Source organism: Rhodanobacter ginsengiterrae (assembly GCF_050026815.1).
Taxonomy (GTDB): domain Bacteria; phylum Pseudomonadota; class Gammaproteobacteria; order Xanthomonadales; family Rhodanobacteraceae; genus Rhodanobacter; species Rhodanobacter ginsengiterrae.
On record NZ_JALBWO010000046.1, the window covers coordinates 57,672 to 114,115 of the forward strand.

The window sequence follows — 56,444 nt, forward strand, 5'->3', positions numbered from 1 at the left end:
GGGGGTGCTGGCTGGCGGGTTCATTGAAGTTTCCAAGTTTGGTTCCCTCCCCTGCCTGCAGGGGAGGGTTGGGGTGGGGTCGCTCTTGATCGGAAAGTCAAAAGCTTCACCCCTACCAGCCTCCCCCTGCGACCGAAGGAAGTCCCTTGGGGCAAGCAGGGGAAGGCGACAAGAGTCAGGCTGGCAATTGCGCGACCAGCATGGCAGACAGATGCTCGCGCAACTCCCCGTTCGGCAGGTCGTCCAGCACCGCGCGGCAGAACGCGGCGGTCAGCAATGCCCGCGCTTCGGCCAGCGGAATGCCACGCGAGCGCAGGTAGAACAGCGAGCGCTCGTCGAGCTGGCCGACGGTGGCGCCGTGCGCGGCCTGCACCTCGTCAGCGTAGATCTCCAGCTCCGGCTTGGTGTCGATCTCGGCGCCCGGCGACAGCAGCAGGTTCTTGTTGCTGAGGCTGGCATCGCTGCCATCGGCGCCGGGTGCCACCACGATGGCGCCTCGGAACACGCCGCGTGCGCGGTCGTTGGCCACGCCGCGCCAGTTCGAACTGGACGCGGTGTTCAACGCCTGATGGCGGATCGCCAGCTGGGTATCGATATGCTGGCGACCGTGCGGCATGAACACGCCGCGCGTGTGCAGCTTCGCCTCGTCGCCGATCAACTCGACCTGCAGGTCGTGACGCACCAGCGCGCCACCCAGCTCGACCACGTGCAGGGTCGCTTCGCTGCGCGCATGCAGGCGCAGATGGCTGTGACGAATGAGGTTCGCCGCGGGCGAGGCATTCTGCAGCGTGGCGTGGTGAAGCTTCGCGCCCTCGCGCACCTCGATGTCGCCGACGAAGGTGGCCAGTTGTGCCTGCCCACCGCTGCCGATGTGCTGTTCAATCAGGGTGACGGAAGCACCCTCGCCCAGCTCGATCAGGTTGCGCGCGTGCCAGGCCAGTTCCGCGTCACCCTCGGTACCGACGAAGACCAGCTGCACCGGCTGGCGGATCGTCGCGTTGGCGGCCACCCGCAGCACCATGCCGTCGGAGGCGCTGGCCGCGTTGATCCGCGCGAACGCTTCACCGGCGTCGCGCGCCTGCGCGGTGGAAGCCGCGCGCGACCAGCCAAAGCGCAACGGCTCGGCATCGTCCTGCAGCACCTGCGAAAGCGGCTGCAGGAACAGTCCGTCGGGCAGGGCTTCCAGCCGGGAAAGGTCGGCACGAAACACGCCGTTGATGAAGACCAGTCGCGGGCCGGCGATGCCGGGCAAGGCCAGCGCTGCGGCATCGATGACGCGGTTCGGAGCACCCGCATCACCCTGCGCGAAGCGGCGCTGAGCCAGTCCGCGCAGCGCGGTGTACTTCCACGCCTCGACCCGCGTGTCGGGCAAGCCGATGGCCGCGAACGTGTCACGACTGGCCTGCCTGGCCGCATCCAGCCACGCGATCCCGCTGACCGGCAGCGGCGCATCGAGCAGCGACTCGACCAACGGCAGCGCGGCAGGCGGGCTCATGCCACCGCTCCGGGCCTGATGCCGGCGTAACCGTGCTCCTCCAGCCGCAGCGCCAGCGACTTGTCGCCGCTCTCGACGATGCGGCCATCGGCCAGCACATGCACGAAATCCGGCACCACATAATCGAGCAGACGCTGGTAGTGGGTGATCATCAGGAACGCACGCTCGGACGAACGCAGCGTGTTGACGCCCTGCGCGACCTGCTTCAGCGCATCGATGTCCAGGCCCGAATCGGTCTCGTCGAGGATCGCCAGCTGCGGCTCCAGCACGGCCATCTGGAAGATCTCGTTGCGCTTCTTCTCGCCACCGGAGAAACCCTCGTTGACGGCGCGATGCAGCAGCTCGTCTGAGATCTGCATCACCTTCAGCTTCTCGCGCACCAGCTTGAGGAACTGCATCGAATCCAACGCCTGCTCGCCGCGCTGCTTGCGCTGCGCATTGAGTGCGGCGCGCAGGAAGTAGGTGTTGTTGACGCCGGGAATCTCCACCGGATACTGGAACGCCAGGAACACGCCAGCCGCCGCGCGCGCTTCTGGTTCGAGCGCCAACAGATCGATGCCGTTGTAGCTCACCGTTCCCGCCGTCACTTCGTAGCCCTCTCGACCGGAGAGCACGTTGCCCAGCGTCGACTTGCCGGCGCCATTCGGCCCCATGATCGCGTGCACTTCGCCCGCGTTGACGGTGAGGCTGAGCCCCTTGAGGATTTCCTTGCCCTCGACGCGGGCATGGAGATTTTCGATTTTCAGCATTTCAGCATCCGGGATTTGATATTCGGGATTCGGGATTCGGATCAGGCCGACGGGAAGGCTTTCGCGGGCCTCGAATCCCGTGTCTCGAATCCCGCTGTCGGTCAGCCCACTGCGCCTTCCAGCGACACCTCAAGCAACTTTTTCGCTTCCACCGCGAATTCCATCGGCAGCTCGCGGAACACCTGCTTGCAGAAGCCGTCGACGATCATCGACACGGCGTCTTCCTCGCTGATGCCGCGGCTGCGGCAATAGAACATCTGCTCATCGGAGATCTTCGAGGTGGTGGCCTCGTGCTCGACGATCGCGGTGGGGTTCTTCACTTCCATGTACGGGAAGGTGTGTGCACCGCACTTCTTGCCGATCAACAGGCTGTCGCACTGGGTGTGGTTGCGCGCGCCCTCGGCACCCTTCTCCATCTTCACCAGACCGCGGTAGCTGTTCGAGCTGCGTCCGGCGCTGATGCCCTTGGAGACGATCTTCGACTTGGTGTGCCTGCCAAGATGAATCATCTTGGTGCCGGTATCGGCCTGCTGGAAGTGATGGGTCAGCGCCACCGAATAGAACTCACCCACCGAACGGTCGCCGCGCAGCACCACCGAAGGGTATTTCCAGGTGATCGCCGAACCGGTTTCCACCTGGGTCCAGCTGATCTTGGAATCGTCGCCGCGGCAGTCGCCGCGCTTGGTCACGAAGTTGTAGATGCCGCCGACTCCGTTCTCGTCGCCCGGATACCAGTTCTGCACGGTCGAATACTTGATCTGCGCCTTTTCCAGCGCTACCAGCTCGACCACCGCCGCATGCAGCTGGTTCTCGTCGCGCTTGGGCGCGGTGCAGCCTTCGAGGTAGGACACATGACTGCCCTCCTCGGCCACAATCAGGGTGCGCTCGAACTGGCCAGTATTCTGCGCATTGATGCGGAAGTAAGTGCTCAGCTCCATCGGGCAACGCACGCCTTTCGGAATGAATACGAAGCTGCCATCGGAGAACACCGCCGAGTTCAGCGCGGCGAAGAAATTGTCGCCGGTGGGTACCACGCTGCCGAGGTATTTGCGCACGATGTCCGGGTATTCGCGGATCGCCTCGCTCATCGAGCAGAACAGCACGCCGGCCTCGGCCAGCTGCTTGCGGAAGGTGGTGCCGACCGAGACCGAGTCGAACACCGCATCCACCGCCACGCCGGCCAGCGCAGCCCGCTCGTGCAGCGGGATGCCCAGCTTCTCATACGTTTCCAGCAAGGCCGGATCGACTTCGGCCAGCGATTTCGGCTGCACCTTGGGTGCGGCGTAGTAGCTGATCGCCTGATAGTCGATCGGATCGATGTTGAGCTTGGCCCAGTCAGGCTTGGGCATGGTCAGCCAGTGACGAAAAGCCTCCAGGCGCCATTGCGTCATCCAGTCGGGCTCGCCCTTGACCGCGGAAATCGCGCGCACGGTGCCCTCGTCGAGGCCTGGCGGCAGGCCGGTCATCTCGATCTTGGTGATGAAGCCGGCGCTGTAGCTGCGACCGAGAATCTCGGCGACAGCCGCGTTGTCGCGCAACGTGGCGGCGGTGCTGCTCTGCTCGTTCATGATGTCGTTCATTCGGTGGTGACCCGGCGGGACCTGGCCGGCATCGCGATATCGCCGACGGCAACGGTGGCGATGCGTCCCGACGGTCGCGCAGGTCGTGGCTTCAACATGTCTGCCAGACTGACGGCGCGCAGCGCGTTGTCCAGCACGTTGTTGACCAGTTGCCAGCTGCCACGCACGCCGCACTGCGCTTCGCGATCGCATTGGCCGTCGGCCACGCTGCATTCGGTCATGCCGATCGGACCTTCGATCGCCTCGACGATGTCAACCAGCGAAATATCGTGTGCCGCGCGTGCCAGCCGGTAACCGCCATTGACGCCGCGGAAGGACTCGACCAGCGATGCGTGGCCGAGCGCCTTCAGCAGTTTGCTCACCGTCGGCAGCTCCAGTCGCGTCTCATCGGCGATCTGCACCGTGCTCAGCACCTCGGTCGGGTGCGCGGCGATGCAGGTCATCACCACGGTGGCGTAATCGGTCAGGCGGCTGACGCGGAGCATGGGGCGCTCGGAGGGGTTTGAATCGGGACTAAAATGGTACTGATTAGGAGGCCCGCGGTCAATCACGCCCCGCGAACCGGCTCGTCACGACGGCAGCGGCTCGCTAAGCTGGGTTCATTCCGTTGCCCGTTGTCGCCATGACCCTGAACCCCGATCGCGCCGCCAGCCGCCTAGCCTGGACCCGCCGTGCCCTCGACGACGCATCACTGACGCTCGAACCTGCTTCGGCTGACGCCAGCTTCCGCAGCTACTGGCGCACCCATCATGCGGGGCAAAGCTGGATCGTGATGGATTCGCCGCCGGCACAGGAGGATCCCGCGCCCTGGCTGCGGATCGGCGTGCAACTGGCCACCGCCGGACTGCACGTGCCTGCGGTGCGCGCGCATGACCTCGAGCAGGGCTTCCTGCTGATCGAGGATCTGGGCGCGCAGCTCTACCTGCCGGCGCTGAACGACGACTCCGTGGACACTTTGTACGGCGATGCGATGGACGCGCTGCTGCGCATGCAGCGCGACGTGGATGCAACCGGCCTGCCGCCATACGACCACGCGTTCCTGCAACGCGAGCTGGAGATCATGCCTGAGTGGTTTCTGCAGCATCATCTTGGCCACATGCCCACCTGCGAGGAGTGGGATGTACTGGAATCGGCGTTCACCGTGCTGCTGAAGAGCGCGCTGGAACAACCATGCCGCTTCGTGCATCGCGACTACCACAGCCGCAACCTGCTGATCACCGCGCACGACAGCCCGGGCATCATCGACTTCCAGGGTGCCCTGCGCGGCCCGATCACCTACGACCTCGCCTCGTTGCTGCGTGATTGCTACATCGTGTGGGATCGGGAGCGGGTCGAAGCGTGGGCAGAAACCCATCGCCTGCGCCTGCTTGATGCGGGCTTGATCGACCTGACGGTGGGCCGCGAACGCTTTCTGCGCTGGTTCGACCTGATCGGACTGCAACGGCACGTCAAGGTACTGGGCATCTTCTGCCGGCTGTATTACCGCGACGGCAAGTCCGGCTATCTCGACGACCTGCCGCGCGTATACGACTACGTGGTAGACGTGGCCGGACGCTATCCCGAGCTGGCCGATTTCGTGTCGCTGCTGCAACGCTGCGCGGGTACGCGCGATCTGCGCCTGCCGGTGGCCGCATGAGGCACGCACTGATCTTCGCCGCCGGTCTCGGCGAACGCATGCGACCGCTGACCGATCACACACCCAAGCCGCTGCTGCCCGTGGGTGGCAAACCGTTGATCGTGTGGCATCTGGAAAAGCTGTCCGCGGCCGACGTGCGTTACGTGGTGATCAATACCTCGCACCTGGCCGAACAATTCCCCGATACGCTCGGCGATGGCTCACGCTGGGGGCTACGCATCCGCTACGCCTATGAAGGCCCGACGCCGCTGGAAACCGGCGGCGGCATGCTGAACGCATTGCCGCTGCTGGGCAGTGAGCCGTTCCTCGTGGTGAGTGGCGATGTGTGGAGCGATGCCGATTTCGCCCTGCTGCCTGCTGCGCCGCGCGGTCTCGCGCATCTGCTGTTGACAGACAACCCCGCGCATCATCAGCAAGGCGATTTCCGGCTGGACGCCCAGGGCCGATTGCACGATGACGGTGAGCCCCGGCTTACCTACAGCGGCATCGGCGTGTTCCGCCGCGAATTTCTGGCAGGCTGGGCCGACGCTGTCGGCCATGCGGCCGGCGTCGATGCCGGGCCGCCGCGATTCAAGCTGCGGCCGTTGCTGGAAAGGGCCATCTCGCAGGGAAAGATCGATGGCTCGCATCATCGCGGCGCGTGGACCGATGTCGGCACGCCGCAGCGCCTGGCCGAACTGGAGACCAGGCTGCACGGCTGAGGATCGCTCGCATCATGCGGGAAAAGCCGCCCGGGCCATATCGGGCCGTCTTCGTTTCGTGGAGTGACCCCATCTGCCCTGCGGCATCTTGAACTGGTGCCATCCATGGCACCAGCCCTGCGGGCAGCCTAGCTGCTCAAGACGGCAGTCCTGCCGTCTTGTCCCTGCTTGCAGGGGAAGAGAAGGCAGAATCGCCCGCCTGGCGGGCGATGGTTGCTTTAGGGACGGCGGGCGAGTTCGGGGTTTTCCTTGGTCACCGGCATAAGGTCCTTCTTCGACACGCCCAGCCACAGCAGGATCGGACTGGCCACGAAGATCGAGGACAGCGTGCCGACCACGATGCCGATCAGCATGGTGACGGCGAAGCCGTGCACCGCGGTGCCACCGAAGAAGAACAGCGCGCCCATGGTGATCGCGGTGAACAGCGAGGTGATGATGGTTCGCGACAAGGTATTGTTGATCGAGCGGTTGAGGATCTCCTCCGGCTCGGCCTTGCGCGCCAGTCGGAACAGCTCGCGGATGCGGTCGAACACCACCACCTTGTCGTTGATCGAGTAGCCGATCACCGCCAGCACCGAGGCCAGTACGGTCATGTCGAACTCGCGCTGCACCAGCGCCAGGATGCCCAGGGTCACCAGCACGTCATGGACTTCGGTGGCCACCGCGGCAATCGCGAAGCGGCGCTCGAAGCGGATCCACAGGTAGGCCATGATGCCGAGGATCACGAACACCGCGGCCACGGTACCGTCACTGCGCAATTCGGCGCCGACTTCCGCACTGATGAATTCGGGGTTCTTCAGCTTCGCATCGGGCCGTGAGGCCTGCAGCACCTTGGTGACGTTGGCGGCGACCCGGTCGAGGTTGACCTTGCCATCGGCATCGGCCGCAGCCGGCACGTCCTTGGTCTGCATGCGGATGGACACCTCGCGCGTACCGCCGAGGCTCTGCACCATCGCGCCCTCCAGCCCGCCCTTTTCCAGCGCTGCGCGGACATCCGAGATTTCCACTGACTGGTCGTAGTCGACCGTCATCGAGACACCACCGGTGAAATCCAGACCGTAGTTGAGGCCCTTGACCGCAATCAGGCCGATCGAAGCGATCATCAGGAAGATGGCGATCGCAATGGTGTACTTGCGCATCCCCAGGAAGTGGATGTTGCTGTCGTGATTGAAAATTTCCATGGTGATTCCTTAGACCGACAGCGTCTTGAGCTTGCGGTGGCCGTGGATCGCCGCGGTGAACGCGTGGGTCAACGTCACCGAGGTGAACAGCGAAGTCAGGATGCCGATCATCAGCGTCACGCCGAAGCCCTTGATCGCGCCGCTGCCCATCGTGGTCAATGCCAGTGCGGCGATCAGGTGGGTGACGTTGGCGTCCAGAATGGTCGACCAGGCCTTCTCGTAACCGGCGCGGATCGAGGCGTGTGGACTGGAACCGTTGCGCAATTCCTCGCGTATGCGTTCGCAGATCAGCACGTTCGCATCGATGGCCATGCCCAGGGTCAGCACGATACCCGCCACGCCGGGCATGGTCAGGGTGACGCCGATCAGCGACATCACCGCCACCAGGATCACCAGGTTGAAGAACAGCGCGATATCCGCGACCAGACCGAACAGCTTGTAGTAGATCGCTGCCGCCAGCAGTACCAGCGCCAGACCGAGCATCACTGCCATGAAGCCCTTGTCGATATTGTCCTGACCCAGGCTGGCGCCGATCACGCCCTCGGCAACGATGTCCATCGGCGCCGCCAGCGCGCCGCCCTTGAGCAGCAAGGCCAGGTCGGAAGCTTCCTTCGCGCTGCCCAGGCCGCTGGTCTGGAACTGCTTGCTGAAGGCGCCCTGGATGGTCGCGTCGTTGATCACCGTCTCGGTCACCTTCGGCACGCGCACTTCCTTGCCGTCGATCACCTTGGTCTCGTAGACCTGTTCCACGTACACCACCGCCATCGGCTTGCCGACATTGGCGTTGGTAAAGTCGCCCATCTTGCGGGCGCCGGCGGCATTCAGGGTCACGTCCACCTTCGGCGTGCCGCTGGTCTGGTCCAGACCGGACGAGGCGTCCACCAGTTGGTTGCCGGTCACGATGATCTGCTTGCTCACCAGCACCGGCCGATGGTCGCCGCGCATGTAATACAGGTTCGCATCCGGCGGGATGTTGCCGGTGCGCGCCGCTTCCACCGCACGCGCATCGCCCGGCTGGCCGATGCCGGGGCGGTACTGCAGGGTGGCCACCGCACCGATCAGTTTCTTCGCTTCGGTCGGGTCCTGCACGCCGGCCAGCTCGACCACGATGCGGCTGTCGCCCTGCTGCTGGATCAGCGGCTCGGACACGCCCAGCGCGTTGATGCGGTTGCGCAGCGTGCCCAGGTTCTGGGTGATCGCACCGCGCGCCAGCTCACGCAGCTTTTCCGGCTTGACCGTCACCTTCAGCGCGAAGCGGTCACCCGTACTGGCGCCGTCGGATACGTTGAGGTCGGTGTATTCATTGGCGATCGCGTCGGACGCGGTCTGGCGGTCGGCAGCCGAACGCAGGATCACCGAGATGCCCTGGCCATTGACCGCGCTGCGGGTGACCGACTCGTAGCGAATGTTCTTCTGCCGCAACAGACTGCGCACGTCGTCGGCGTAGCTGTTTTCCTGCTTCTCGATGACATCCTTCTGGTCGACCTGCATCAGGAAGTGCACGCCGCCCTGCAGATCCAGGCCCAGCGGCATCGAGCTGGCGCCAATCGCACCGAGCCAGTGCGGCACGTTGGACTGCAGCTTGAAGGCGATGGTGTAGCCGTCGCCCAGCAACGCCTTGATCTCGTCGGAGCCGCTCTTCTGCACGTCGGAGTTGGCGAAGGTGGCCAGCAGGTGATCGCCTTCCACGAAGACGTCGGTGACGGCGATCTTCTTCGCCTTCAGCCCCGTCTCCACCTTTTGCTGGAGGGCCGCATTGATCGGCGGCGCGTCGCGGTTCGCGGTGACCTGTACCGCCGGCACCGGCGGGAAGGCGTTTGGCAGCGCGTAGATCACGCCGAACAACATCACCAGCGCAACCAGCGCGTACTTCCAGCGAGGAAAATCACTCATGCCTTGCATCCATCAAAGCCGCGGCAGCAGGCCGCGGCGGTAGCAACAATCGGGAATGGCCACGTCGCAAGTCGCCGCCCAGGCCCCCTGGCGGCGTCCGATACTTCTTCAGACGGATTTCAGCGAGCCCTTGGGCAGCACCTGCTGCACCGAGCCCTTCTGCACCTTGACCTTGACGTTGGCCGCAATCTCGACGGTGATGAAGGTTTCGCCCACTTCGTCCACCCGCCCGGCGATGCCGCCGTTGGTGACTACTTCGTCACCCTTGGCCAGGCCCGCAATCAGCGCGCGATGCTCCTTCTGCCGCTTCGCCTGCGGACGGATCATCATGAAATACATCAGGCCGAACAGCACCACCATCATGATGATCATGGACATCCCGCCACCGGCGGGCTGCGGAGCCGCGGCCTGGGCGAGCACGGGAGAGATCGGAAAACTCATGGATTTGTCTCGCAAGTTATGGCGCCATCGAGGATTTCGACAGAACGCCTGAGAAAAGATTCCCGATTATGCCATGCACCCCCGGAGCATGCACGGCGGCGGCCGCAAGGGGTCCGAGTCACTTTCCGCGAGCGAAAAATGACCCTGACCCCTCCCCCGGGACTGTCAGGCAACCGCAGCGCCCTGGCGACGGGCGTAGAACTCCGCGACGAACGCTTCCAGCGTGCGACCGGCGATCGCCTCACGCAGGCTGGCCATCAACCGCTGGTAGTAGCGCAGGTTGTGCATGGTGGCCAGCTGGCTGCCGAGAATCTCGTTGCAGCGGTCAAGATGCCGCAGGTAAGCCCGGCTGAAGCCGTTGCTGCAGCTGTAGCAGTCGCAGCCTTCCTCGATCACGCCGGTGTCGCTGGCGTATTTGGCATTGCGGATGCGCAGGGTGCCCTCGGCGGTGAACAGGAAGCCGTTGCGCGCGTTGCGGGTCGGCATGACGCAATCGAACATGTCGATGCCGCGACGTACCGCCTCGACGATGTCCTCCGGCCGGCCCACGCCCATCAGGTAACGCGGCTTGTCAGCCGGCAGCAGCGGCACGGTGAAGTCCAGCGCGTGATTGCGCTCGGCCTCCGGCTCGCCCACCGCCAGGCCGCCGACCGCGTAGCCGTCGAAGCCGATGTCGATCAGCCCCGCGGCAGAGCGCCGGCGCAGATCCTCGTAGACACTGCCCTGCACGATGCCGAACAACGAGTTGGGCGGCTTTGAATCGGCGCGTTGCAGCTCGTCGAAGGCCTGGCGCGAGCGTGCGGCCCAGCGCAGCGACAGCTCCATCGAATCCGACGCCACCTTCTCGCTGGCCGGATACGGCGTGCACTCGTCGAAGATCATCGCGATATCCGAATCCAGCGTCTTCTGGATCTGCATCGACACTTCAGGCGACAGGAACACCTTGGAGCCGTCCACCGGCGAGGCGAAAGTCACGCCCCCCTCGGTGATCTTGCGCTTGTGCGCCAGCGAGAACACCTGGAAACCACCGGAGTCGGTGAGGATCGGCTTGTCCCAGCCGATGAACTTGTGCAGCCCGCCGAACTTCCCGACGATCTCCAGCCCCGGCCGCAGGAACAGGTGGAAGGTGTTGCCCAGGATGATCTCGGCGCCGGTGTCGATCACATCACGCGGCGTCATCGCCTTGACCGAGCCGTAGGTGCCCACCGGCATGAACGCCGGCGTCTCGATGCTGCCGCGGGCGAAGGTGAGGCGGCCGCGACGGGCAGCGCCATCGGTAGCGGAGAGAGCGAAAGTCATGGAGGTCATCCGGTCAAGTTTACCCGGACGCCAAACGTTCGGCTCGGCCAAGGCAACCGGGCCCGGCTGGATGGCCCAGGCCAGACGACTCAGCGCGGCCGCTTCATCGAGAAGCGATCACGGGTGGTGGCGTACAGGCTGCCACCGAGTCGGCCGACCAGATCGAGCCTGGCCGGATCAACATGACGATCGTCCGCCATCACTGCGTCGTCGATGTGCCCGAGCAGTACCCTCGCGAAGATCAGGAACTGGCGCGGATGTTCAGCCGGGTACGGCTTGATCTCGGCCAGCTTGCATTCAAAGGCCACCGCCGCATCGGCAATCCGCGGCGGCTTGACCCGGCTGCCGGGCACAGTCGCAATCCCGGCCAGCTCGAACTCGCTCTGGTCATGCGCCAGCGTGGCCGATGTGGCGTTCATCGTCTCGGCCGCCGCGCGGCTGACCAGGTGAATAACCAGTTCGCCGGTTTCACGTACGTTGCGAACCGTGTCCTTGACCCGGTCGCCGGCGTGCAGCCCGACGTTGACCATCAAGGTGGCCGGGTCATCGCAGATCACCTGGAAGAAGCTGAAGGGCGCCAGATTGGCGATGCCGGTGGCGGACATCGTCGAGACCCACGCAATCGGCCGCGGCGTCACGGTGGAAGACAGCCATCGATAGGATTCGGCGGCATCGAGCCCGGTGAAATCCAGTTGCATGGAAGTCTCTATGCGCCGCTGGGGAGAATCAGCATGGCATCCCCGTAGGAGAAGAAGCGGTAACCCTGCGCCACCGCGTGCCGGTAACCGTCGAGGATGAACTCCCGCCCCGCCAGCGCCGACACCAGCATCAACAGGGTCGATTGCGGCAGGTGGAAGTTGGTCAGCAGGCCGTCGATGCTGCTGAAGCGGTAGCCGGGGAAGATGAAAATCTGCGTTTCGCCGGCGAACGGATGCAGTTCGCCATCCTTGCTGGCACTCTCCAGTGCGCGCACCACGGTGGTGCCCACCGCGATCACCCGTCCGCCATTGGCGCGGGTGCGGCGGATCTGCCCGATCAGATGGGCGCCGACGTTGAGCCACTCACGATGCATGTGGTGATCTTCGAGATTGGCCGCGCGCACCGGCTGGAAAGTACCGGCACCGACGTGCAAGGTGACGTAGCCGAAATCGATGCCGCGTTCGCGCAGCCGGGCCAGGGTTGCCTCGTCGAAATGCAGCCCGGCGGTCGGTGCCGCCACCGCGCCGGGTTCGCGCGCGAAGACGGTCTGGTAGCGCTCCATGTCGCTGGCATCGGCGTGCCGCTCGATATACGGCGGCAACGGCATTTCGCCCAGTTTCAGCAGCAATTTCTCCAGCGGCTCCGGCGCTTCGAAGCGCAGCCGGAAGAAGCCTTCGTCGCGTCCCAGCACCAGCGCATGACTGCCGTCAGCCAGTTCGATGCGGCCGCCCTCTTTCGGCTTCTTGCTGACACCCAGTTGCACGACGGCCTCATGCGCGCCGGTGACCCGTTCGATCAGGATCTCCACCGCACCGCCGGTGTCCTTGCGTCCGTACAGCCGCGCCGGCAGCACGCGGGTGTCATTGAACACCAGCAGGTCGCCAGGGCGCAGGAAGTCGGGCAGCTCGCGGAACATGCGGTCCTGCCGCGTCCGTGCGGCCACGTCGAGCAGCAGCATGCGACTGGCCGAGCGCTCGGCCAGCGGCGCCTGCGCGATCAGCTCGGGCGGCAGTTCAAAATCGAAATCGGACTTCTTCAAGGGAGACTCGCGCAACGCCCGCCCGCAGCGGGCAACGCAGCATTATCCCGCAGCTGGCGCTGCAGGGCACGCCCATGAAAAAGCGCCGCCCCTTGCGGAGCGGCGCCCAGTGACACGAGCCGACGAAGGTTTTCCGTTCAGCCCTTGACGCACACCACCTGACGCAACGTATGCACCACCTCGACCAGATCGGTCTGCGCGGCCATCACCGCGTCGATCGACTTGTACGCGGCCGGCGATTCGTCGATCACCGCCGCGTCCTTGCGGCACTCGACGTGGGCGGTAGCCTCGCGGTGCTGGGCCAGCGTGATCTGCTGGCGCGCCGCGGTACGGCTCATCACGCGGCCGGCACCGTGGCTGCAGCTGTGGAAGCTGTCCGGGTTGCCCTTGCCACGCACGATGTAGCTGCACGTGCCCATGCTGCCCGGGATGATGCCCAGCTCGCCCTCGCGTGCACTGACCGCGCCCTTGCGGGTGACCAGCAGTTCCTCGTCGGCGTGCATCTCCTTCTGCACGTAGTTGTGATGGCAGTTCACCGCCAGCTTCTCCAGCTGGAACTTCGGCAAGCGATGGCGCATTTCGGCCAGCACCCGCGCCATCATCGCCTCGCGGTTGGCGCGGGCGTAGTCCTGCGCCCAGGACACCGCCTCCACGTAGTCGCCGAACAGCGGCTCGCCTTCCATGAAGAAGGCCAGATCCTTGTCCGGCAGCTGGAAGCCCAACACGCGCTGCGCCAGCTCCTCGCGGGCCCGTTCGATGAAGTAGCTGCCGATCAGGTTGCCGGTACCGCGCGAACCGGAGTGCAACATCACCCACACGGCATCGGATTCATCCAGGCAGACCTCGATGAAATGGTTGCCGCCGCCGAGCGTGCCGATCTGCCGCTCCAGCTTGTCGGTGCGGATCTTGCGATGCTTTGCCTTGATCACGTCCAGCCGGGCGACCAGGCCGGATTCAGCCAGTTGCGCGGCGATGCCATCCGGCAGCTTGTGGTGCTCACCGCCCCGCCCGTTGCCGACCGGTACGCCACGCTCGATGCTCGAACGCAGCTGCGCCAGGTTGTCCGGCAGGTCGTTCGCGCGCAGCGTGGTGCGCACTGCGGCCATGCCACAGCCGATATCGACGCCGACCGCAGCCGGGATGATCGCGCCGCGCGTGGGCACCACCGAACCGACGGTAGCGCCCTTGCCCAGATGCACGTCCGGCATCACCGCGACCCACGGACCGACGAAAGGCAACGCGGCGATGTTGCGCAGCTGCTGCTTCGCGGATTCTTCCAGCGGCACGCCGTGCACCCAGCCCTTGATCGGCGTGGTGCTGCCTTCGGCATGCAGCCATTCGTAGTTTGAGGTACTCATCTTCCTTCCTTGCCTTGGGATCGTGGCGACCGCTTCCGTGCGCTCGCCACGAGGTTACTGCTTCAGGCTGACCAACTGGTTCAGCACGCCGTCCAGGCCGCCGAACACGGTCAGCTTGTCGATCTTCTCGGTGACCTTCTCCAGCGCCTCCAGCTCCTTCAGGCGCATCAGCGTCGGGCTCTCCTCGATCAGCCGCGCGGTGTTGAGCAGCGAACGCGTGGCGTTCGCCTCCTCGCGCCGGCGGATCACGTTGGCCTGGGCCGCCTTCTCCGCCTGCACCACGCTGTTGAGGATGTCCTTCATCTCGCCCGGCAGGATCACGTCCTTCACGCCGACCCCGAGTACTTCCAGCCCCAGCTCGCTGACCCGGCCACGCACGTAGGCAAAGATGTCCGCATCCAGCGAGGCCTTGTCACCGAGCAGCTCGTCCAGCGTCTTGCCGGACACCGCCTTGCGCAGGCCGTACTGCAGCTCGCGATAGAGGTAGTCGCCGTACTTGGCCACCTTGGTACGTGCGGCGACCGGATCGGTCACTCGCAGGCTGGCGGCCAGGTTGACGCGCAGGCTCACCTTGTCGCGGGTCAGCAGTTCCTGACCCGACACCTCCAGCGACTGCACGCGCAGTTCGATCACCTCGGCCGCCACGTTCTTCTGGAAATTCCAGAACGCCCAGGCACCCGGCGCCAGCGTACGCACCAGCTTGCTGTCGACAAACAACAGACCCGCCGACTCCACCGGCACGTCCACCGTCACCGCGACCTTGCCAAGCACGCCAAGCTGGCGCAGACGGCTGGCCACACGCGCATCGATTTCCGGCGTGTCGGCCAGCGACACCGCCTGCACCTCGACCGGCACCAGGCCTTTCCAGTACAGCTTGCGGGTACCCGGCGCGAGCACGTCTTCCAGCTTGCCGTTCTTCAGCACCAGACCGACCTGCTGCGTGCCGATGTCGGCCACGCCGAAGCACTCGGCCAGCTCTCCGCTCATCTGCGCCATCAGCACCTCGGCATCCGCGCCGACGTACTCCGGCTTTGCCAGGTTGTGCACGCTGACGGCCACGCGGCCACGCGGGTCAAAGTAGCGGTACACGCCCGCCGGCAAGACCCGCTGGAACCGATGGTTGCGATACAGCAAGCCGCGCTCGCCGTCGCCGATCACGACCTGCTTGATCCAGAACATGGTGACACTCCTTTATTATCCTTGTTTTTGATCCTTCGATTAATACGGATGCACCGCCGGATCATTACGGTGCTCTTCGTCCATTCAGATAATCGGGCCGCAGAAGGTCCTCCCTCGCGGGATAATCAACGCGATGGAAATACCATGCGTCGATTCAAACAAATAAGGCGGAAACGCCTCTTGACGATAATGGGGCGAAGCCAGCGCGCCATTCAGGGGAATCGAATATTTCGCTGAATACTCGCACTGTTCCGCAAAGCATTCCTCTCGACATCCGATCGCCCGATCTCGGGACGCAGGCCCGGCCCCGCCATCGCTGCCCTGCGTGACAGACCGCCTTCCTGGCTTGCATGTCGCGCACTGCACGAGGCGTTTCCTGGTCGGAACTTTCGTTCCTGGTACACATGTGGAGCGGGATTCGAACCCGCGACACTCGGATTGACAGTCCGATGCTCTACCCATCTGAGCTATCCAGTGGCTGACGTGCCGGATTCGAACCGGCGACCTGCAGGCGCGAGCCTGCTGCTCTACCGCTGAGCCAACGTCATCGTGGTGGAACACCGCCTTGCAGGCCCCGGCATACGCTGCCGGCAAAGCCGCGCGCACCGGATGGGGCTTGAGCCCATGCCGCTGGGGCCTGTTGGTTCGATGCTCCTGATTGCCGGCTGCTGCCAACCGGCAATAGGTGTGGGCATTGATGCCCGATCTGTGGGTACCCGTTTCCCGCACAGCCCGCGCCGAAGCATCGGGACGCAGCGCACATGCGCCGGTCGCAGCCGCGCCCCTGCTTCGGTTGCGAACAAACGGATGCTTCAGGGCGAAACGAATTCCGCAAAAGTGGCTCGATACATGGACGTCCCTTGCAAACGCCAAAAACAAAACGCCCCCGGGTATGGCGACCCGAGGGCGTTCGCGTTGCCTCGGGAGATCGGGGTGACCGATCTCCACGAAGGGATCAGTCGATTATGGGAACAACGCCTGCCAGGTCGTGCCTTTCAGCGCGCATGAACAGGCCAGCATCGCGACCTTTGCGCGATGCATATGGCTTGTTCAAGCTGGCGGGGCAGAGAGACATGGAAAGTTTCTTCATCGGATTATCGCCGGGATGGCGAAGGACGCGAACAATACGCGCATTGATTATCTGGTGCAAGCATTTTATTCAATATCCGGAAGGTTCTTATAACCAGCCTTTTTGTCGCGCCAGCCGGAACGCCTCGATCCGGTTCGCCACGCCCAGTTTGCCGATCGCCTCGGAAAGGTAATTGCGCACCGTGCCGTGCGACAGATTCAATTGCGTGGCGATATCACCGGCGGATTGCCCTTCGCCGGCCAGCCGCAATATCTGGCGCTCGCGGTCGTTCAGCGGATCGGCTTCGGACCAGGCTTCCAGTGCCAGCTGCGGATCGATCGCACGGCCGCCACGATGCACGGTACGCAGTGCCTCGGCGAGATTCTCGGCGGGCGCGTCCTTCAACAGGTAACCGGACACGCCTGCATCGAGTGCGCGACGCAGGAAGCCGGGCCGCGCGAAGGTGGTGACGATGACCACCTTGATCGGCAATTCCTGCCGCTGGATGCGCTGCGCCAGTTCCAGCCCGGTCAGCCCGGGCATCTCGATGTCGGTGACCAGCACGTCGGGCTTCAACCGCTGCAGTTCGCGCCAGGCGATCTCGCCATCGGCGGCCGAGCCGAGCACCTCGATGTCGGATTCCAGATTCAGCAGTGCCGACAGCGCACCGCGCACCATGGCCTGATCTTCGGCCAGCAAGACGCGAATCATGTGATTACCTGTCTGTGGAAAGAGAATGCCGACGCGCGAGCCGCAGCGCCCGATCAGGCGGCAGGATACCCGGGTGTGGTCCGCGCCGGCGATGCGCCTGCCGCCGGTGCGCGCAATGGCTCGACCAGGCGCAGCACCGGTACCGGCACCCCCACGCGCAGCTGCGTGCCACCGCCGGGCGGCGATTCCACAGCCAGGCTGCCGCCCAGGGCGCGTACACGCTCGCGCATTCCGCTCATGCCATTGCCATCGGTGGCGATGCCGCCGCGGCCGTTGTCGCTGATCCGCATGCAGACGGTGGCGTGCTCGCGGCGCAGTTCAATCTGCACGCAAGTGGCCGCAGCATGCCGCGCGATATTGGTCACCGCCTCGCGCAACACCAGCGAGAGGCCGCGCTCGATCTCGGCCGGCATGTCGATCGCCGCGGCGTTGTATTCCAGGTGCACACGCGACGATTCCAGCAGCAATCGGGCGGAGGCGAGTTCGGCCGCCAGATCGGTGGCGCGGATGCCGGTGACCGCACTGCGCACTTCGGCCAGCGCGTGGCGGGCGACCTTCTCCGCTTCCTCCACTTCGCGCTTCGCCGCCTCTACATCGCGATCGAACAATTTGCGCGACAGTTCCAGCTTCAACGTGATCAGCGACAGCGTATGGCCCAGCAGATCGTGCAGGTCGCGACCGATCCGCTCGCGCTCCGCGGTGGCGGCGAGCCGGCGTACTTCGTCATGGGAAAGGCTGAGCGCCGCATCCTTTTCATGGTGGAGTTGCTCGACGGTGACGATGATGCAGATCACGAATACGGTGACCGGCATGATCACCAGCAAGACACTCGGGTAACCGATCCACCACGCCACCCCCACATAGATCGCGTTGAGCGCCAGGACCTGGAGCACATAACTCCGGAACTGGCGCAGGTCGCAGTGACTGAGCATCACGCAGGCGTAGACGAAATAGCTGAGCCCGCTGGGATACCAGCGCATCAGCGCGAAGCACAACGCTGCCATCGCCCATGCGTAGAAATGGGCGGTCCGGCGCGAGGCCAGCTGGACCCTGGCGAACAACAGCAGGAACAGCGGATACGAGGCCAGCGTGAACAGCAGCCAGGTCATGGTGTAGCCGCGCAAGCCATGGTCGAACATCGGCGTGATGAAAATCCACAGCGACCACAGCAGGTGCACGCTGTCGGCCCAGGGCGACTTGCCGCGTCGCAAGTCGTCGGCGGCGGCGGAATCCGGCGCCGGAACAAACCATCGGGCGATCAGCGCAGGGATCATGGCGTGGCGTTTCGCGGCAGGTGCGGAATGCAGTGCATGCTACTTCAACCGTACCGGCGCAGACGTCGCGCCGCCAGCAGCAGGAATCCCGCGGCAAAGCCGACCAGCACCAGCACGTGCGACAGCAGCGGCCCCTGGTTCAGACCTACTGCCGCCTGGGTCAGCTGATTGAGGTGATAGCTGGGCCAGATCGGGGCAAGCTGCCGCAGCACTCCCGGCAGCATCGACAGCGGCAACCACAGGCCCGACAGGAAGGACATCGGCAGATAGACCAGGTTGAGCAAGCCGGGCGCGCCCTGCCCCTTGATCAGGGTACCGACGTACATGCCCAGCGCACAGAACGGCAACACGCCGAACATGCCGGTGAGCAACAAGGCCAGCATCTGGCCCCAGGTCAACACGACGTGGGCCAGGAACACCCCGATCAACAAGAGCAGCACGGTTACCACGGTGGCCGCGATCATCGCCATCACCATCTTGCCCAGCAGATACGCGCCAGGCGGCATCGGCAACGCCCGCTTGAGGGTGAGCAGGCCGCCATCGCGCTCGATCGCCAGCGAGACGCCGAAGCCGAACAACCCCGGCCCCATGATGCCGAACGCGCTGTAACTGGCCAGCAGATAGCGCGCGGCATCTGCGTTGCCGTGATTGATGATCACCCCGAACATCAGGTAGAACACCGTCGAGAACAAGGTCATCGGCAGGATGAAACCGGGCGAGCGCAGGTAGCGCAGGCATTCGCTGCGCATCTCGGCAAGATAGGCGCCCGCCACGCGCCGCGCCGACATCGGGGCGCCGGAGAATGTCTGCTGGATCGGCATTGCGGTATTCACGTCAGGCCACCTCGCGCTGCGTTGGTGCGGAGGCCTCATCGGCCTCACGGGTAAGTTCGGTAAATGCCTCGGCCAGTCCGGCGCGCTGCACTTCCAGTTCGCTCAGCTGCGGGTCGGCAGCGAGCAGCCGCCGCACGACCATCTCCGCCTCCGCGGTGGTCACGTGCAGGCGGCCTTGCCGCAGCTGGGCGTCGCTCACCGACGGCCAGCCACCGACCACCAGGCTATCCACCGAGCTGATGCAGCGGATGCGCTTGAGCGCCACCCTGGCGCGCAAGGCGTCGACCGTACTCTCGTGGATCACCCGGCCATGCGCCATCACGCAGACCCGGTCGGCCAGCGCCTCGGCCTCTTCCAGATAGTGCGTGGTGAGCAGCACCGCGCAGCCTTCGCCGATGAGCCGACGGATCGTCGTCCACAGCTGCTGGCGCGCCTCGATGTCCATCCCCACGGTCGGTTCGTCGAGGAACAGCAGTTCGGGGCGACCGCACAGCGCCAGGGCGAACTGCACGCGTCGCTGCTGGCCGCCGGAAAGCTTCGCGTAAGGGCGCTTCAGCAGGTCGCTCACGCGGGCCAGTTCGGCCGACTCCTGCAGCGAACGCGGGTTCGGGTAATAGCTGGCGGTCAGCCGCAACAACTCGCCCACGCGCAGCGTCGGCGGCAACTCGGCGTGCTGCAGCATCACCCCGATCCGCCGACGCGGCTCGATCGCCTGCGGGTCGGCGCCAAACAGCTGCACGCTGCCTGCATCGGCGCGGATCAACCCCAGCAGCAGGGCGATCGCGGTGGTCTTGCCCGCGCCGTTGGGTCCGAGCAGAGCCAGCAATTCGCCCGGGCGAACCTCCAGATCGGCACCGTCCAGCGCGGTGAGTGGTCCATAACGTTTGACGGCGCCGGCGAGGCGGGCAATCGGTGGGTTGGCATGCGGCATGGGAAATCCTCCAGTGGCAGTCATGCTGCGCCTGGCCCGAACGGGATGGCAGTCGCTCCCGTCAGCCATCCCGGATGACAGCCGTCACCCGGCCCCGGGGGTTACGGCGGTTGACGGGCCAAGGTATCCTGTGAGGGATAGGATCGCCCTGAAAGACCCTTTGCGGCGGCCCCAAGCGACTGAAATCATTGGAGAGACGCGCGACAAGCCGCGTTTCTCGTCACGCATTCACCAATCCGCCATGCGGCCCAGGTTGCCGCCCGGCAGAGCTACGGAGGATTCATCATGGGTGTGCTCAACCAGCTGCGCGAACTGCGCGATTTCGGCGGCAAGCCGCGCACGATCGGTCTGGACGATGCCAGCATCGAGCGCATGGCAGCGAATGACCCGCTGCTGGTCAAGGCGATCGGCGAGGCCGTCGTCCGCCACCACGAGTTGCGCGCCGAGCTGGGAGACTTCCTCAAGCTCGATGAAAGCGAGCAGCTGGCCCAGGCACAGGCCGGCTTCGTCAATTTCTATCCCGACGACGCGATCAACCCCTACTTGCCGGCCGCCGCCCGCGGCCCCTGGATCGTCACGCTGAAAGGCGCGGTGGTGCACGACAACGGCGGCTACGGCATGCTCGGCTTCGGTCACAACGACGCGGCAATCCTGGCGGCGCTCGGTCGCCCGCAGGTGATGGCCAACGTGATGTCACCCAGCGTGGCGCAGTTGCGCTTCACCGCGGCGTTGAACAAGGAACTGGGCCGCAGCCGCGGTGGCAGCCCGTACAAGCGCTACATGTGCCTCAATTCAGGCTCCGAATCGGTCACCTTGGCCTGTCGCATTGCCGACGTCAACGCCAAGACGATGACCGACGAAGGCGGTCGTTACGCCGGCCGCACGATCAAGCGCCTGGCGGTGAAGGGGGCGTTCCACGGCCGCACCGAGAAGCCCGCGCTGTATTCCGATTCCAGCCGCAAGGCCTACCAGCAGAACCTGGCCAGCTACCGCCACGAAAACAGCGTGATCACCGTGGCTCCGTATGACGTGGCCCAGCTTGAGGCCGCCTTTGCCGATGCCGACAAGCACGGCTGGTTCATCGAGGCGATGTTCCTGGAGCCGGTGATGGGCGAAGGCGACCCCGGTCGCGCGGTCACCGCCGAGTTCTACAAGGCGGCGCGCGAGCTGACCCAGGCACACGGCAGCCTGCTGCTGATCGACTCGATCCAGGCCGGCCTGCGCGCGCACGGCGTGCTGTCGTTCGTCGACTATCCCGGCTTCGAGCACCTGCCGCCGCCGGACATGGAGACTTTCTCCAAGGCGCTCAACGCCGGACAGTATCCGCTGTCGGTGCTGGCCGTCAGCGAACACACCGCCGCGCTGTATCGCAAGGGCATCTACGGCAACACGATGACCGCCAACCCGCGCGCGCTGGACGTGGCGCTGGCCACACTGGGCGAGCTGACCGACGAAGTACGCAGCAACATCCGCGAGCGCGGCCGCGAATTCGTCGACAAGCTCACTGCGCTGAAGAACGAGCTGGGCGGCCTGATCACCAAGGTGCAGGGCACCGGCCTGCTGTTTTCCTGCGAACTGGCGCCCCAGTACAAGTGCTACGGCGCCGGCTCCACCGAGGAATACATGCGCGAACACGGCATCGGCGTGATCCACGGCGGCACCAACTCGCTGCGCTTCACCCCGCACTTCAAGGTCACCAGTGCCGAGATCGACCTGATCGTGGCGCACGTGCGCAAGGCACTGCTCGAAGGACCTCGCAAGGCCGAGGCCGAAGCCGCCTGATCCCGACTTTCATTTGAGCCCCGAGGCCGCGCTGGCCCATCCGGCGCGGCCTCGCCACTTTCGCGGGCTGGTGCAGCCATCCGCCCACGCGCGCGCCAGCCAGGCACGACGAGGCGCTGCGGCTGAATACTTCATGCACGCAAGATCTTGCCTGCAGACGCGAGGGAGCTTCCCTGCATAGACTGATCCGGCCGGCAGCAGCCGGTTACCCAGGGAGGACTCAACGATGTCGATGTCACTACGTCTGCTTGCGATCAGTGCCGCCTTCGCCTTTGCCGGCGCCACCCTCGCCGCCACGCCGCAAGCCAGTACCGCTGCGCCAGCCAAGCCACGCACCGCGCAGCAGCAGCGCATGGCGGACTGCAACAAGCAGGCTACCGGCAAGAAAGGCGACGAACGCAAGGCCTTCATGAGCTCCTGCCTGAAGGGTCAGGGCACGGCGGCCGCGCCTTCGGCCAAGGCCGCCCAGCAGGAAAAAATGAAGACCTGCAACGCCGACGCCAAGACCAAGGCGCTCAAGGGTGCCGAACGCAAGGCGTTCATGAGTACCTGCCTGAAAGGCGGCGATACCGCACCCGCCATGCATTGAGGCACATCGGCCGCTGCCCACGCAGGCTGTGCGTGCGTGGGCAGCGGAGCTTCGCTAAGCTCACTGACTGTCGCCGCGGCGCCGCCATTGAAGTCAGTTGCCCCATGAAGATCGTCGAAGTCCGCCACCCGCTGATCCAGCACAAGCTGGGCCTGATGCGTCGAGCCGGCATCAGCACCAAGGAATTCCGCGAGCTGGCCTCCGAGGTCGCCGCACTGCTCACCTACGAGGCCACCAAGGACCTGGAAACTGTCGAGGAAGAGATCGAGGGCTGGGCCGGGCCCATGCAGGTACAGCGGATCAAGGGCCGCAAGATCACCATCGTGCCGATCCTGCGCGCGGGCCTGGGCATGCTGCCGGGCGTGCTGGACATGATCCCGGCCGCCAAGGTCAGCGTGGTCGGCCTGCAACGGGACGAGCAGACCCTGAAGCCCGTCACCTATTACGAGAAGCTCACTGGCCGCATGGACGAGCGCATCGCCCTGATCGTCGACCCGATGCTGGCCACCGCCGGCACCCTGGTCGCCACCGTCGACATGCTCAAGGCCGCCGGCTGCAAACGCATCAAGGGGCTGTTCCTGGTCGCCGCACCCGAGGGACTGGAACGCATCACCGCGAAGCATCCGGATATCGAAATCTATACCGCGTCGATCGACCAGCGCCTCAACGAGTACGGCTACATCCTGCCAGGCCTCGGTGACGCCGGCGACAAGATCTTCGGGACCAAGCAGTTGCCGGCGAACGACTGAGATCAGGCCACCGGTTTGGCGAGTTCACCGGCCGAATCGATCGGTCGCCTCCAGCAACTGATGCAGGATGCCCGGCTCGAACGCGGAATGGCCAGCGTCCTGCACGATGCGCAGCTCGGCCTCGGGCCAGGCCCGATGCAGGTCCCATGCGCTGCGCAGGGGACAGACCACGTCGTAGCGGCCCTGCACGATCACCGCGGGAATGTTGCGGATGCGATCGATATTGCGCAGCAGCTGATCATCGTGCTCGAAGAAGCCTCCATTGACGAAGTAGTGGCATTCGATCCGCGCGAACGCCAGCGCAAACTCGTCTTCGCCGCTGGATTCGATGTGCGACTTGTCCTGCCACAGGAAGCTGGTGGCACCCTCCCATACCGACCAGGCGCGTGCCGCGGCGGTGCGGATCGACGCATCTTCGCTGGTCAGCCGACGATGGTACGCGCTCATCAGGTCGCCGCGCTCGACCTCGGGGATCGCCTCCAGGTAAGTCTCCCAGGCATCGGGATACAAGGCATCGCAACCCTTCTGGTAGAACCACTCCAGTTCGGCGCGACGCAGCATGAAGATGCCGCGCAGGACCAGCTCGGTCACCTTGTCCGGATGCGTCTGCGCGTAGGCCAGCGCCAGCGTCGAACCCCACGAACCGCCGAACACCTGCCAGCGGTCGATGGCCAGGTGCTGACGCAGGCGTTCGATGTCGGCCACCAGGTCCCAGGTGGTGTTGTCGGTGAGTTCCGCGTGCGGTGTGGACTTGCCACAGCCGCGCTGGTCGAACAGCACGATGCGGTAGATCGCCGGATCGAAGAAGCGCCGGCATTTCGGGTTGGTGCCACCGCCCGGGCCGCCATGCAGGAATACGGCCGGCTTGCCGTTCGGGTTGCCGCTTTGCTCGTAATACAGCGTATGCAGCGGCGACACCTGGAGCATGCCGCTGTCGAACGGTTCGATTTCGGGGTACAGCGAACGCAGCGGCGACGACGGCATGACAGCTCCTCATGAGCAACGAACAAGCCCTGAAGACTAGCACGCACGCCGCTTGCCGGGCCTTCAGGGGTCCGTGAAGAGCTTGCCGGGATTGAGGATGCCGCGCGGGTCGAACACCTTGCGCACGCCCCGCATCAAGGCAATTTCCGCCGCGCTGCGGGTGCTTTCCAGGTACGCGCGCTTGACCAGGCCGATGCCGTGCTCGGCGGAAATGCTGCCACCGTGGCAATGCAGGGTCGACGCGAGCATGCGGGTCACCTTCTCGCACTGGACGATGAAGGCGTGCTCGTCCAGCGCGTCCGGCCGCAGCACGTTGATATGCAGGTTGCCGTCGCCAATGTGGCCGAACCAGATCACCTCGATGCCGGGGTACTCGCTCGCCAGCAGGGCCTGCATTTCGCACAGGAATGCCGGCACCGCGCTGATCCGCACCGACACGTCATTCTTGTACGGCTGGCGCGGCGCCAGGCTCTCGGTGATGCCTTCGCGCAGACGCCACAATGCCGCTGCCTGCGCCTCGCTCTGCGCGATCACGCCGTCGCTGACCCAACCCTGTTCCAGTGCGTGCTCGAATGCACCCAGCGCGGCTTCGCGCTGCGGCTCGTCGCTCGCATCGAACTCGGTGACCACGTAATACGGGTGATCACCATCGATCGCCCGCTGCGCTCCGTGGGCCAGCACGTGCTGCAGCGCCTGATCGGTGAAGAACTCGAACGCCTGCAAGGACACCCGCGCGCGGAACAGCGCGAACACTTCCATCAGCGCATCCATGTCCGGCAGCGCCAGCAGCATCACCTGGGATGCGGGCGCAGGATCGGTCAATTTCAGCGTCGCCTCGACCACGATGCCCAGGGTTCCTTCCGAACCGATCATCAACTGGCGGAAGTCGTAGCCGCTGGAGTTCTTGATCAGGCCGCGGTTGAGCTCGAGCAGCTCGCCGCTGCCAGCCACCACTTTCAGCCCGGCGACCCACTCCCGCGTGTTGCCATACCGGATCACCCGGATACCGCCGGCGTTGGTGGCGATGTTGCCGCCGATCGAGCACGAGCCGCGGGCGGCGAAGTCGACCGGGTACAACAGGCCATGTGCGCGAGCTGCGTCCTGCACCTGCTGCAGGATCATCCCCGCCTGCACGGTGAGGGTGCGATCGACCGGGTTGAAATCGAGCACCCGGTTCATCCGCTCAAGGCTAAGCACCAGTTCGCCGCTGGCCGCCACCGCACCGCCCGAAAGGCCGGTACGGCCGCCCGAAGGCACGACCGCCACGCCGTGCTCATTCGCCCAGCGCACGATCGCCTGCACCTCCTCGACCGTGGCCGGCAAGGCAATCGCCAGCGGTGCCGGCGTCCAGCGGCGGGTCCAGTCGCGCCCGTAATGTTCGAGATCGCCGGCAGCCGTGAGCAGGCGCAGATCGGGCAGACGAACGGACAGGTCGGCGAGGCGGGGGTCGGACATGCAAGGCTCCAAGTGTTCGCACAGACTGCCAGCCGCACCCTGCCGAGTCCAGTGTTGCAGTGCCGCAAATCCTCACCTACTCTGGTCGGGCCAGCCTCTCCCTCAACTACGGAACGACCCATGCAGACTTCCTACCCGCGCCAGGACATCAAGGTATTGCTGCTGGAGGGAGTGAGCGCCAGCGCGGTCGATGTGTTCCACCGGGCCGGCTACAGCCATGTCGAACTGCATGCGAAGTCGCTGCCGGAGGACGAGCTCATCCAGCGCATCAGTGATGCGCACATCGTCGGCATCCGCTCACGCACCCAGCTCACCAGCGAAGTGCTGGGCCACGCCAAGCGGCTGATCGCCGTGGGCTGCTTCTGCATCGGCACCAACCAGGTGGATCTGGGCGCGGCGCGCAAATCGGGCGTGCCGGTGTTCAACGCGCCCTACTCCAATACCCGCAGCGTGGCCGAACTGGTGATCGCCGAGGCGATCATGCTGCTGCGTGGCATTCCGCAGAAGAACGCGCAATGCCATCGCGGTGGCTGGTCCAAGTCGGCCAGCGGCAGCTACGAAACACGCGACAAGGTGCTCGGCATCGTCGGTTACGGCCACATCGGCACCCAGGTCGGCGTACTGGCCGAAAGCCTCGGCATGCGGGTGATCTTCCACGACATCGAAAGCAAGCTGTCGCTGGGCAATGCCCGCGCCGTAGCGAGCCTCGACGAACTGCTGGAGCGCTCCGACGTCGTCACCTTGCACGTGCCGGAAACCCCAGCCACGCAATTGATGATACGTCACGAGCAACTGGCGAAGATGCGCGCCGGCACGATGCTGATCAACGCCTCGCGCGGCAGCGTGGTGGACATCGAGGCGCTGGCCGCGCTGCTGCGCAATGGTCACCTCGCGGGCGCCGCGGTGGACGTGTTCCCGGCCGAACCGAAAGGCAACGACGATCCGTTCGTCTCGCCACTGGTCGGCATGGACAACGTCATCCTGACCCCGCACATCGGCGGCAGCACGCTGGAGGCGCAGGACAATATCGGCATCGAGGTGGCCAGCAAGCTGGTGCGTTACAGCGACAACGGCTCCACCCTGTCTGCGGTGAACTTCCCCGAGGTCACCCTGCCCGAACACCCGCACAGCCGCCGCCTGCTGCACATCCACCGCAACGTGCCGGGCACGCTGTCGCGCATCAACGAACTGTTTTCCGCCGGCAACATCAATATCGACGCGCAGTTCCTGCAGACCGACAGCGAAGTGGGTTACGTGGTGATCGATGTCAGCGCCGACGAGGCCCAGGCGGACGAGCTGAAGACGCAGCTGGCAGCGATTCCCGGAACCTTGCGCAGCCGCGTGCTGTATTGAGGCCGGGATTCGGGAGTCGGAACTGGGCATTCGGAAGAGCTGAGTTGCGGCTTCGCTATTGCTCTTCCGAATCCCCAATCCCGAATGCCAGATCCCGACATGAAAAAAGCGCCCGAGGGGCGCTTTTTTCATGTCCATGCCGAATTGGTCGGGGCGGCCGGATTTGAACCGACGACCCTCTGCCCCCCAGGCAGATGCGCTACCAGGCTGCGCTACGCCCCGACGAAACAGCAAACGACGATTCTAGCAGCTTGTGGCGTGCTGCCGGAAGCGGGAATTTCGCTTCAGCGACGCAAAAGCGTCAGTACTTCTTCCAGTTCCATCCGCACCTGGCGCACGATCTGGTGCGACATGCTCGCTTCCATGCGCGCCTGCGGGCCTTCCAGCCGTGCACGCGCGCCGGTGATGGTGAAACCCTCGTCGTAAAGCAGCGAGCGGATCTGGCGGATCATCAGTACGTCGTGCCGCTGGTAATAGCGACGGTTGCCACGACGCTTGACCGGATTGAGCGCGGGAAACTCCTGCTCCCAGTAGCGCAGCACATGGGGTTTCACACCGCACAACTCGCCTACCTCACCAATGGTGAAGTAGCGCTTGGCCGGGATGGCAGGCAGTTCGGTGTTATTCCCTTGATCCAGCATAGCCCTCGACTCTTACCTTGAGTTTTTGTCCCGGTCGGAACGTCACCACGCGGCGGGCGGAGATCGGAATCTCCTCGCCGGTCTTGGGATTGCGCCCTGGCCGCTGGTTCTTCAGGCGCAGGTCGAAATTGCCGAAACCGGACAACTTCACCTGCTCGCCATTCTCCAGCGCTCCGCGGACCACCTCGAAATAGGCGTCCACGAATTCCTTCGCCTCACGCTTGTTGAGGCCTACGTCGAGGAAAAGCCGCTCGGCCATTTCCGCCTTGGTCAGCGCCATCTCATCCTCGCAACTTCGCCTTGCATGTTTGCTCCAACGCAGCTATCGCTTCTCGTACGCAACGGTCCGCGTCGTCGTCAGTAAGGGTGCGTGAAGCGTCCTGCAAAATCAAGCCCATAGCGAGACTTTTTCGGCCTGCTTCGACCCCCTTGCCGCTGTAGCGGTCAAAAAGGCGAAGTTCCTTCAGCCGCTCGCCCAGCGTGCTGCGAACCACCTGTTCAATCTGTGACCAGGCGACCGTTTCCGGCACATCCACCGCAATGTCGCGGCGCACCGCCGGGAAACGGGCCACGCTCAGCGCCAGCGGCAGCCGCCGCTGCAGAACGGGCTCCAGGGCCAGTTCGAGCACATGCACATCGGTGCCCAGATCCAGCACCCGCGCCAGTTGCGGGTGCAGCGCGCCAAGGTAGCCCACCGTCGCGCCATCGCGGGCAACCCTTGCACCACGCCCCGGATGCAGCCAGCCCGGCAGGCCATCGGCATGCACCGACCATCGCTGCGGCTCGCCACCCCAGGCAATCAGCGCATCAAGGTCACCCTTGAGGTCGTGAAAATCGAGCGGCCGCGAGGGTTCACCCCACTGTTCGGCACGGGCGTTGCCGCAGGCAACGATGGCCAGGCTGGGGGTTTCGACCGGGGGATCACCGGCCGCGAACACCCGCGCCACCTCGAACAGGCGTACCCGCTCCTGCTGGCGCGCGCGGTTGTGACGCAGCGCTTCGATCAGGCCGGGCAGCAGCGAGGGTCGCATCACCGCCAGATCAGCCGACAGCGGATTGGCCAGCGGCACCGGATGTTCCTTGAAGCCCCAGCTGGCCAGCAGGTCGGCAGCCACGAAGGAAAGGTTGACCGCCTCGTAATAACCGCGCGCGGCCAGTTGCTCGCGCAACGCCAACTCATTGATCCGCGCCTCCGGCTCGACCGCCAGGGTCAGCGCGCCGGCCGGCGTCGCCGCAGGGATGTTGTCGTAACCGAAGATCCGGGCCACTTCCTCGATCAGATCTTCTTCGCGCTCGATGTCGAAGCGGCTGCTTGGTGCGGTGACCTGCCAACCATCGGCAGTCGCCACCACCTGCATGCCCAGGGCGGTGAAGATGCGCGCAACCTCGGCGTCGGCCACCTCGACCCCCAGCACGCGTTTGAGGCGGGCCCGTCGCAGCGCCACTGCGGTCGGCACCGGCAGGTCAGCCAGGTTCTCCGCCACCAGCACCGGACCCGCCTTGCCCCCGGCAATCGCCAGCAGCAGTTCGGTCGCACGCTCCAGCGCACGCCGTGGCAGCGCGGGATCGACGCCACGCTCGAAGCGATGTGAGGCATCGGTATGCAGGCCCAGCTTGCGCGCGCGCCCCATGATCGCGGCCGGCGCAAAGTGCGCGGACTCCAGCAAGATGTTGCTGGTGGCATCGGTGACGCGCGAATCAAACCCGCCCATCACGCCAGCCACCGCCAGCGCCTTGTGCTCGTCGGCGATCAGCACGAAACCCTCATCCAGCCTCGCTTCGTTGCCATCAAGCAGTTGCAGGGTCTCGCCCGCACGCGCGTGACGCACCACGATGTCGCCTTCCAGCGTGTCGTTGTCGAACGCATGCAGCGGCTGGCCCAGTTCCAGCATCACGTAGTTGGTGACGTCCACCACGGCGCTGATCGAACGCAGGCCGGCGCGACGCAGGCGCTCGGCCAGCCAGAGCGGTGTACGCGCGGCCGGATCGATGCCTTCGATGATGCGCCCGAGGTAACGCGGTGCATCCTTGCCGGCCTCCAGGCGAATGCCGCGACGCGCCTGACTGGCGACCGGCGCCACAGCCTGCGCCGGCATCTGCACCGCACTGCCGAACAAGGCCGCCACGTCATGCGCCAGGCCGAACAGACCGAGGCAGTCGGGACGGTTCGGGGTGAGTTTCAGCTCGAAACTGGCGTCGGGCAAACCAAGGTAATCGGCCAGCGACTGGCCGACCGGCGCATCAGCCGGCAGCTCCAGCAAGCCGGATGCATCGGTGTCGATGCCGAGCTCCCTGGCCGAACACAACATGCCGGACGATTCGACACCACGCAGCTTCGCCGCCTTGATCGCGATACCGCCGGGCAATTCCGCGCCCACCATGGCGAGCGGCACCTTGATGCCCACGCGCGCGTTCGGGGCGCCGCAGACGATCTGCAATGGCTCGCCCCGCCCGGCGTCCACCTTGCATACCTGCAGGCGATCGGCTTCCGGATGCTTTTCGGCGGCGATGATCTGGGCGATGACCACGCCGGCGAGATCGTCGCCCAGTGGCGTGAGTTCTTCCACTTCCAGTCCAGCCATGGTCAGCGCATGGGCCAGCTCGGCGCGGTCGGCCTTGATCTGCACCAGCTCGCGCAGCCAGTTCTCGGAGAATTTCATGCTCTTGGATCCCTGTGCTGCGGTTCAGGCGAACTGCTTGAGGAAGCGCAGATCGTTCTCGAAGAACGCGCGCAGATCGGACACGCCGTAGCGCAGCATCGCGAAGCGCTCCACGCCGAGGCCGAAGGCAAAACCGGTGTAGCGCTCCGGATCGATGCCGCAATTCTTCAGCACGTTCGGATGGACCATGCCGCAGCCGAGCACTTCCAGCCAGCGCGTCGAGCCGTCTTCAGCGTCCCAGCGGATATCGACCTCGGCCGAGGGCTCGGTGAACGGGAAATAGCTGGGGCGGAAACGCATCTCGAAATCACGCTCGAAGAACGCGCGGATGAACTCGGCCAGCGTACCTTTGAGGTCGGCGAAACTGGACGTCTCGTCGATCAGCAGGCCTTCGATCTGGTGGAACATCGGCGAGTGGGTCTGGTCCGAATCGCTGCGGTAGACCTTGCCCGGCGCAATGATCCGGATCGGCGGCTGCCGACCGGCCATGGCACGAATTTGCACCGGCGAAGTGTGCGTGCGCAGCAGGCGTCCGTCGCCGAAGTAGAAGGTGTCGTGCATGGCGCGCGCCGGATGGTGCGGCGGAAAATTCAGCGCCTCGAAGTTGTGCCAGTCGTCCTCGATTTCCGGGCCGTCCGCACGCTGGTAGCCCAATCGAGCGAAGATCGAGGAAATGCGCTCCAGCGCACGCGTGATCGGATGGATGCCGCCGCGCTCGCCGTCGCGACCTGGCAGGCTGATGTCGAGCTTCTCCGAAGCAAGGCGGCGTTCCAGTTCGGCCTGTTCCAGCACCTGCTTGCGCGCGGCCAGCGCATCAGCCAGCTGCTCCTTGACCCGATTCACCTCGGCACCGCGCGCCTTGCGCTCGTTCGGCGCCAGTGCACCGAGCGTCTTCAGCGCGGCAGTGACGATGCCACTTTTGCCCAGCAGGCCCACGCGCAGCGCATCGAGCGCCTCCAGCGTGTCGGCCTTGTCGATATCGCCCAGCGCCTGAGCGGCGCGGCTGTCCAGATCATCCATCGATGCGATTCCCACTGAGGACCCACAGAAACGAAAACGGGGAGAAGGCTTTGGCCTCCTCCCCGCGAACGTTCGCTCTTTTGAAGAGTGCGGCCATGGATGGCCGCTCTTGATCTTCGCGATCAAGGATGAGCGCACAAACTACGCCGCCAGACTGGCCTTCGCTTTCTCGGCGATCACTTCAAACGCCTTGATGTCGTGCACGGCGATGTCAGCGAGAACCTTGCGGTCGACGGTGATACCGGCCTTGCTCAAGCCATTGATCAGGCGGCTGTAGGAAAGACCGAACATGCGCGCAGCGGCGTTGATGCGGACGATCCACAACGCGCGGAACTGACGCTTGCGCTGCTTGCGGCCGATATAGGCGTACTGACCGGCCTTGATGACGGCCTGATTGGCAACGCGGAAGACCTTGCGGCGGGCATTGTAGTAACCCTTCGCACGGCCGATGACTTTCTTGTGACGACGACGGGCGGTGACGCCACGCTTTACACGAGCCATGGTCTATCTCCTTACAAGTAGGGCAGCATGCGAATCACGCTGGGCGCATCACACGCCTTCAGGTGGTTCGGTGCACGGAGACCACGCTTCTGCTTGGTCGACTTCTTGGTCAGGATGTGCGACTTGTACGCGTGGCCGCACTTGATCTTGCCCGACGCGGTCTTGCGAAAACGCTTCGCAGCCGCCCGGTTGGTCTTGATCTTGGGCATGGAATGCTCCTTGAGTGGGACGGATCCGAATGCGGACGTCCCGGTTTCTGACTGATCTGGCGGTGACTGCGATCCCGAGGGAATCCTGCCACGCTTTCCGTCCTGCCACGATCGGTGCACGACCCATCCAGGCGGGTCGAACCCACGATTATACGGAGTTCAATCCCCGGATACCAGTAGGAGCGCACCCTGTGCGCGATGCTCTTTCCGTCACGTCGACAAAAAGCATCGCGCACAGGGTGCGCTCCCACGGGCACCGCGGCACCGAAGATGCCGCGGCAGCTCTTATTTCTTCTTCGGACCGATCATCATGACCATCTGACGCCCTTCCAGTCGCGGGAAAGACTCGACCTGACCGTTCTCGCCGATGTCTTCCTGGATCCTCTTGGCCAGATTCTGACCCAGATCCTGATGCGACATCTCGCGGCCACGGAAGCGGATGGTGACCTTGACCTTGTCGCCTTCCTCGAGGAAGCGAAGCATGTTGCGCAGCTTGATCTGGTAGTCGCCCACGTCGGTGACCGGACGGAACTTCACTTCCTTGATCTCGACCTGCTTCTGCTTCTTCTTGGCGGCCTGGACTTTCTTCTGGGCCTCGAACTTGAACTTGCCGTAGTCCATGATGCGGCAGACCGGCGGATCACCATTGGGCTGGATCTCGACCAGATCCATGCCAGCTTCCTGCGCCAGCGCCAGCGCCTCGTCACGGGTCAGGATGCCGAGCTGTTCCGCCTCGGCACCAATGACACGCACCCGCGGCACACGGATTTCCAGGTTACGACGATTGCCCTTGTTGTCGGTGGTTGCGATACCACGATCCTCCAGAAGAAGTAATGTCACTGACCGCCAGACGCTCAGCGTCGGGTTTCGGTCTCCAGTCGCTCGACGAAGTCGGCCAGCGGCATGCTGCCGAGATCTTCACCGGAACGCGTACGTACAGAAACCGTCCCCGTCTCTTTCTCGCGGTCACCGACCACGAGCAGATACGGCACTTTCTGCATCGTATGTTCGCGGATTTTATAGCCGACTTTCTCGTTGCGCAAATCCGATTGTACCCGGAAACCTTTGTCGACAAGGGTTTGCGTCACCTCGCGGACATAATCAGCCTGGGCGTCGGTGATGCTGAACGCCACCGCCTGCACCGGAGCGAGCCACGGCGGCAGCAGGCCGGCATGGTGCTCGATCAGGATGCCGATGAAACGCTCCATCGAGCCCACGATGGCCCGGTGCAACATCACCGGATGCTTCTTTTGCGAGTGTTCGTCGACGTATTCGGCGCCCAGCCGCTCCGGCATCATGAAATCGACCTGCATGGTACCGACCTGCCAGGCGCGGCCGATCGAGTCCTTCAGGTGGTACTCGATCTTGGGGGCGTAGAACGCGCCCTCGCCCGGCAACTCCTCCCACTCCACACCGGCCGCACGCAGCGCACGACGCAGCATTTCCTCGGTGCGATCCCAGAATTCGTCGGAACCGATGCGCTTTTCGGGGCGCAGCGCCAGCTTGATCGCCAGGTCGGTGAAGCCGAAATCGGCGTAGACCTTCATCGCCTGCAGGTGGAAGGCGGTGACTTCAGACTCGACCTGCTCCGGCGTGCAGAAGATGTGGCCGTCGTCCTGGGTGAACGCACGCACGCGCATGATGCCGTGCAGCGCGCCGGACGGTTCGTTGCGGTGGCATCCACCGAATTCGCCATAGCGGATCGGCAGTTCGCGGTAGCTGTGCAGGCCGGTATTGAACACCTGCACGTGGCCCGGGCAGTTCATCGGCTTCAGCGCGAACGTGTGCTTTTCCGACTCGGTGAAGAACATGTTCTCGGCGTAGTTGTCCCAGTGCCCGGACTTCTTCCACAGCGACACGTCCAGCACCATCGGACAGCGTATTTCCTGATAGCCGCTGCTCTTGTACACGCCGCGCATGTACTGCTCGACCTGCTGCCAGATCGCCCAGCCGTTCGGGTGCCAGAACACCATGCCCGGACTTTCTTCCTGCTGATGGAACAGGTCCAGCTGCTTGCCGATCTTGCGATGGTCGCGCTTCTCGGCTTCTTCCAGCTGGTACAGGTACGCCTTCAGGTCCTTGTCGTTGAGCCAGGCGGTGCCGTAGATGCGGGTCAGCATGGCGTTGTTGGAATCGCCACGCCAGTACGCGCCGGCCACCTTCATCAGCTTGAACGCGCGCAGCTTGCCGGTATCGGGCACGTGCGGGCCACGGCACAGATCGGTGAACTCGCCCTGGGAATACAGCGACAGCGGCTCGTCGGACGGGATCGACGCGATGATCTCGGCCTTGTAGTTCTCGCCCAGGCCACGGAAGAACGCCACCGCCTCGTCGCGCGACTTCACGCTGCGCGTCACCGGCAACTGTTCGGCAACAAGCTTGTGCATTTCCGCCTCGATCTTGGGCAGATCATCCGGCGTGAACGGTCGCTCATAGGCAAAGTCGTAATAGAAGCCGTTGTCGATCACCGGACCGATCGTGACCTGCGCCCCCGGGAACAGCCGCTGCACGGCCTGCCCCATCAAATGCGCGGTGGAATGGCGCAGGATCTCCAGCGCCTCGGGGCTCTTCTCGGTGACGATCTGCAGGCTGGCGTCGTGCTCGATCATGAAGCTGGCATCGACCAGCTTGCCGTCAACCTTGCCGGCCAGGGTCGCCTTGGCCAGACCGGCGCCGATCGAGGCGGCCACGTCCTGCACGGTAACGGGATGATCGAACGGCCGTTTGCTGCCGTCGGGTAGCGTGATTTCAATCATGGGAACCATTCTCTGAAAAGCAAAAAAGGGCATCCGCCCTTCTTCGACAAAAGCACAAGGCGTCGTGTAGTCAGCAGGAGCAGCGGGTAGTTGCCATGTCGCACACTCGGCCGGCGCGAAGCGGGCCACCTTGATCTTGTGGATTGAAGAAACGCTAGTTTAGCCCAGATCGGCTGTCAATCCTCCGCTTTCGGGGCCGCGTCCACGGCGGCCCGCGATAGAATGCAGTCGATCTTCCGAGGGCATTCCATGCGCATCCTGGTTACCGGCACCGCCGGCTTCATTGGCGCCGCACTGACCCAGCGCCTGCTGGCGCGCGGCGACGTGGTCCACGGCTTCGACAACCACAACGACTACTATGACCCGGCACTGAAGGAAGCGCGGCTGGCGCGCTTCATCGATCACCCGAACTACAGCCACCAGCGCGCCGACCTGGCCGATGCCGAGGCGATCGACCATGCCTTCGCCACGTTCAGGCCGCAGCGGGTGGTGAACCTGGCCGCGCAGGCCGGCGTGCGCTACTCGATCCAGAACCCGCGCGTGTACGTGCAGAGCAATCTGGCCGGCTTCGTCAATATCCTCGAAGGCTGCCGCCATGGCGGTGTGGAGCACCTCGTCTACGCCTCTTCCAGCTCGGTCTATGGCGCCAATCGCAAGCTGCCTTTTGCAGTGGAGGATGCGGTAGACCATCCGGTCAGTCTCTACGCGGCCAGCAAGAAGGCGAACGAGCTGATGGCGCACACGTACAGCCATCTATACGGCATCCCGACCACCGGCCTGCGCTTCTTCACCGTCTACGGCCCATGGGGCCGGCCGGACATGTCGCCGATGCTGTTCGCCGACCGGATCAGCCGCGGCGAACCGATCGACGTGTTCAACTACGGCAACCACAGCCGCGACTTCACCTATATCGACGATATCGTCGAGGGCGTGATCCGCACGCTCGATCAACCGGCCACGGCGGACCCGGCTTACAACGCAGAGCTGCCCAACCCCGGCACGTCGAATGCGCCTTATCGGGTCTACAACATCGGCAACGACCAGCCAGTGCAACTGCTGCGCTTCATCGAGCTGCTGGAACAGAACCTCGGCCGCAGCGTGGAAAAACGCCTGCTGCCGATGCAGCCGGGCGACGTGCCGGACACCTGGGCCGATGTGTCGGCGCTGCGCAGGGACGTGGGCTATGCGCCGTCCACGTCGATCGAGGATGGCGTGGCGCGCTTCGTCGAGTGGTACCGGGGGTACTTCGAGAAGTGAGAGTTGAGGAGTGAGAAGTGAGAGAAAGCTGGAACGGAGCGCCGCTCGCCCTTGGCTTTCTCTCTCTTCTCACTCCTCTCCCCTCACTCCCGCTTTCAAAACGGCTTGGCCAGCACCAGCCAGATCACCAGCAGCAACAGCAGCACCGGCAACTCGTTGAGCCAGCGCAGCGCCTTCGAGGAAGGCAGCGCCACACCCTTGGCGTGGTTCTTGAGCAGGCGCCCGGCCCAGATGAAATAAGCCAGCAGCACTGCCACCAGGGTCAGCTTGGCATCGATCCAGTGCATGCCGGCAGTGACGTTGGGCAAGCTCTGCGGAAACACGCGCCAGCCCTGCCACAGGATCAGGCCGAAGGCGAAGGCGAGGCCGAACATGTTGTGGCCGAACTTGTACAGGCGACGTCCCATCAGCTGCAATCGCGCCTGCACGGGCGGTTCGCCCGCGCTCTCGGCCAGGTTCACCAGGATCCGTGGCAGGTAGAACACCGTGGCCATCCAGGCGATCACGAACAGCAGGTGCAGCGATTTGATCAGCAGATAGGTCATGGCGGAGACGGGTGGCCGCTGCGGCATGCAGCAGGCGCGATGATAACGCGGCGGCGGCGTTCAATCCGACGCCGGACCGACACGCTCCAGCAAGGCCTGCAGCAGCCGCTGCTGGACTGCCGCATCGAGTGGAGCGTTGTGGCGATCGGTGAGCTGGAAGAAATCCTCCACCCGTTCGCCGAAGGTGGCGATGCGCGCGTCGTGCACGCGCACGCCGGTGCCGGACATCACCTGCGCCACGGCGGCCAGCAGGCCGGGACGATCGGTACCGATCAGGGCGAGTTGGGTGCGATCCCCGGCAGCGTGGAAGCTGATCCTCGGCGTCATCTGGAAATGCTTCTGATGACGCGACATGCCGCGCTTGCTCGGCTGCACGCCGGTCGACTGGGCCAGTGCACGTTGCAGTCGCTGCTGCAGTTCCTCCGCGCGCGCCGCGCTCACCGGCTGCTGGCTGTCCGCGTCCAGCAACAGGAACGTGTCCAGTGCCATGCCGGTGGGCGAGCTGAGGATGCGCGCCTCCATCACCGAGAATCGCAGGCGATCCAGCACGGCGGTCACCGTCGCAAACAGGCCGTCGCGATCAGGCGTATAGACGAACAGCTCGGTACTGCCGCGCACCGACAGCGGGTGCACGGCCACCAGCGGCACGGCGCCGTTCGCCTGCAGGATGGCGGCGGTCTGCCAGGCGATCTGCTCGGGCCGATGGCGCAGGAAGCTGAGTTGCGGGAAGTCCGCCCACACGCGGACCACGTCGGCTTCGGCATGCCCCTGGTCGAGCAGCAGGGCGAGCGCGTACTCGGAACAGTCGCGCACGCGCTCGCCGATGTCGCGCGGCAGCTCCACGTCGCTGCGCAGCGCATAGCGGGTGCTGGTGTACAGATCGGCCAGCAGACGATCCTTCCAGCCATTCCACAGCCGCGGGCTGGTGCCGATGATGTCGGCGACGGTCAGCAGGTAGAGCTGGCCCAACTGCTCGCGATTGCCGACCACCTCGGCGAAGCGGTGCACCACGTCCGGGTCGGTGATGTCCTGGCGCTGCGCGGTGGTGCTCATCAGCAGGTGCCAGCGCACCAGCCACGCGATCCGATCGATATCGGCCGGCGGCAGGCCCAGCCGACCGCAGAACGCGCGGGCGTCTTCCTCGCCCAGCACCGAGTGGTCGCCGCCGCGTCCTTTCGCGATGTCGTGGAACAGCCCGGCCAGCAGCAGCACTTCCGGCGTGGGCAGGCCGGCCCAGATCTCGCAGCCCAGCGAAAATTCGCGCTGCGCCGCCGGATCGGCAAAGCGCGCCAGATTGCGCAGCACGCGCAAGGTGTGTTCATCGACGGTGTAGACATGGAACAGGTCGTACTGCATGCGGCCGAACACCTTGCCGAACGCGGGCAGGATCGCCGCCAGCAGGCCGTGCCGGTTCATCCGCCAGAGTGCTTCCACCGCCGGCGCGCCACGACGCAGCAACCGCAGGAAGGCGGCCAGGACGTCGCGATCGTCGGCCAGCGCGTCACCGTGCACGGCGGTGGCCTGATGGATCCGCCGCATGGTATCTGCGGTAAAGCCAAGCAGACCCGGCTGGTCGAGCCGGGCGATGAAGATCTCCACCAGCGCGGCGGGACGGCGCATGAACAGTTGCGGATCGATCGCTGCCAGGCGCGATCCGTAGCGCACGAAGGCGTCCCCCACCGGCAGCGCCTCGCCGGGCAGTTCCAGCATTTCCTCGAAGCGCTCGGCCACCTGCACACCCAGTCGCTCCACCTGGCTGGCCGCGCGGTAATAGCCCTGCATGAACTGCTCCACGCCCAGATTCTTCGCGTGTTCGTCCTCGAAGCCCAGCCGCTCGGCCAGTGCCCGCTGGTAGTCGAACAGCAGGCGCTCCTCGGCACGTCCGGCCTCCAGATGCAGCGCATAGCGATAGCGGCGCAAGGTGGCCTCGGACTCCTCCAGCACGGACTGCTCGGCAGGGTCGAGCAGGCCCTCGTTGACCATGTCCGCCAGGTCATTGGCATGCGCCAGCCGCCGGCCCATCCAGCGCAGCGAGTCGAGCGTGCGCAAGCCGCCCGGACCATCCTTCAGGTTGGGCTCGAGGTTGTAGGCGGTGTCGTCGTAGCGCGCATGGCGTGCATTGCGCTCGGCCAGCCGCGCGGCCAGGTACTCGCGCGGCGGCCACAGCGCCGGATCATCAACGATGGCGCGCAGCACGCTTTCCATCGCGGGGTCGCCGGCCAGCCGCCGCGCGTCGAGCAAGCTGGTGAACACACTCGCTTCCTGCGCCGCAAGCGCACGACACTGGGCCGGCTCGCGGACGGCATGGCCGACCTTCAGGCCGATGTCCCACAAGGTGGCGAAGCACTGTTCGAAGGCGCGCAACCGCGCCGGGTCCGGCGCCTGCGCCAGGGCCAGCAGGTCCACGTCGGAACAGGGGAACAACAGCCCGCGGCCGAAGCCGCCGACGGCGAACAGCGCGGTACCGGCGACCTCGCCCAGGCAGGCGGTCCATACATGCGCCACGATGCGCGCCACCGATTCGCCCCGTCGCCGGGCCAGCGCGCTGGCATCGGCACCATCACGGAACGCGGTGGCCAGGGCCCGGTCGACATCGCCCAGCAGTTGTCGCAAGGCCCGCCGCGCATCGGTGGAAACGCCCGAACGCGGCACCGCCAGCGGCAGGCGCGGCAAAGGGGGAAGTGCTGGAGAGCCGGTTGGCATGCGGAGAGCAGGGAGTGAGCGAAGAGGACTGAAGAAGTGAGAGAGGCAGTCTGCCATGTATCCACGGCAACCGACGTCAGCGTCGCGTGCCCGATTCTCTTTCCTTACGCCTCTTCAATCACTCCCGCTTCAAGCGTCGGGCCAGGCCGTGAGGATCTCGAAGCCATCGTCGGTGACCGCGATGGTGTGCTCCCACTGCGCCGACAGCGAATGGTCGCGGGTGACCACGGTCCAGCCATCCGGCAGTTGCCGTGTTTGCGGCTTGCCGGCGTTGATCATCGGCTCGATGGTGAACGTCATGCCCTTCTTCAGTTCCACGCCGGTACCCGGCTTGCCGTAATGCAGTACCTGCGGCTCGTCGTGATAGACCTTGCCGATGCCGTGGCCACAGTATTCGCGCACCACCGAAAAGCCGGCCGCCTCGGCATGCTGCTGGATCGCATGGCCGACATCGCCCAGGGTGGCCCCCGGGCGCACCGCCTGGATGCCGCGCATCATCGCCTCGAAGGTGGTGTCCATCAGCCGCTTGGCCAGCACCGACGGCGTGCCGGCGACATACATGCGACTGGTATCGCCGTGCCAGCCATCCTTGATCACGGTGACATCGAGGTTGACGATGTCGCCGTCCTTGAGCACCTTGCCCTCGTTCGGAATGCCATGACAGATCACGTGATTGACCGAGGTGCACAGGGTCTTGGGGAAGCCGTGGTAGCCGACATTCGCCGGAATCGCCTGCTGCACGTTGACGATGTGCTCGTAGGCACGCCGGTCCAGCTCTTCGGTGGTGACACCGGGCTTGACATAGTCCTTGAGCATGGCCAGCACTTCGGCCGCCAGCTTGCCGGCGACGCGCATGCCTTCGAGGTCTTCGGGAGATTTGAGGGTAATGGCCATAGGTTCCACTCAGGTGGCGGCAGCGGCCTTCGGGTTCAAGTCATTGAATCCGCAGCAACTTGCCGCACTGCCGGCGCACCGGCTATAATTTCGGAGTTTTGCAGACCTGACAGGCCTTGTTGAAGGCCGGCCAGCGCAAAGCGAACCGGGATTGTAACCCTCAGCGGTACAACACCCAAACCAACGCCACACACGCATCGGCACCGCCTTCGGGGTGCTGCGCCTCGCCCACCATCGGCAGTTCACCACTGCGCCGGGCAAGTCGCGGTCGAAGCCGGGGATGCGTGGAGGTCCCAACCCCCAGGTTCCTCCCAAGGGAACCGACAATCGGAGCGACACCCATGGCACAAGTCACCATGCGTCAGATGCTGGAAGCCGGCGTCCATTTCGGTCATCAGACCCGTTACTGGAACCCCAAGATGGCCCCGTACATCTTTGGCGCCCGCGGCAAGATCCACATCATCAATCTCGAAAAGACCCTGCCGCTGTTCACCGACGCGATGAATTTCCTGTCGGCGCTGGCGCAGAAGCGCGGCACCATCCTGTTCGTCGGCACCAAGCGTTCGGCGCGTGAGCCGTTGGCCGAAGAGGCAGCCCGCGCAGGCATGCCGTTCGTCACCTCGCGCTGGCTCGGCGGCATGCTGACCAACTTCCGCACCGTGAAGCAGTCCGTTTCGCGCCTGAAGGAGCTGGAAGCGGCCGAGACCGACGGTTCGTTCGAGAAGCTGGTCAAGCACGAAGTGCTGGCCCGTCGCCGCGAGCGCGACAAGCTGCAGGCCTCGCTGGGCGGCATCAAGGACATGAACCGCCTGCCTGATGCATTGTTCGTGATCGACATCGGTCACGAAGACATCGCCGTGCAGGAAGCCAAGAAGCTGGGCATCCCGGTGATCGCCGTGGTCGATACCAACTACAACCCGGAACTGGTCGACTACGCCATCCCGGGCAATGACGACGCGATCCGCGCGATCCAGCTGTATGCCCGTGCCGCTGCCGACTCGATCCTGGAAGGCAAGGCCGCCGCGCCGGCCGCTGCCCAGGGCGACGGCAACGACTTCGTCGAACTGGACGAGGAAGGCAATCCGGTGGCCAAGGTCGACCGTCCGCGTCGCGAAGCCGCTCCGCGCAAGGCCGCACCGCGCCGCGAAGGCGGTCGTGATGGTGGCCGTGACGGCGGCCGTGGTCCGCGCAACGACGCCAGGTAAGCGTGCAGGCGGCGATCACTGACCGCCGCCTGCCCTGCCCGAGATCACCGCGCGGTGGCGCCCGTTCGCCATCGCGCCATTCAAGTATCAGAGGAAAGACGATGAGCAATATTTCCGCCCAACTGGTCAAGGATCTGCGCGAGCGGTCCGGCGCCGGCATGATGGAATGCAAGAAGGCGCTGGTCGAGAACAACGGCGACATCGAAGTGGCGATGGAATGGCTGCGCAAGTCCGGCCTGGCCAAGGCTGACAAGAAGGCCAGCCGCATCGCCGCCGAAGGCCGCGTCGTGGCCGCCCAGGCACCGGGCAAGGCCGTGCTGGTCGAGATCAACTGCGAGACCGACTTTGTCGGCAAGGACGCGAGCTTCCTGAAGTTCACCGACACCGTCGCCGATGTCGCGCTGAATTCCGGTGCCGCCGACATCGACGCGTTGAAGGCTGCCGCCTACCCGGGTGCCAGCAACGTCGAGGAAGCCGCCAAGGTCCTGATCGCCACCATCGGCGAGAAGATCGACGTGCGCCGCATGGCCGTCGTCAAGAATGATGGCGTGATCGGCAGCTACACCCACGGCGGCCGCATCGGCGTGCTGGTCGCGCTCAAGGGTGGTTCCGAGGAGCTGGCCAAGGGCATCGCGATGCATGTCGCCGCGATGAACCCGGCCTATGTCCGCGCCGATGACGTTCCCGCCGAATTCCTGGCCAAGGAAAAGGACATCGCGCTGAGCCAGATGTCCGACAAGGAAAAGGCCAAGCCGACCGAGATCCTCGAGAAGATCGTCGCCGGCAAGGTCCACAAGATCATTGCCGAAGTCACCCTGCTCGGTCAGCCGTACGTGCTGGACACCAACACGACCGTTGCTGACGCGCTGAAGAAGGAAGGCGCCGACGTCATCTCGGTGTCCCGCCTGGCGGTTGGCGAAGGCATCGAGAAAGTGCAGGAAGACTACCTGGCCGAAGTGGCCAAGGCGATGCAGGTCTAAGCGCTCGGCAAGTCATCCCGCTGGAAAGAAAGGCCGCGAGAAATCGCGGCCTTTTTCATGCTCCGGTCGCGACATGTGAAACCTGCACCGCGCCATCCATGGAAAGCCGGTCGTCATCGTCCACCGCACCGGCAACTTCCTCGCCAGGCCATGCCGCTGGCGTGACCACGGCGTCGATTCCTCGCTGCACAGTGAAAGAGCCGCAGGGCGCACCGTAACCTGACGACAACGGAACAGCGCCGACCATGGCCGCCACTGATCGCCACGCACGGCCCGGCGCTTCCGCTCCACGCCGACTTGTTCGCCCGGGCATGACGTCGAGACATTCTCTATCCTGATTTCAAGGAAAATTTGGCAGATGGCCCCAGCGAATGCCCCGGTCCGAAGCGGCTGCCGCTACAATAAGCCGGTTTACCCCACACAATCCGGAGAACCCATGAGCGACCAGCCGAAGTACCGCCGCATCCTGCTCAAACTCTCCGGCGAAGCCTTGATGGGTGATGCGGACTACGGCATTGATCCCAAGGTGATCGGCCGACTGGCCGACGAAATCATCGAAGTGCAGAAGACTGGCGTGCAGATCGGCATCGTGATCGGCGGCGGCAATATCTTCCGGGGCGCCGGCCTCGCCGCGGCCGGGATGGACCGCGTCACCGGTGACCACATGGGCATGCTGGCCACGGTGATGAACGCGCTGGCGATGCAGGATGCAATCGAAAAGCGTGGCGGCTACGCGCGGGTGACCAGCGCGATCCAGATCCACGACGTGGCCGAGGATTACATCCGCCGCCGGGCGATCCGGCACATCGAGAAGGGCCGCATCGTGCTGTTTGCCGCCGGCACCGGCAATCCGTTCTTCACCACCGATTCGGCCGCCGCTCTGCGCGCGGTGGAGATCGGCGCCGACCTGCTGTTGAAGGCGACCAAGGTCGACGGCGTGTACACCGCCGACCCGGCCACGCATCCAGACGCCACCCGCTATGACCGGCTCGGCTATGACGACGTGATCGAACGCAAGCTGGCGGTGATGGATACCGCCGCGATCGCGTTGTGCCGTGACCAGCAGATGCCGCTGCGCATCTACGACATGACGGTGGCCGGCAACCTGATGCGGATCATGCGCGGCGAGTCGATCGGCACCCTGGTCGACGGCGGCTGAGAGGTTGGGAGTTTCAACCTCTCAGAACGGCCATGAATGGCCGGACATGAAAAAGTCACGCAAGTGACTTTTTCATGTGAGCGGGTCCGGGCTTGCACCGGACTCGCGATGGAAGAGAACCACCGGACGTGGTTTTCTTCACAGGCGCCGATCGCGCCGCAACAAGCCGTCACGGCGGCCACTGCTATAATCAGACGTTGCACGATTCACCGGGAAACACGACATGCTCAATGACATCAAGAACGATGCGCAGACCCGCATGGGCAAGAGCATCGACTCACTCAGGCACGACCTCACCCGCATCCGTACCGGCCGCGCCAGCACTTCGCTGGTCGATGGCATCAAGGTGTCGTATTACGGTTCGGACATGCCGTTGCCGCAGGTGGCCTCGGTCTCGCTGTCCGACGCACGCACCATCCTGATCACGCCGTGGGAAAAGAACATGGTGGCGCCGATCGAGAAGGCGTTGATGGCGTCGGACCTCGGCATCACCCCGACCACGGCAGGCACCGTGATCCGCCTGAACATGCCTGCACTCACCGAAGAGCGTCGCAAGGAGCTGGCCAAGCGCGTCGGACACGAGGGCGAGAATGCCAAGATCGCGATCCGCAACGTGCGCCGCGATGCCTTGCAGCAGGTCAAGGATCTGCTCAAGGAAAAACTCATCACCGAAGACGACGAAAGTCGTGCCGACGACGAGATCCAGAAGCTCACCGATCGCGCGGTGCAAGACGTCGATGCCGTGGTCAAGGCCAAGGAAGAGGAGCTGATGGCGCTCTGAGCGCCATCGCATTCCCCATGCCCGGCGCCGAAGCCGTTCCGCGCCACATCGCCATCGTCATGGACGGCAACGGCCGCTGGGCCAAGGCCCGCCACCGCCCGCGCAGCTTCGGCCACAATGCCGGCCGCAAGGCGGTGCGCGAAGTGATCGAAGCCTGCCTGCGCGAAGGCGTGCAGGCGTTGACCCTGTTCGCCTTCTCCAGCGAAAACTGGCAGCGTCCGCAGGAAGAAGTGGGCGCGCTGATGGGCCTGTTCGTGCGTGCGCTGGACAAGGAAGTGGACGAACTGCACGGCCATGGCGTTCGGCTGCGTTTCATCGGCAATCTCGACGCGTTCGAGTCGAACCTGCGCGAACGCATGCAGGCCGCGATGGCGCGTACCGCCGGCAACGACAAGCTGCAGGTGAACATCGCCGTCAGCTATGGTGGCCGTTGGGATATCGTGCAGGCCAGCCGGCTGGCCGCCGCGGCGGTGGTTCGCGGCGAGCTGCAGGTCGAGGATCTCGACGAAGCGCGCCTGGGCCAATGGATGAGCCTGGCCGAGCTGCCACCACTGGATCTGTTCATTCGCACCGGCGGCGAGTGCCGCATCAGCAACTTCCTGTTGTGGCAGGTCGCCTACGCCGAGCTGTACTTTACCGATACCTTGTGGCCCGATTTCGACCAGGCTTGCCTGCGGCGGGCCATCGAAGACTATGCCCGCCGGGAGCGCCGCTTTGGCCGCACCGGCGAGCAGGTCGCCCCCGTTTCCTAGAGGATTCCCATGCTGCTTCAGCGCATTCTCACCGCCCTGGTGCTCGCGCCGCTGGCGATCCTGATCATTCTGCTGCCACCCACCGGCATCTTCGGCGCGATCGTCGCGCTGGCCTTCCTCGCCGCCTGGTGGGAATGGGCGCAGCTGAGCGGCCTGAAGAACGGCTCCGCACGCATCGCGCTGCTGGTCGTGGCGGCCGCCATCTTTGTGCTGCTCTGGCTTGCCCAGGGCCCGGTCTGGACGCCATGGCTGCTGGCGCTCGGCGTGGCGTGGTGGATGGTGGCCTGCGTGTGGCTGCGCCATTTCGCTTTTGCTGCCGCGCCGACGCGCGAGAATCTGATACTGAAACTGCTCGCCGGCGCCCTGGTGATCTTTCCGACCTGGGTCGCGCTGGCCAGCATCCATGCCCGCGAGCCGCACGGCCACTGGTGGACCTTGTTGGCGCTGGTGATCGTATGGGCCTCGGACATTGGCGCCTATTTCAGCGGCCGCACGTTCGGCAAGCGCAAGCTGGCACCGCAGATCAGCCCCGGCAAGACCTGGGCCGGCGCCTATGGCGCGATGGTAGCCGGCGTGCTGGTGGCCGAACTGGGTGGCTGGCTGCTCGGCGTGCGTGGCGGTTCGCTGCTGGGACTGGCCGTGCTGGCCGCGATCACGGTGGCGATATCGATCGTCGGCGACCTGCTGGAAAGCCTGATGAAGCGGCATGCCCAGGTGAAGGATTCGGGCAGCATCTTTCCCGGCCACGGCGGCCTGATGGATCGACTGGACAGCGTGTTCGCCGCGCTGCCGGTGTTCGCCGCCGGCTTGCTGTTGCTGGATATCTGAAAATGCACAAGATCGCCGTTCTCGGCGCCACCGGCTCCATCGGGGGCAGCACGCTCGACGTGATCGCGCGGCATCCGCAGCGCTTTCGCGCCACGGTGCTGACCGCGCATCGGCAAGTGGAAGCGCTGGTCGATCTTTGCGTCAAACACCGGCCGCAGCTGGCGGTGATCGCCGATCCCGCGCTGGAAGCCGAACTGGCACGCCGCCTGACGGCCGCCGGGGTCCACTGCGAGGTGGCCAGCGGCCATGACGCGCTGACTGTCGCCGCCGCCGGCAACCTGTGCGACACCGTGGTGGCCGCGATCGTCGGCGCCGCCGGGCTGGAGTCGACCCTGGCCGCCGCGCGTGCCGGCAAGCGCCTGTTGCTGGCCAACAAGGAGTCCATCGTAATGGCCGGCCCGCTGCTGCTGGAGGCGGTTGCCACCGGCGGCGGGGCGCTGATCCCGATCGACTCCGAACACAACGCGATCTTCCAGTGCCTGCCCGGCGGTCGCCCCGATCTGGGCCGCAGCGGCGTGCGCCGGCTGGTGCTGACCGCCTCCGGCGGCCCGTTCCGCGGCCGCAGCCGCGCCGAACTGGCCGACATCACGCCCGACCAGGCCTGCAAGCATCCGAACTGGGTGATGGGTCGCAAGATCTCGGTCGACTCGGCCACCTTGATGAACAAGGGCCTGGAAGTCATCGAGGCGCACCACCTGTTCGCCGCCCCGGCCGAGGCGATCGATGTGGTGGTGCACCCGCAGAGCCTGATCCACTCGATGGTCGAGTATGTCGACGGTTCGGTGCTGGCCCAGCTCGGCAACCCGGACATGCGCACCGCGATCGCGCATGCGCTGGCCTGGCCGGAACGGGTCGAGTCCGGCGTACCCTCGCTGGACCTGGCCAGTTGCGCCCCGTTGCAGTTCGAGCCCCCCGACCTCGTCACCTTCCGCTGCCTGGCGCTGGCCTTCCAGGCGCTGCGCGCCGGCGGCGATGCCCCGGCCGTGCTGAATGCGGCCAACGAAGTGGCCGTGGAGGCTTTCCTGGCCGGCAGCCTGCCGTTCCTGTCGATCGCCGACGTCGTCGAGGCGGTACTTGCGGAACTGCCGGCGCAAGCCGTGGTCGATGTTGGAACGCTTTGTGAACGCGATCGCCTGGCACGGGAGGCGGCCCGCCGCGTTCTGCGCAATGCTTGCTGATATTCTTGCTCCGATGACCTTTTGCCCCGGTACTTGATGACTTCCTTCTTCGGCTCGGTGTTCTGGTTGCTGGTCACGCTTGGCGTGCTGGTGACCTTCCATGAATTTGGCCATTACTGGGTCGCGCGCCGCTGTGGAGTCAAGGTGCTGCGCTTCTCGGTCGGCTTCGGCAACGCGATCTGGAAGCGGATCGGCCGCGACGGCACCGAATACCAGATCGCCGCCATCCCGCTGGGCGGCTACGTCAAGATGCTCGACGCCCGCGAAGGCGAGGTCGACCCTGCCCTGAAGGACCAGGAATTCACCGGCAAGCCGGTGTGGAAGCGCATCGCGATCATCGCCGCCGGGCCGGGTTTCAACCTGATCTTCACCATCGCGGCGTTCTGGTTGATGTTCATGCTGGGTCGGCCGGATGCCGCGCCGCTGGTGACCGCCAAGCCGCAGAGCATCGCCGCCACGGCAGGCATCCTGCCGGGCGACCGCATCCTCAGCGTCGATGGCGAGGAAGTCAGCACCTACACCGACGCGATGGACGGCGTGGTCAACGCCCTGCTCGGTCGCTCGCCGCTGCCGTTGACCGTGCGCGGCACCGACGGCCGGCAGCGAGAACTGGTCTTGCCGCTGAACCAGCTGCCGGCAGGCGAAGGCGTGGCCAGGTACATCGACCAACTGGGCTTGAAGCTGGCCTCGCCGCCGGCGATTGCCGCCAGCGTGTTGCCGGGCAAGCCGGCGGCGCTGGGCGGCATGCGTGGCGGTGACCGGATCGTCTCGATCAATGGCCAGCCGGTTGCCGATTACGCCGCGTTCCAGAAACTGGTACCGGTCGAGGCGGTCAAGTCACCGCATCTGAAGCTGACGGTCGAACGCGAAGGCAAGCCGATGCAGTTGGCGGTCGACGCACGACGCGAATCGCTCGAAGGCCTGCCGGTCAAATGGGTGATCGGCGTGAATGGTGCCGGCCCCGAGCAGGTCACCCTGCGTTATGGCCCGATCAAGGCGTTCGCCGCCTCGCTCCAGGCGACCTGGCGCAATACCGCGCAGACCTTCAACCTGATCGGCAAGATGATCAGCGGACAGGCCTCCACCAACAACCTGTCCGGCGTCATCGGCATCGCCTCGGTGGCCAATGACTACGCCGGCATGGGCCTGCCCTGGTTCCTCAACTTCCTGGCACTGATCTCCCTGAGCCTGGCAATCATCAACCTGCTGCCGATCCCGGTCCTCGATGGCGGGCACCTGCTGTATTATCTGGTCGAGTTGGTCAAGGGCAGCCCGGTCAGCGAACAGGCGATGGTGGTCGGCCAGTACATCGGCATCGCGCTGCTGTTCACCCTGATGGGGCTGGCTTTTTACAACGATATCCACCGCATGCTGCCGTCGTGATGCCGACGTACGGCGACAGCGGCATCACGATGACACGCCTGACTGCGCCAGCCGCGGCAAGCTGCAGCGATGTTTCAGGTTGCCCCCTGCCTCGGCAGGGAGCGTTCTTTTTTCGAGTCGGGGCCTGTTCCCGTCTCATGCTCTTGATCGGAGCGGCCGCGCTGGCCGCTTCATCGAAATAACCCAACGGAATCGACGATGAAGCGTATCGCCGCGCTGATCCTGCTTGCCTCCCTCTCCGCCAATGCGTTCGCGTTCGACCCCTTCGTGGTGTCGGACATCCGCATCGACGGTCTCAGCCGGATCTCCGCCGGTACCGTCTACAACTACCTGCCGATCAACAAGGGCGACCAGCTGACCAACGATGGCGCCCAGCGCGCCATCCGCGCGCTGTACCAGACCAAGTTCTTCAGCGACGTCGAAATGGATCGCGAAGGCAGCATCCTGGTGATCAAGGTGGTCGAGCGACCCTCGATCGCCAAGCTGACCCTGCGCGGCAACAAGGACATCAAGACCGATGACCTGAAGAAGGGCCTGAAGGAGATCGGCCTGTCCGAAGGCGAGACCTTCGACCGGCTGGCGCTGGACAACGTGGAACAGGAGCTGATCCGGCAGTACTACAACCGCGGCAAGTACAACGTCTCGGTCGAACCGCACGTGACCCGCCTGGATCGCAACCGCGTCGCCGTCGAGATCGAGATCCGCGAAGGCAAGGCGGCCAAGATCAAGGAACTGAACATTCTCGGCAACCATGCGTTCAGCGACAAGCAGATCCGCGACGGCTTCGAGTCGGACACCAGCAACTGGATGTCCTGGTACTCCAAGGACGACCAGTATTCGCGCGAGAAGCTCTCCGGCGACCTGGAGAAGCTGCAGTCCTACTACATGGACCGCGGCTACGCCGACTTCGGCGTCGACTCCACCCAGGTGACGATCGCACCGGACAAGCGATCCATGTACATCGACGCCAGCGTCAAGGAAGGCGAGATCTACAAGGTCACCGACGTGAAGCTGCTGGGCGAGCTGATCCTGCCGGAAAAGACCATGCGCCAGCTGGTCTTCGTCAAGGACGGGGACACGTTCAACCGCGGCGCGATCGAGGCCAGCTCCAAGGCGATCAAGGCGGTGCTGGCCAATATCGGCTACGCCTATGCCAAGGTCACCCCGATTCCGAAGCTGGACAAGGAAAAGCGCACGGTCGACCTGACCATGTATATCGAGCCGGGCCAGCGCGTCTACGTGCGGCGGGTGGTGTTCCAGGGCAATACGCGTACCGAGGACGGCGTGCTGCGTCGTGAACTGCGCCAGCTCGAGGGCTCCTGGTATTCGCAGGCAGCGCTGGATCGCTCGAAAGTCCGCCTGCAGCGCCTTGGCTATTTCAAGAAAGTCGACATCGACAAGACGCGGGTGCCGGGCACCCAGGACAAGGTCGATGTCACGGTGAAGGTGGAAGAGCAGTCTGCCGGCAGCATGCAGTTTGGTGTCGGCTACTCGCAATATTCCGGCATCATCCTGAATGCGTCGGTATCGCAGAACAACCTGTTCGGCACCGGCGACAGTTTCTCGATCAGCGGCGAGCGCAGCACGTACTACACCCGCCTGGGCCTGAACTACTACAACCCCTATCTCACCGACAGCGGCATCGGCATCGGCTACAGCGCGTCGTACTCGAAGACCGACTACGGCAATACCGACTTCGCCAATTACGCCACCAGCGCGAAGAGCTTCTCGTCCTACCTCGGCATCCCGATCAGCGAAACCGACGGCTTGCGCGTGGGCCTGGGCATCAGCAGCAACAAGGTCAACCTGTACCCGGGATACAGCCCGCAGGTGCTGACTGATTACCAGAACGAGATCGGCAACAAGACCATCCACACCTGGACCGGCACGCTGGGCTGGAACCACGACACCCGCAACGGCTACTGGGCGCCAACGCGTGGCGGCCTGATCTCGGCATCGACCGATATTGCCTTGCCCGGCTCGACCGTGCAGTACTGGAAGCTCACCACCGAGATGAACCATTACTGGCCGATCGGCAAGGGCTTCGTGCTGTATCTGGATGGCCAGGTCGGCTACGGCAAGACCTATGGCAAGAACGGCATCTCCGACACCGCCTATGATTCACTGGCGGCGGCCAGCAAGGCTGACAACCCCAGCCAGAGCCACGTCATCACCGACATGCGCCAGGATCTGCCGTTCTGGCAGAACTACTACGCCGGCGGCGTGCGTGACGTGCGTGGCTTCCAGGACAACACGCTGGGACCGCGCGTCTGCATCGATGGCAGCACGCCTGACGCGAAGGGCATGTGCAACAGCGGCGCCTACTACGCGCAGCCGATCGGCGGTGCGTTCAAGGTGCTGGGTACGGCCCAGGTATTCATTCCGCTGCCGTTCCTCAAGGACGTCAACACTGCACGCGTTTCCTGGTTCATGGACGTCGGCAACGTGTACAAGGATTACCAGAGCTTCAACGCCTCGGAACTGCGCGCCTCGACCGGCGTCTCGCTGCAGTGGCAGGCACCGATCGGCCCGCTGATCATCAGCCTGGCCGTGCCGTTCCGCTCGAAGGATGCCGATCGCCACTACGAGGAACGGATCCAGTTCACCTTCGGCAGCCAGTTCTAAAAACCGAGCCGAATGCGGAACGAGGAAAGCGCGGCCTGTCCGCGCTTTCTTTTGCCGGACAGCGCCACTGCACGCCGCGCCACCACCCCCTACAATGGCCGGCAGGTTCCGGAGCCATCCATGAGCACAATCCATTACACGGTGGCCGAGCTGGCAGAGCGGTTCGGCCTGGTCGCAAGCGGCGATGGAGCCCGGGTCATCGACGGTGTCGGGACCCTCGCCGGCGCCGGTCCCGGCCATCTCAGCTTCCTCTCCAACAGCAGGTACACCAGCCAACTGGCAGCCACTCGCGCCGGTGTGGTGGTGCTGCGCGAAAACGACCTTCCCCACTGCCCCACGGCGGCGCTGATCGCCGCCGACCCATACGTGGCCTACGCCAAGCTGGCCGCGCTGTTCGAACGGCTTCCGGCCGCGGCGCCGGGCATCCATCCCAGCGCCGTGGTGGCCGACAGCGCGCGGGTCAGCGCCAGCGCCAGCATCGGCCCGTGCTGCGTGATCGCCGAGCGCGCCGTGATCGACGACGGCGCGGTGCTCGGTCCGCACTGCATCATCGGCGAGGACTGCACGGTCGGCGCGCAGTCGCGGCTGGTGGCGCGGGTCACCCTGGTCACCCGGGTCAGCCTGGGTCGACGCGTGCTGGTGCATCCGGGCGCGGTGATCGGCTCGGACGGTTTCGGCCTCGCCTTCGAGCGCGACCACTGGATCAAGCTGCCGCAACTCGGTGGTGTGCGCATCGGCGATGACTGCGAGATCGGCGCGAACACCACGATCGATCGCGGCGCGCTGGACGACACCGTGCTGGACGAAGACGTACGGCTGGACAACCAGATCCAGATCGCCCACAACGTGCACATCGGCGCGCATACCGCGATGGCCGGCTGCGCCGCCGTCGCCGGCAGCGCGAAGATCGGACGCTACTGCATGATCGGCGGCAACGCCGGCGTGCTTGGCCATCTGGAACTGGCCGACCGGGTTACCATTACCGCCAAGAGCCTGGTCACGCATTCGATCCGCGAGCCTGGCGAATATTCATCGGGCGTGCCCCTGCAGGACAACCGCCAGTGGCGGAAGAATGCGGCGCGCTTCAAGCATCTGGACGAGTACGCGCGTCGACTGTCGGCGCTGGAGAAGGACAGCGACAATGAGTGAGAACAGCAACTTGATTACCTTGCCGATCGACGTGGAGCAGATCCAGGCCTTGCTTCCGCATCGTTATCCGTTCCTGCTGGTGGATCGGGTGATCGAGGTCGTGCCGGATCTCAGCGTGGTCGCGATCAAGAACGTGACCATCAATGAGCCGTTCTTCCAGGGCCACTTCCCCGGCCACCCGGTGATGCCCGGCGTGCTGATCATCGAGGCGATGGCACAGGCCGCCGGCCTGCTGACGCAGGTCAGCCGGCACATGAAGGGCGACAGGGTCAGTCCGCTGTTCTATCTGGTCAAGGTCGACAACGCGCGCTTCAGCGCACCGGTGGTGCCTGGCGACCAGTTGCGCATGGAAGTCAGCCTCAAGCGGCTGATGCGCGGCATGGGCATCTTCGAGGCCCGTTCCCTGGTCGATGGCAAGGAAGTGGCCAGCTGCGAACTGATGTGCGCTGCGAGGTCCGGCAAATGATCCACCCGACCGCAGTGGTTGATTCTTCGGCCGTCATCGGCGCCCGTGTCAGCATCGGCGCCTACAGCGTGATCGGTGCAGACGTGGAAATCGGCGACGGCACGGTGATCGGACCACACGTGGTGATCGAGGGACCGACCCGGATCGGCCGTGACAACCGGATCAACCAGTTCGCCTCGCTCGGCGGCGATCCGCAGGACAAGAAGTGGCAGGGCGAACGCACCGAACTGGTGATCGGCGATCGCAACCTGATCCGCGAATTCACCACCATCAACCGCGGCACCGGCGATGGCGGCGCGATCACCCGCGTCGGCAACGACAACTGGGTGCTCGCCTACGTGCACATCGCGCACGACTGCCAGATCGGCAACAACGTGGTGTTCTCCAATTATTCGGCGCTGGCCGGTCACGTCAGCATCGGCGACTGGACCATCCTGTCCGGCTACTCCGGCGTGCACCAGTTCTGCAAGGTCGGCGCCCACGCCTTCATCGGCATGGGCTGCCTGGTCGGTCACGACGTGCCGCCGTTCGTGATGATGGCCAACGAACAGCATGGCCGCCCACGCGGCATCAACAGCGAAGGCCTGAAACGTCGCGGCTTCGATGCGCCACGCATCGCCGCGATCAAGCGCGCCTACCGCACCCTGTACATGGCCGGATTGTCGCTGCCCGAGGCCCGCGAGAAGCTGGTCGAACAGGCCAGCGAAAGCGAAGACGTGCGTGCCATGCTCGATTTCATCGACCACAGCGAGCGGGCGCTGGCCCGATAAGCGTCTCGCTTATCGGGCCATCAGGCACGCGCTCTGGCTTATGCTTCCGGCATGACTGACCACCCGCCGCTCGAATCTCCCCTCATCGCCATCCTCGCCGGCGAGGACTCCGGCGACCAGCTGGGTGCCGACCTGATTGCCGCCTTGCGACAGCGGTATCCGCAGGCGCGCTTCATCGGCATCGGCGGCGCGCGCATGCAGCGCGAGGGGTTCGACTCCTGGTACGACATCAGCGCGTTGTCACTGTTCGGCTTCAGCGAGGTGATCCGTCACCTGCCGCGGCTGCTGCGCCTGCGCAAGACGCTGGTCGCGCGGCTGCTGCAGGCGAAACCCGACGTGGTGGTCGGCATCGATGCACCGGACTTCAACCTTGGCGTCGAGCAACGGCTGAAGCAGGCCGGCCTGCTGACCGTGCACTACGTCAGCCCGTCGGTCTGGGCATGGCGCGAGAAGCGCGCCGAGAAGATCGGCCGCAGCGCCCAGCGCGTGCTCTGCCTGTTCCCGATGGAGCCGGCGATCTACGCCAGGCACGGCATCGACGCGCGCTTCGTCGGCCATCCACTGGCCGATCGCTTCGCGCTGGTATCGGACCGCATCGGCGCGCGCGACGTGCTGCAGCTGGCGCAACAGGCGCCCGTGCTGGCGGTGCTGCCGGGCAGCCGCCTTTCCGAAGTCGCCCGCTTGGGCGAACCCTTCATCGATGCCGCTACCCGCGTCGCCGCCGCGATCCCCGGCCTGCGTGTGATCATTCCCGCTGCCAATCCGCGGGTGCGCGCCCGACTCGATGCACTGCTCGCCCGTTTGCCGGAAGACGGCAACCGGCCCCTGCTGATCGATGGCCACGCGCATGAGGCGATGCTGGCCGCCGACGTGGTGCTGCTCGCCTCGGGTACCGCCACGCTGGAAGCGATGCTGGCCAAGCGCCCGATGGTGGTGGGTTACCGCGTGGCGCCGGTGAGCTACCGCATCGCGCGCGCACTGAAGATGCTGAAGACAGACGTCTATTCGCTGCCGAACATCCTGGCGCGCGCCAGCGGCATCGACATCGGCGGCGGGCTGCTGGTGCCCGAATTGATGCAGGACGACTGCACCGCTGAAAAACTGGCCGCGGCGACGCTGGCCTTGTTCAAGGACAGCGAGCGGCGCAGCGCGATCGTCGCCGCGTTCGAACACCTGCACCACGCGCTGCGCGGTGACCTGCAAGGTCAGGCCGGGGACCGTGCCGCAGCGGCCATCGCCGAATTGATCGACGGCCGGAATCCCGGCCATGGGTGAGCATTCTGCGAGCACCTGCACCCCCGTCTCAGTCCTCCCCCCCAGCGGGAGCAGGCAAGCGCAAGAAGCGCGGGACTCGAATGAAGCGGGCATGCGCGTGGCGGGTGTCGACGAAGCGGGACGCGGTCCGCTGGCCGGCCCGCTGGCCGTCGCCGCGGTGATCCTCGACCCGGCCCGCCCGATCATCGGGCTGAACGATTCGAAGAAGCTCAGCGAAGCCAAACGCGAGGCGCTGTATCCGCAGATCATCGAGCGCGCGCTGGCCTGGTGCGTGGTGTTGATCGAACCGGACGAGATCGACCGGCTGAACATCTTCCAGGCCACCATGACCGGCATGAGCCGTGCCGTGGCTGGTCTCGCGCTGGCCGCGCAGGAAGCCTGGGTCGACGGCAACAAAGTGCCGAAGGACCTGCCCTGCCCGGGTCGGGCGATCGTCGGCGGGGACGCGCTGGAACCGGCGATCAGTGCCGCGTCGATCCTCGCCAAAGTGAGCCGCGACCGGCTGATGGTGACGCTGGACGCTGCGCATCCCGGTTACGGTTTTGCCGTGCACAAGGGCTATCCCACGCCAGCGCATCTGGCCGCCTTGCAGCAGCTCGGCCCCTGCGCGCAGCACCGCCGCAGCTTCGCGCCGGTGCGCCTGCTGCTGGATCAGGCGCGCCTGTTCTGATCACCTGATCGCGCAACCCGATGAGATTCATCCGCATGGGCCATCGGTTCATGCAACTTTTCCCCGCGTACGCGCATCCTTGCCTGCAAGGAAACCCGTACTGCACGGATGCGCCAGCCCCACCGGCCCGTCCTGACCCGCCGGCCTGCCTGCGAACCCACCCGCGTTCGTCAAGAGCGCAGGAGTCCTGCCATGAAGCATCCGCAAACCCGACCGACCCTCCCGCCGACGCCGATCACGGCGCCCGCATGGGAACCGTCCCTTGCCGCCGATGGCGGCGACGAAAGCCCGATGACCCATTCGGACTACAACCTGCACCCGCTGCTGGTGCATGGTCTCGAACACTATGTGACCGCCGCCGGCGAGGACGAGCGCTTCTTCGTCCGTTGAGCAGGCTCGCCACGCCGACCTGGTGGTCCCGACCCTCGCGCTTCCGCGGCTTCCTGCATGTTGCTACGCTGGCGATTGACCGGGGGAAGGGACGACATGCGCCGAATCGCGACAGCACTGTTTGGCCTGCTGCTCTGCTGCAACGCCGCGGCCGGCGACAAGCCGCGACTCCAGCCGGGCGATACGCCGCCGGACATGCTGGGCACCACCCAGCGCGGACAGCAGGTCACCATTGCCTCGCTGCGCGGCAAGGTGGTGGTGATCAGCTTCTGGGCCACCTGGTGCGGCTACTGCATGGAGGAAATACCGGTGCTGGCGAAACTGCAGGCGCTGGCTACCCAGCGTGGCCTGCCGCTGCAGGTGGTGGCTGTCAATCATCGCGAGGATCGCGACACCTTCGTGCGAACCTCGCGCGTGCTGCGCAAGAGCCTGCCGGAACTGCTGGTCACCTGGGACCGCGACGGCGTGATCGGCAAGCCCTACGGCGTCAGCGGCATCCCGGTGATGGTGATGCTGCATCGTGACGGCACCATCGCGCATATCCACGTCGGCTACGGCGAAGACATGCTCGACACCCTGGTCGGCGAGATCAACGCCCTGCTGGTCGAGCAACCCGCGGCCACGGCGAGCGTGACGAGCCACTGAATCCGCCGCGTGCGGGACGCCA

General features: G+C 65.1%; 53 protein-coding genes and 3 tRNA genes (1 of these 56 only partly in view). 23 read left to right on the forward strand and 33 right to left on the reverse strand.

Features of this window, described 5'->3' with window-relative positions:
* The 5 genes from ACQGNJ_RS04715 to ACQGNJ_RS04735 all read right to left on the reverse strand — a co-directional run.
* Nucleotides 1-24: the beginning of a cysteine desulfurase gene (locus ACQGNJ_RS04715; RefSeq protein WP_426688082.1), read on the reverse strand. Its footprint begins 1,221 nt before the window's first position; 24 of the gene's 1,245 nt are visible here — the first part of the coding sequence; it begins with the start codon at nt 22-24; its stop codon lies beyond the left edge, outside the window.
* 151 nt (nt 25-175) lie between these two features.
* A complete protein-coding gene (gene sufD, locus ACQGNJ_RS04720; RefSeq protein WP_426688083.1) occupies nt 176-1,495 on the reverse strand; it encodes a Fe-S cluster assembly protein SufD in 1,320 nt (439 codons plus the stop codon).
* A complete protein-coding gene (gene sufC, locus ACQGNJ_RS04725; RefSeq protein ID WP_426688084.1) occupies nt 1,492-2,244 on the reverse strand; it encodes a Fe-S cluster assembly ATPase SufC in 753 nt (250 codons plus the stop codon). The genes sufD and sufC overlap by 4 nt, the downstream gene beginning before the upstream one ends.
* Nucleotides 2,245-2,345: 101 nt before the next feature.
* Nucleotides 2,346-3,812 (reverse strand): Fe-S cluster assembly protein SufB, encoded by a 1,467-nt coding sequence (gene sufB, locus ACQGNJ_RS04730; RefSeq protein WP_426688085.1) that lies wholly within the window; start codon nt 3,810-3,812, stop codon nt 2,346-2,348.
* 8 nt (nt 3,813-3,820) lie between these two features.
* Nucleotides 3,821-4,309 carry an SUF system Fe-S cluster assembly regulator gene (locus ACQGNJ_RS04735; protein ID WP_426688086.1) on the reverse strand — a complete coding sequence of 163 codons (489 nt, stop codon included), beginning with the start codon at nt 4,307-4,309 and terminating at the stop codon, nt 3,821-3,823.
* A gap of 137 nt (nt 4,310-4,446) precedes the next feature.
* Between ACQGNJ_RS04735 and ACQGNJ_RS04740 the strand changes: the two genes are divergently transcribed.
* Both ACQGNJ_RS04740 and murU read left to right on the forward strand, forming a co-directional pair.
* A complete protein-coding gene (locus ACQGNJ_RS04740; RefSeq protein WP_426688087.1) occupies nt 4,447-5,460 on the forward strand; it encodes an aminoglycoside phosphotransferase family protein in 1,014 nt (337 codons plus the stop codon).
* Entirely contained in the window at nt 5,457-6,161 is a 705-nt protein-coding gene (gene murU, locus ACQGNJ_RS04745) for an N-acetylmuramate alpha-1-phosphate uridylyltransferase MurU (RefSeq protein ID WP_426688088.1), read from the forward strand. Before ACQGNJ_RS04740 ends, murU begins: the two co-directional genes overlap by 4 nt.
* 218 nt (nt 6,162-6,379) lie before the next feature.
* Here murU and secF read toward each other — a convergent pair whose 3' ends face one another.
* From secF to ACQGNJ_RS04815, 14 genes are all read right to left on the reverse strand, one after another.
* Nucleotides 6,380-7,342, reverse strand: coding sequence for a protein translocase subunit SecF (secF, locus tag ACQGNJ_RS04750; protein WP_426688089.1), 963 nt, complete (start codon nt 7,340-7,342; stop codon nt 6,380-6,382).
* A 9-nt stretch (nt 7,343-7,351) separates the two neighbouring features.
* The gene (gene secD / locus ACQGNJ_RS04755) at nt 7,352-9,235 is read right to left on the reverse strand and encodes a protein translocase subunit SecD (RefSeq protein ID WP_426688090.1); all 1,884 of its coding nucleotides are present in this window, start codon (nt 9,233-9,235) and stop codon (nt 7,352-7,354) included.
* 108 nt (nt 9,236-9,343) lie between these two features.
* Nucleotides 9,344-9,676, reverse strand: a complete 333-nt coding sequence (gene yajC / locus ACQGNJ_RS04760; protein ID WP_426688091.1) for a preprotein translocase subunit YajC — start codon at nt 9,674-9,676, stop codon at nt 9,344-9,346.
* Between the two features lie 165 nt (nt 9,677-9,841).
* Nucleotides 9,842-10,984 (reverse strand): tRNA guanosine(34) transglycosylase Tgt, encoded by a 1,143-nt coding sequence (tgt, locus tag ACQGNJ_RS04765; RefSeq protein ID WP_426688092.1) that lies wholly within the window; start codon nt 10,982-10,984, stop codon nt 9,842-9,844.
* An 80-nt stretch (nt 10,985-11,064) separates the two neighbouring features.
* Nucleotides 11,065-11,673 carry a flavin reductase family protein gene (locus ACQGNJ_RS04770; protein ID WP_426688093.1) on the reverse strand — a complete coding sequence of 203 codons (609 nt, stop codon included), beginning with the start codon at nt 11,671-11,673 and terminating at the stop codon, nt 11,065-11,067.
* Between the two features lie 8 nt (nt 11,674-11,681).
* The gene (gene queA / locus ACQGNJ_RS04775; RefSeq protein WP_426688094.1) at nt 11,682-12,713 is read right to left on the reverse strand and encodes a tRNA preQ1(34) S-adenosylmethionine ribosyltransferase-isomerase QueA; all 1,032 of its coding nucleotides are present in this window, start codon (nt 12,711-12,713) and stop codon (nt 11,682-11,684) included.
* Between the two features lie 137 nt (nt 12,714-12,850).
* Entirely contained in the window at nt 12,851-14,071 is a 1,221-nt protein-coding gene (locus ACQGNJ_RS04780; RefSeq protein WP_426688095.1) for an RtcB family protein, read from the reverse strand.
* Nucleotides 14,072-14,125: 54 nt separating this feature from the next.
* Complete coding sequence (locus tag ACQGNJ_RS04785) at nt 14,126-15,250, reverse strand: slipin family protein (RefSeq protein WP_426688096.1); 1,125 nt, start codon at nt 15,248-15,250, stop codon at nt 14,126-14,128.
* A 396-nt stretch (nt 15,251-15,646) separates the two neighbouring features.
* Nucleotides 15,647-15,722 (reverse strand) — tRNA-Asp (locus ACQGNJ_RS04790).
* A gap of 3 nt (nt 15,723-15,725) precedes the next feature.
* A tRNA-OTHER gene (locus ACQGNJ_RS04795) sits at nt 15,726-15,797 on the reverse strand.
* Between the two features lie 630 nt (nt 15,798-16,427).
* A complete protein-coding gene (locus ACQGNJ_RS04800) occupies nt 16,428-17,030 on the reverse strand; it encodes a response regulator (RefSeq protein WP_426688097.1) in 603 nt (200 codons plus the stop codon).
* A gap of 53 nt (nt 17,031-17,083) precedes the next feature.
* A complete protein-coding gene (locus ACQGNJ_RS04805; RefSeq protein ID WP_426688098.1) occupies nt 17,084-18,304 on the reverse strand; it encodes a sensor histidine kinase in 1,221 nt (406 codons plus the stop codon).
* A gap of 44 nt (nt 18,305-18,348) precedes the next feature.
* Nucleotides 18,349-19,092: an ABC transporter permease gene (locus ACQGNJ_RS04810; RefSeq protein WP_426688142.1), complete on the reverse strand. Its 744-nt coding sequence runs from the start codon at nt 19,090-19,092 to the stop codon at nt 18,349-18,351.
* A gap of 46 nt (nt 19,093-19,138) precedes the next feature.
* Entirely contained in the window at nt 19,139-20,068 is a 930-nt protein-coding gene (locus tag ACQGNJ_RS04815) for an ABC transporter ATP-binding protein (protein ID WP_426688099.1), read from the reverse strand.
* 285 nt (nt 20,069-20,353) lie between these two features.
* Between ACQGNJ_RS04815 and ACQGNJ_RS04820 the strand changes: the two genes are divergently transcribed.
* The 3 genes from ACQGNJ_RS04820 to upp all read left to right on the forward strand — a co-directional run bounded on the left by ACQGNJ_RS04820 (nt 20,354) and on the right by upp (nt 23,188).
* A complete protein-coding gene (locus tag ACQGNJ_RS04820; protein ID WP_426688100.1) occupies nt 20,354-21,850 on the forward strand; it encodes an aminotransferase class III-fold pyridoxal phosphate-dependent enzyme in 1,497 nt (498 codons plus the stop codon).
* A 226-nt stretch (nt 21,851-22,076) separates the two neighbouring features.
* On the forward strand, nt 22,077-22,439 hold the full coding sequence (locus tag ACQGNJ_RS04825; protein WP_426688101.1) for a PsiF family protein: 363 nt from the start codon (nt 22,077-22,079) through the stop codon (nt 22,437-22,439).
* Between the two features lie 104 nt (nt 22,440-22,543).
* Nucleotides 22,544-23,188: a uracil phosphoribosyltransferase gene (gene upp, locus ACQGNJ_RS04830; RefSeq protein ID WP_426688102.1), complete on the forward strand. Its 645-nt coding sequence runs from the start codon at nt 22,544-22,546 to the stop codon at nt 23,186-23,188.
* Nucleotides 23,189-23,212: 24 nt separating this feature from the next.
* Here upp and pip read toward each other — a convergent pair whose 3' ends face one another.
* Nucleotides 23,213-24,172: a prolyl aminopeptidase gene (gene pip, locus ACQGNJ_RS04835; protein ID WP_426688103.1), complete on the reverse strand. Its 960-nt coding sequence runs from the start codon at nt 24,170-24,172 to the stop codon at nt 23,213-23,215.
* Between the two features lie 63 nt (nt 24,173-24,235).
* The gene (locus ACQGNJ_RS04840) at nt 24,236-25,627 is read right to left on the reverse strand and encodes an FAD-binding oxidoreductase (RefSeq protein WP_426688104.1); all 1,392 of its coding nucleotides are present in this window, start codon (nt 25,625-25,627) and stop codon (nt 24,236-24,238) included.
* A gap of 120 nt (nt 25,628-25,747) precedes the next feature.
* Between ACQGNJ_RS04840 and serA the strand changes: the two genes are divergently transcribed.
* Nucleotides 25,748-26,980, forward strand: coding sequence for a phosphoglycerate dehydrogenase (gene serA / locus ACQGNJ_RS04845; protein ID WP_426688105.1), 1,233 nt, complete (start codon nt 25,748-25,750; stop codon nt 26,978-26,980).
* Between the two features lie 145 nt (nt 26,981-27,125).
* On the opposite strand, the gene ACQGNJ_RS04850 is transcribed toward serA, so the two are convergent.
* The 9 genes from ACQGNJ_RS04850 to thrS all read right to left on the reverse strand — a co-directional run bounded on the left by ACQGNJ_RS04850 (nt 27,126) and on the right by thrS (nt 34,767).
* A tRNA-Pro gene (locus ACQGNJ_RS04850) sits at nt 27,126-27,202 on the reverse strand.
* 62 nt (nt 27,203-27,264) lie between these two features.
* Nucleotides 27,265-27,621, reverse strand: coding sequence for a MerR family transcriptional regulator (locus ACQGNJ_RS04855; RefSeq protein WP_007804493.1), 357 nt, complete (start codon nt 27,619-27,621; stop codon nt 27,265-27,267).
* Nucleotides 27,602-27,901 (reverse strand): integration host factor subunit alpha, encoded by a 300-nt coding sequence (ihfA, locus tag ACQGNJ_RS04860; RefSeq protein ID WP_007804491.1) that lies wholly within the window; start codon nt 27,899-27,901, stop codon nt 27,602-27,604. Before ihfA ends, ACQGNJ_RS04855 begins: the two co-directional genes overlap by 20 nt.
* 1 nt (nt 27,902) lies before the next feature.
* Nucleotides 27,903-30,281, reverse strand: a complete 2,379-nt coding sequence (pheT, locus tag ACQGNJ_RS04865; protein ID WP_426688106.1) for a phenylalanine--tRNA ligase subunit beta — start codon at nt 30,279-30,281, stop codon at nt 27,903-27,905.
* 24 nt (nt 30,282-30,305) lie between these two features.
* Complete coding sequence (gene pheS / locus ACQGNJ_RS04870; protein ID WP_426688107.1) at nt 30,306-31,301, reverse strand: phenylalanine--tRNA ligase subunit alpha; 996 nt, start codon at nt 31,299-31,301, stop codon at nt 30,306-30,308.
* Nucleotides 31,302-31,442: 141 nt separating this feature from the next.
* Complete coding sequence (rplT, locus tag ACQGNJ_RS04875; RefSeq protein ID WP_072757645.1) at nt 31,443-31,802, reverse strand: 50S ribosomal protein L20; 360 nt, start codon at nt 31,800-31,802, stop codon at nt 31,443-31,445.
* Between the two features lie 11 nt (nt 31,803-31,813).
* A complete protein-coding gene (rpmI, locus tag ACQGNJ_RS04880) occupies nt 31,814-32,011 on the reverse strand; it encodes a 50S ribosomal protein L35 (protein WP_426688108.1) in 198 nt (65 codons plus the stop codon).
* Nucleotides 32,012-32,296: 285 nt separating this feature from the next.
* A complete protein-coding gene (gene infC, locus ACQGNJ_RS04885) occupies nt 32,297-32,821 on the reverse strand; it encodes a translation initiation factor IF-3 (RefSeq protein ID WP_426688143.1) in 525 nt (174 codons plus the stop codon).
* 44 nt (nt 32,822-32,865) lie between these two features.
* Nucleotides 32,866-34,767, reverse strand: a complete 1,902-nt coding sequence (gene thrS / locus ACQGNJ_RS04890; protein ID WP_426688109.1) for a threonine--tRNA ligase — start codon at nt 34,765-34,767, stop codon at nt 32,866-32,868.
* 249 nt (nt 34,768-35,016) lie between these two features.
* On the opposite strand from thrS, the gene ACQGNJ_RS04895 reads away from it, so the two are divergent.
* Complete coding sequence (locus ACQGNJ_RS04895) at nt 35,017-36,024, forward strand: NAD-dependent epimerase (RefSeq protein ID WP_426688110.1); 1,008 nt, start codon at nt 35,017-35,019, stop codon at nt 36,022-36,024.
* Between the two features lie 95 nt (nt 36,025-36,119).
* Here ACQGNJ_RS04895 and ACQGNJ_RS04900 read toward each other — a convergent pair whose 3' ends face one another.
* The 3 genes from ACQGNJ_RS04900 to map all read right to left on the reverse strand — a co-directional run bounded on the left by ACQGNJ_RS04900 (nt 36,120) and on the right by map (nt 40,166).
* Nucleotides 36,120-36,569 (reverse strand): CopD family protein, encoded by a 450-nt coding sequence (locus ACQGNJ_RS04900; protein WP_426688111.1) that lies wholly within the window; start codon nt 36,567-36,569, stop codon nt 36,120-36,122.
* A 60-nt stretch (nt 36,570-36,629) separates the two neighbouring features.
* Entirely contained in the window at nt 36,630-39,272 is a 2,643-nt protein-coding gene (glnD, locus tag ACQGNJ_RS04905; protein WP_426688112.1) for a [protein-PII] uridylyltransferase, read from the reverse strand.
* Nucleotides 39,273-39,401: 129 nt separating this feature from the next.
* On the reverse strand, nt 39,402-40,166 hold the full coding sequence (map, locus tag ACQGNJ_RS04910) for a type I methionyl aminopeptidase (protein WP_426688113.1): 765 nt from the start codon (nt 40,164-40,166) through the stop codon (nt 39,402-39,404).
* A 341-nt stretch (nt 40,167-40,507) separates the two neighbouring features.
* On the opposite strand from map, the gene rpsB reads away from it, so the two are divergent.
* From rpsB to ACQGNJ_RS04990, 16 genes are all read left to right on the forward strand, one after another.
* Nucleotides 40,508-41,371, forward strand: coding sequence for a 30S ribosomal protein S2 (gene rpsB, locus ACQGNJ_RS04915; protein WP_426688114.1), 864 nt, complete (start codon nt 40,508-40,510; stop codon nt 41,369-41,371).
* A 101-nt stretch (nt 41,372-41,472) separates the two neighbouring features.
* Nucleotides 41,473-42,351: a translation elongation factor Ts gene (gene tsf / locus ACQGNJ_RS04920; protein ID WP_426688115.1), complete on the forward strand. Its 879-nt coding sequence runs from the start codon at nt 41,473-41,475 to the stop codon at nt 42,349-42,351.
* A 436-nt stretch (nt 42,352-42,787) separates the two neighbouring features.
* A complete protein-coding gene (gene pyrH, locus ACQGNJ_RS04925; protein WP_426688116.1) occupies nt 42,788-43,510 on the forward strand; it encodes a UMP kinase in 723 nt (240 codons plus the stop codon).
* Between the two features lie 223 nt (nt 43,511-43,733).
* Nucleotides 43,734-44,291 (forward strand): ribosome recycling factor, encoded by a 558-nt coding sequence (gene frr, locus ACQGNJ_RS04930; RefSeq protein ID WP_426688117.1) that lies wholly within the window; start codon nt 43,734-43,736, stop codon nt 44,289-44,291.
* Between the two features lie 17 nt (nt 44,292-44,308).
* Complete coding sequence (gene uppS, locus ACQGNJ_RS04935; protein ID WP_426688118.1) at nt 44,309-45,043, forward strand: polyprenyl diphosphate synthase; 735 nt, start codon at nt 44,309-44,311, stop codon at nt 45,041-45,043.
* Between the two features lie 9 nt (nt 45,044-45,052).
* Nucleotides 45,053-45,871 carry a phosphatidate cytidylyltransferase gene (locus ACQGNJ_RS04940; protein WP_426688119.1) on the forward strand — a complete coding sequence of 273 codons (819 nt, stop codon included), beginning with the start codon at nt 45,053-45,055 and terminating at the stop codon, nt 45,869-45,871.
* A gap of 2 nt (nt 45,872-45,873) precedes the next feature.
* Nucleotides 45,874-47,049: a 1-deoxy-D-xylulose-5-phosphate reductoisomerase gene (locus ACQGNJ_RS04945; RefSeq protein WP_426688120.1), complete on the forward strand. Its 1,176-nt coding sequence runs from the start codon at nt 45,874-45,876 to the stop codon at nt 47,047-47,049.
* 36 nt (nt 47,050-47,085) lie between these two features.
* The gene (rseP, locus tag ACQGNJ_RS04950; RefSeq protein ID WP_426688121.1) at nt 47,086-48,432 is read left to right on the forward strand and encodes an RIP metalloprotease RseP; all 1,347 of its coding nucleotides are present in this window, start codon (nt 47,086-47,088) and stop codon (nt 48,430-48,432) included.
* 198 nt (nt 48,433-48,630) lie between these two features.
* A complete protein-coding gene (gene bamA / locus ACQGNJ_RS04955; protein WP_426688122.1) occupies nt 48,631-51,057 on the forward strand; it encodes an outer membrane protein assembly factor BamA in 2,427 nt (808 codons plus the stop codon).
* 120 nt (nt 51,058-51,177) lie between these two features.
* Complete coding sequence (gene lpxD, locus ACQGNJ_RS04960; protein WP_426688123.1) at nt 51,178-52,206, forward strand: UDP-3-O-(3-hydroxymyristoyl)glucosamine N-acyltransferase; 1,029 nt, start codon at nt 51,178-51,180, stop codon at nt 52,204-52,206.
* Nucleotides 52,199-52,672: a 3-hydroxyacyl-ACP dehydratase FabZ gene (gene fabZ / locus ACQGNJ_RS04965; protein WP_426688124.1), complete on the forward strand. Its 474-nt coding sequence runs from the start codon at nt 52,199-52,201 to the stop codon at nt 52,670-52,672. Before lpxD ends, fabZ begins: the two co-directional genes overlap by 8 nt.
* Nucleotides 52,669-53,442 (forward strand): acyl-ACP--UDP-N-acetylglucosamine O-acyltransferase, encoded by a 774-nt coding sequence (gene lpxA / locus ACQGNJ_RS04970; RefSeq protein ID WP_426688125.1) that lies wholly within the window; start codon nt 52,669-52,671, stop codon nt 53,440-53,442. The genes fabZ and lpxA overlap by 4 nt, the downstream gene beginning before the upstream one ends.
* Before the next feature lie 51 nt (nt 53,443-53,493).
* Entirely contained in the window at nt 53,494-54,717 is a 1,224-nt protein-coding gene (gene lpxB / locus ACQGNJ_RS04975; RefSeq protein ID WP_426688126.1) for a lipid-A-disaccharide synthase, read from the forward strand.
* 91 nt (nt 54,718-54,808) lie between these two features.
* A complete protein-coding gene (gene rnhB / locus ACQGNJ_RS04980) occupies nt 54,809-55,387 on the forward strand; it encodes a ribonuclease HII (protein WP_426688127.1) in 579 nt (192 codons plus the stop codon).
* 192 nt (nt 55,388-55,579) lie between these two features.
* Nucleotides 55,580-55,777, forward strand: a complete 198-nt coding sequence (locus ACQGNJ_RS04985; RefSeq protein ID WP_426688128.1) for a hypothetical protein — start codon at nt 55,580-55,582, stop codon at nt 55,775-55,777.
* A 96-nt stretch (nt 55,778-55,873) separates the two neighbouring features.
* A complete protein-coding gene (locus ACQGNJ_RS04990; protein WP_426688129.1) occupies nt 55,874-56,422 on the forward strand; it encodes a TlpA family protein disulfide reductase in 549 nt (182 codons plus the stop codon).
* The last annotated feature ends 22 nt before the right edge of the window (nt 56,423-56,444 follow it).

Excerpts from the sequence above, each read along its gene's own strand:
- pyrH (WP_426688116.1), top strand. The coding sequence starts at position 42,788 with ATGAGCGACCAGCCGAAGTACCGCCGCATCCTGCTCAAACTCTCCGGC.
- ACQGNJ_RS04990 (WP_426688129.1), top strand. The coding sequence starts at position 55,874 with ATGCGCCGAATCGCGACAGCACTGTTTGGCCTGCTGCTCTGCTGCAAC.
- rnhB (WP_426688127.1), top strand. The coding sequence starts at position 54,809 with ATGCGCGTGGCGGGTGTCGACGAAGCGGGACGCGGTCCGCTGGCCGGC.
- uppS (WP_426688118.1), top strand. The coding sequence starts at position 44,309 with ATGCCCGGCGCCGAAGCCGTTCCGCGCCACATCGCCATCGTCATGGAC.
- rpsB (WP_426688114.1), top strand. The coding sequence starts at position 40,508 with ATGGCACAAGTCACCATGCGTCAGATGCTGGAAGCCGGCGTCCATTTC.
- serA (WP_426688105.1), top strand. The coding sequence starts at position 25,748 with ATGCAGACTTCCTACCCGCGCCAGGACATCAAGGTATTGCTGCTGGAG.
- thrS (WP_426688109.1), bottom strand. The coding sequence starts at position 34,767 with ATGATTGAAATCACGCTACCCGACGGCAGCAAACGGCCGTTCGATCAT.
- ACQGNJ_RS04940 (WP_426688119.1), top strand. The coding sequence starts at position 45,053 with ATGCTGCTTCAGCGCATTCTCACCGCCCTGGTGCTCGCGCCGCTGGCG.
- ACQGNJ_RS04815 (WP_426688099.1), bottom strand. The coding sequence starts at position 20,068 with ATGCCGCATGCCAACCCACCGATTGCCCGCCTCGCCGGCGCCGTCAAA.
- glnD (WP_426688112.1), bottom strand. The coding sequence starts at position 39,272 with ATGCCAACCGGCTCTCCAGCACTTCCCCCTTTGCCGCGCCTGCCGCTG.
- ACQGNJ_RS04985 (WP_426688128.1), top strand. The coding sequence starts at position 55,580 with ATGAAGCATCCGCAAACCCGACCGACCCTCCCGCCGACGCCGATCACG.
- lpxA (WP_426688125.1), top strand. The coding sequence starts at position 52,669 with ATGATCCACCCGACCGCAGTGGTTGATTCTTCGGCCGTCATCGGCGCC.
- ihfA (WP_007804491.1), bottom strand. The coding sequence starts at position 27,901 with ATGGCGCTGACCAAGGCGGAAATGGCCGAGCGGCTTTTCCTCGACGTA.
- ACQGNJ_RS04770 (WP_426688093.1), bottom strand. The coding sequence starts at position 11,673 with ATGCAACTGGATTTCACCGGGCTCGATGCCGCCGAATCCTATCGATGG.
- rplT (WP_072757645.1), bottom strand. The coding sequence starts at position 31,802 with ATGGCTCGTGTAAAGCGTGGCGTCACCGCCCGTCGTCGTCACAAGAAA.
- sufB (WP_426688085.1), bottom strand. The coding sequence starts at position 3,812 with ATGAACGAGCAGAGCAGCACCGCCGCCACGTTGCGCGACAACGCGGCT.
- ACQGNJ_RS04735 (WP_426688086.1), bottom strand. The coding sequence starts at position 4,309 with ATGCTCCGCGTCAGCCGCCTGACCGATTACGCCACCGTGGTGATGACC.
- pheT (WP_426688106.1), bottom strand. The coding sequence starts at position 30,281 with ATGAAATTCTCCGAGAACTGGCTGCGCGAGCTGGTGCAGATCAAGGCC.
- lpxB (WP_426688126.1), top strand. The coding sequence starts at position 53,494 with ATGACTGACCACCCGCCGCTCGAATCTCCCCTCATCGCCATCCTCGCC.
- ACQGNJ_RS04800 (WP_426688097.1), bottom strand. The coding sequence starts at position 17,030 with ATGATTCGCGTCTTGCTGGCCGAAGATCAGGCCATGGTGCGCGGTGCG.
- ACQGNJ_RS04805 (WP_426688098.1), bottom strand. The coding sequence starts at position 18,304 with ATGATCCCTGCGCTGATCGCCCGATGGTTTGTTCCGGCGCCGGATTCC.
- secD (WP_426688090.1), bottom strand. The coding sequence starts at position 9,235 with ATGAGTGATTTTCCTCGCTGGAAGTACGCGCTGGTTGCGCTGGTGATG.
- bamA (WP_426688122.1), top strand. The coding sequence starts at position 48,631 with ATGAAGCGTATCGCCGCGCTGATCCTGCTTGCCTCCCTCTCCGCCAAT.
- fabZ (WP_426688124.1), top strand. The coding sequence starts at position 52,199 with ATGAGTGAGAACAGCAACTTGATTACCTTGCCGATCGACGTGGAGCAG.
- sufC (WP_426688084.1), bottom strand. The coding sequence starts at position 2,244 with ATGCTGAAAATCGAAAATCTCCATGCCCGCGTCGAGGGCAAGGAAATC.
- tsf (WP_426688115.1), top strand. The coding sequence starts at position 41,473 with ATGAGCAATATTTCCGCCCAACTGGTCAAGGATCTGCGCGAGCGGTCC.
- frr (WP_426688117.1), top strand. The coding sequence starts at position 43,734 with ATGCTCAATGACATCAAGAACGATGCGCAGACCCGCATGGGCAAGAGC.
- ACQGNJ_RS04785 (WP_426688096.1), bottom strand. The coding sequence starts at position 15,250 with ATGTTCTGGATCAAGCAGGTCGTGATCGGCGACGGCGAGCGCGGCTTG.
- ACQGNJ_RS04895 (WP_426688110.1), top strand. The coding sequence starts at position 35,017 with ATGCGCATCCTGGTTACCGGCACCGCCGGCTTCATTGGCGCCGCACTG.
- ACQGNJ_RS04945 (WP_426688120.1), top strand. The coding sequence starts at position 45,874 with ATGCACAAGATCGCCGTTCTCGGCGCCACCGGCTCCATCGGGGGCAGC.
- yajC (WP_426688091.1), bottom strand. The coding sequence starts at position 9,676 with ATGAGTTTTCCGATCTCTCCCGTGCTCGCCCAGGCCGCGGCTCCGCAG.
- ACQGNJ_RS04820 (WP_426688100.1), top strand. The coding sequence starts at position 20,354 with ATGGGTGTGCTCAACCAGCTGCGCGAACTGCGCGATTTCGGCGGCAAG.
- ACQGNJ_RS04900 (WP_426688111.1), bottom strand. The coding sequence starts at position 36,569 with ATGACCTATCTGCTGATCAAATCGCTGCACCTGCTGTTCGTGATCGCC.
- secF (WP_426688089.1), bottom strand. The coding sequence starts at position 7,342 with ATGGAAATTTTCAATCACGACAGCAACATCCACTTCCTGGGGATGCGC.
- ACQGNJ_RS04810 (WP_426688142.1), bottom strand. The coding sequence starts at position 19,092 with ATGTCGGCGCGGCGCGTGGCGGGCGCCTATCTTGCCGAGATGCGCAGC.
- lpxD (WP_426688123.1), top strand. The coding sequence starts at position 51,178 with ATGAGCACAATCCATTACACGGTGGCCGAGCTGGCAGAGCGGTTCGGC.
- rpmI (WP_426688108.1), bottom strand. The coding sequence starts at position 32,011 with ATGCCCAAGATCAAGACCAACCGGGCGGCTGCGAAGCGTTTTCGCAAG.
- ACQGNJ_RS04855 (WP_007804493.1), bottom strand. The coding sequence starts at position 27,621 with ATGCTGGATCAAGGGAATAACACCGAACTGCCTGCCATCCCGGCCAAG.
- ACQGNJ_RS04825 (WP_426688101.1), top strand. The coding sequence starts at position 22,077 with ATGTCGATGTCACTACGTCTGCTTGCGATCAGTGCCGCCTTCGCCTTT.
- pheS (WP_426688107.1), bottom strand. The coding sequence starts at position 31,301 with ATGGATGATCTGGACAGCCGCGCCGCTCAGGCGCTGGGCGATATCGAC.
- rseP (WP_426688121.1), top strand. The coding sequence starts at position 47,086 with ATGACTTCCTTCTTCGGCTCGGTGTTCTGGTTGCTGGTCACGCTTGGC.
- map (WP_426688113.1), bottom strand. The coding sequence starts at position 40,166 with ATGGCCATTACCCTCAAATCTCCCGAAGACCTCGAAGGCATGCGCGTC.
- ACQGNJ_RS04740 (WP_426688087.1), top strand. The coding sequence starts at position 4,447 with ATGACCCTGAACCCCGATCGCGCCGCCAGCCGCCTAGCCTGGACCCGC.
- ACQGNJ_RS04840 (WP_426688104.1), bottom strand. The coding sequence starts at position 25,627 with ATGTCCGACCCCCGCCTCGCCGACCTGTCCGTTCGTCTGCCCGATCTG.
- upp (WP_426688102.1), top strand. The coding sequence starts at position 22,544 with ATGAAGATCGTCGAAGTCCGCCACCCGCTGATCCAGCACAAGCTGGGC.
- pip (WP_426688103.1), bottom strand. The coding sequence starts at position 24,172 with ATGCCGTCGTCGCCGCTGCGTTCGCTGTACCCCGAAATCGAACCGTTC.
- ACQGNJ_RS04780 (WP_426688095.1), bottom strand. The coding sequence starts at position 14,071 with ATGAGTACCTCAAACTACGAATGGCTGCATGCCGAAGGCAGCACCACG.
- tgt (WP_426688092.1), bottom strand. The coding sequence starts at position 10,984 with ATGACCTCCATGACTTTCGCTCTCTCCGCTACCGATGGCGCTGCCCGT.
- murU (WP_426688088.1), top strand. The coding sequence starts at position 5,457 with ATGAGGCACGCACTGATCTTCGCCGCCGGTCTCGGCGAACGCATGCGA.
- sufD (WP_426688083.1), bottom strand. The coding sequence starts at position 1,495 with ATGAGCCCGCCTGCCGCGCTGCCGTTGGTCGAGTCGCTGCTCGATGCG.